The following is a 53,148-nucleotide window of genomic DNA, read 5'->3' as shown; positions in this document are numbered from 1 at the left end:
CTGCATTTGTTGCACAGCTTGTTCCCGTGCATGCTTGGCTTCATAAGCTGCCAATTCTGTGGCTTGGATCGATGTCATCGGAGAGTCCTTTTTCGTTTGCATGCCCACAGTTTTGTGTCAGACACGCAGATGGACAACCGATTTCAAGAGTCCCGACAGATTGGACGGATACCGACTCAACACCGCTTTTTGAGTCTGTTCGTTTTTGGCATTGAGTTGTAGTTGTGTGTTATTTGTTCGGCGCTCAAGGCTTACATGCGCCAAGCAGCACACACAAAAAGTCCATGCGTAAAACGCCCTACAACACGTTTTTCTCTGGGTCCGAATACTCAGAGTGCTGACTCAACCGATCAGCGCTTGTAGGGCTTATTTGACGCCCTGCTCTGCTGGGCACTGAAAGAGTGCGAGATCGCGGCGGAAATCTATGAAAAACATGCTTTTACAAGATTTCGCTGGTTGAGCGTTGAAATCATTGAAGAAAATTTCAGTGAAAAAGTTATCCACAGGAAGTTCATCCTGAGCCAGATCTAGCCTGAAACCCGCCACTTTGGCGGGTCTCCGGTTGTCCAGATAAATATGTGAAAACACAATGCAATTAACGCAAACACATGATTACAGGAGAACTGAAATGGCACAGGCAAAAACACTGACAAAAGACGAACTGGCACGGGTACTGGACTACATAGACACGCGACGCTTTGCGCAACGCAACCGGGCCATGATGTTGCTCACCCGTATCTGTACTGGCAAGCGAACTGAAAATATTCCAGAATTTCATAGCTGATTCCCCATCATTGAACTGTGCTGGTCTGAACTTCAGCATTCGCTGATTCGAACAACTGAACCATGTCCGCATCGGTCAGGCAAATGCGCACGGTTTGCAGAAAAGGTGCCAACTCGTCCGAACGATGGAGCGCCTGACAAATGATTCGGGCAGCCAACATCGGTGGGAACTTAAACATCCCCGTGCCAATGGCAGGCAAGGCTAAGCTTCGGATGTCATTTTCATTGGCCAAGCGGAGCATCGACTCCAACGCCATCTGCATGTATTTCTCGGGCTCATCGTTATTGATGTAGTGCGCTGATCGCACATGGATGATCCAGGGGTTCTTGCGCAAAGTGTCGCGGTCGGTGATCACAGCGGTGGACGTCATGACCGTGCCCTGCCCTGTGCCCACGGCGTTGCCGCCCACATACAAGCCCACACGCAAACCCTTAAAGGCTGGCACAGTGGCCACCAGCTCGGCAAATCGCCGCGCCTGGTCCGAAGCCAAAGCATTCATGGGGTAAATGACCAAGGCCTTGACGCCAGACTCTTTTGCGGCCAAGGCGCGGGCGCAATGGTCCAGCACTGGGTACACAAAACACTCGGTCTTGCCACTGCCCGTGCCCGTGGCCACCAAGGTGCTGCTGGCCATATGCTGAGACGACAAGCGTTGCCAAGCGCCCTCTTGATGAGAGAACCCCGGAAACTGCGTTTCAAAAGTCTTGAAGAACTGCTTGCCCGACGCACCCGGCGTGAACGGCAGGCCCAACTGTAAATACGGACCCTTGAGCCAACCGTTTGGGTCTTTGACAAAGCGGGCCATGATGCCGCTCATGAAGTCGTCAGACGCCTCGAAACCCGTGGTCAAGAATTGCCTTAGGCCTTCCTGAATGTCTTTGGCCAGTAGTGATGGAAGCATTTATTTTTTATCCCTTGAAGCTTTTATTGAGTGCTCTTGAGTCCAAAGTAGAGATTCCTACAAGTGCCAGTCACTTCACTTATCGTTTCTTTTTAGGTTCTTTGACCATTGGCCGACGGAGAAAATTTCCCAACGGTCACCCACGCGCCTGACTGGAATGGTGACCTGTTCGGACCAGTCGGGGTCGTGATAGCTACCTTGCATCAACTTACTCCTATCAACTCCGCAGAGTTATCTTCTCGACTTGGATTGATTCAAGGAGACTCCCAGACTCTGACGGCCTTTTTATGCCGGTGATCAAACTGTCATAGTCATCCTTCGTGAACGCAGGAGCGGCTAGCAAGTTGAGGGCGAGTTTCCGCTTACGGTCCATCAGCATTTGCAGTTGGACATCGAAGCTGAAATCCTCTTCATCTGGCAACACTGCCAATGGGTAATAGATGTGCACGGGCTTCGTCTGTCCAATTCTGTAAACGCGGTCAGAACATTGATCTTCGACGGCTGGATTCCACCAACGCGAGAGGTGAATGACGTGATTGGCCGCAGTCAACGTCAAGCCAACGCCACCCGCTTTAGGAGACAGCAGCATCACATCAAAACCAGCATCTCTTTGAAACGAATCAACCCGAGATTGCCGAGCCTCGGTACTGACCTGTCCATTGATGACCATGGGAGCCTTTGCCAAGCCGTATCGTCTTTGCAATAACAGGGGCAATTGATCTGCTTCTTGCAAATCCAATGACTCCAAGAAGATCAATACCTTTTCACCTGTTGGAGCCACCTTGTCCAAAATGTCCATCATGGCCATGAACCTGGCTGAGTCTTCAACCTTCAGTTCAGAGGCATGAACACCCCCCTCAATCAAGGAAGGGTGTAATGAAACGCGCCGCAAGGCGTGGATCATGCCCAGGGTACCCTCTGGTCCTGACATCTCTTTCATGGCCAATGCTCGCTGGTAAGCATCTGCCTGCCTCGGCGGCATAGGCACTTTGAAAAGATGCTCGTGCTTGGCAGGCAGACCATCCAATTTTTCAGTTTTTAAGCGGCGCAAAAGAAGTTTGGGGCGTGCATCTGTTGAGTCCTCTTCCTGCCAAACCTGCAGGCGCAAACCCTGCACGTCGCCACCCTCGACCTCATAGCGTGCACTGAACTCTCTTAAATCGGCCAGCGCACCTGGCTGGACCGCATCAGCAATGCACCACAGATCAGCCAACCTGTTTTCAACGGGCGTTCCGGTCATCGCGAGCGAAAAATCGGCGTTGAGCCCTTTCACTGCGTGGGTCATGCGGGCTTTGGGTGATTTGATTTTTTGAGCTTCGTCCAACACGACAGCAGCAAAAGACACCGCACCAAAACTGAGTTGATAGTCAGAGACCGCTTCGTAATTGGCAAGCACCACGTCTGCAGAGGCCAGTCTGGCTGTGTCTAACCCAGCGGTGCCGTCTACATGGCGACCGCGCCGCAAGCCCTTGAGGTGATCACCGTACGCGCGAATCAAATTCCCCAAACCGGGTGCAAATAAGTGATCATCAATTTCGGCCTCCCAATTTCGCAACAAGCCAACTGGTGCAATTAGAAGCAGTGGTTTTTTGGGGATGCTTCCCACCTCCATCATTTCACGCAACCACAAGCAAAAAGCCAGGGCTTGGAAAGTCTTGCCAAGACCCATGTCGTCGCAAAGAAGAGCGCCCTTGCTACCCTCCATCCAGTGCTTTTGCAGCCACGACAGACCAAACTCTTGGTGCTTTTTGGGTGATGTTTTTAGACCGTGCGGCAGACCTAATGCCCCTGGACGGCTACCTTGGGATGTTCTGGTGAATGAAGTCTCGTCGAAATTGGTTTCAATGATCAACACGTTTTTAATGGCTGCATCATCAGGTTCGGTTGACCCGGGTGCACGAGGCTCGCGAGTCATGGCCGTATGAAGCTGCTTTAGCGCACTTGCGTTGGCGGCAGTTGCCGGAATCTGTTGCCCGGCAACGGTAACGGTTGGTTGCCCTTGAGCTATTGCCGTCTGAATGTTGGCGATGGCCTGCGACACCGTGGGCTCATCCAGCGGCAATTCAACACCACCAATGCGAATGCCAGCCGATTGAGGACCACCCCAGTTCTGTGGCGAAATTTTGATCCACGGTAAAACAGGCGCTTCCCATTCGCCTACATCGCGCACGCGTTCGGCAAATTTTTCCGTCTCAACGAAAACTGTTGCTTCGGACTCATCCACGCCCATGATTTCGCGAATCACTGCTTCTGGATACATCGCCGCACGTTTGCGTTGCTCTGGTGGCGATTGACGCAACTTCTTAACAGCTGCAAGCGCTTTCTGTAATGGCTCATCCGCCACAACATAAGTGCCCTGACTCAAAGGAAAAGCTGATGCGCCCTCTCTTAGCTGATCCAGGCGCTGCGGAAACAACGCCTCATCAGCCTCTGAAAGTGCCCGAACTTGCTCATGTCCCTCGCCGCCATCCTCTTGTTGATCCGCCAATAAAACTGGATCTAACTGCACATGCCCATGAGCGTCGGTTCGAATACCAAAGGTCAGGGCAGTTGCTGTGATGACACGGAAAGACTTTAAGAAACCATCCGTCAGATGACTGACTGCCGAGTCTCCCAAGGCCTCACGAATCCGAGCCCATAACCTGAACTGATCATCAATCGAAGCTTCCGGGGATTGATTAAAAAGCTCAACCAAGCTCAGCACTTCATAGATAGGTGAATTGACGCGGTATGTTTTATCTTGGTAAGAAAGCCATAACCCTGTGGCAGAAACATCGCGCGCAGTGATAGTTTTACCCGGCTGAAGCCAACGAATGTTGATCTGGGCACCCGGTTTACCCATGGCGCCGGACAGACGTACATCGAAAGCCAGAGGGCAATTAGTTGGCAAACCCAACTGCTCAGCCACTGTGGCTGACCACGCCGCCACAAATGCTGCGGGCACTGTGATGCAATTTTTTTGCCACAACTCGGGGTTTTCAGCAAGGAAATCAGTTAACGCAGCTGCTGCCTGGATTGGCAAACTCTTTACCCAAGCCTCCACGTTGCTGTCCAGATTCCAACTAACACCGTAAGGGGTCAATTCAGGCTTCACACAATCTCCCAATCATTCATCGTTACACCCGTATTGCTGCGGATAAAGTCGCGGGCTTTGCGTTGCCACGTTCCTTTGTCCGAATGGCTGTGAACCAATCCAGGGTTGATATTTGCCCCATCATGGAAATCCATTGATTGCGCTGCTCGCAAATCAGCTCCGTGATAGCTCTTTTCATAAAGCTTTGGGGTATCCAAATAGCCTTCCCGATATGCACGTAAGCTACCGTTGTGGCTCCATTCGGTGAATACCAGGTCGCCAATTTTCAAGAACATGACCGATTGATTGCTGGAAGCTCCTCCCTCGAGATAGCCATAGCCCATACCCTTCTCATCAACCAAAAGTCGTTTCGCTTCCCAAAGTGCATCCTGTCCTAACGCCAACCAGGCTTCGTCAATGCACCCCTTCTCGTAATAGGCCATCCAGAACTTTTGTCTGTGCATCCAGATGTCATCTGCTGTTCGTTGCAGAAGCTTCATGAAGCCACGCAGTGTGTCACCCGTTAGCCAATTCTTGAACGTAGCCATCGCCTGTGGCGATACACCTTGCCACTGATACTGCCTATGCCCTGCAAAACGGGGATCACCGTATACACGAACAAAAAAATCGATCAAAACGCTTTTGATTGAATCCACAGGCTTTTGACGGCCCCAATGCCGTAGCAATGCATCAGCAAATGGCACTCTCATGTCAGTTTTTACGACTGATGCCGATAAGCGCTTATTCCAATCCATCACACGGAAGATTGTTTGAGCTGCGGTGTAAAGTTCACCCGGCAAAGATAGACCTGCCCTGAAAGTTGAGACCCCCAAGCCCGACTCAACAAAACTTGGCCATAGCAATGATTCGGCCATAAGTTCATCAATGGTCTTACCCTGATTAACAAAAAAATGCTTTGCTAACCGCATGGGTACTTCAGAAGGACTGAAGAAGCCGTGCCGACGATGTAGATCCTGCATTTTTTCTGCAAAGAGACCCTGCGATAAACCAATTGCTCTCAGCAATTTATTCGCGAAGTCACGGAATACTGAACTCGTTGGATTGAAGTGCTCGCAATAAGTAAAAAAGAGTGGACTAAGCCATCGTTTCGCTCGCCTGGGGCTGCTCACCAATGCTTCTGGCAAATACACATCCCAATAAAGGCGGGTCAATTCAGAATCGGTATCCTGAATGGATGGCGCATCACCCACCCAATACGCAAAAGGCAACTTGCGAATTTCGCTCTGGCTCAGATCTGAATAGGCATTGGGTCTGGCTCTCGCGTAAACCAAACGAAGCCGCTGACCAATTTCCATCATGGGTGGCGGCGTCTGAACAGCGACCTCATCCATCTGGCGGACAGCATCCTCCAGTTTCGGCATTGAGGTGGGTAGGGGCGTGAACATCAAAATCGCTTATGGTTTTGCGACAAACCGGGAAACACCCTCAATGGGCGTTTCACCACCCGCTGGCCGATAGGTCAGCACGATCCTCAAATCCACTCGACGGTTACGACCATCCGTCGGATCGTTTTTGATCAATGGTCTGTTTTCGGCATACGCACTGTAAGAAAAAATCGGATGGCCTTGATGATTCTTGTAGTCAACCAAGGAAGTGCCTTGAACCAGTGCGTTGTTCACCGAGATGGCTCGATCTAATGAAAGCTTGGTATTGCCACCTTCTCGATTCATGGGCCTGCTGTCGGTGTGGCCTTCAATAAAAATTGTTTCAATTTCATGCCCAAATGGATTGTTTTTGCATTTTTCAGCAACCCGCTTGTTGGCAACAAAGCACTTCAGCACGTCACTCAACTTGGTTGAGGTTTCCCCCAATCTTTGAACAGCAGTTTCTTTTAAAAATGAACTGCCACTGTCAAAAAGCAAATCTTCTGGCAAGGTGATCACGCCACTCGCAGGGTCAATTTTGACTGTGTTGAGTGTGTTTTTTATTTCATTACCAATAGCCAACGTGACAGTTCCTCGAGGGTCGCGGTCACCCTCACGCGCTTCCTGCTCAGCCTTCTTTTGAAGGGCGAGAAATGCAACCATGATGATGAAGACAAACAGCAACCCAATCATCAAGTCAGCAGCAGAGGCCAAGTAACTCTGCTCACCCTCGCCAGATGAGTGTTCATCGTGCCGTAGTGGTCGACTCCACATCATTGGCCTTTCTTGCGCTGCATAACTTCAGACAGCTCTTCGACAGACTCGGTCAACTCACTAACGCCCTTGTCAAAACTACCTACAGCTTTTGCAAATTGGCTGTCCATTTTCCGATGCAACTCTGCGACTTGATCGGTGTAGACCGTCACACCCTCGGTAATGGATGCGACGGTTTTTCCCAAGGTTGCGGCAGTCGATTCCATAGATTGCTTGGTCTGTTGCATGACCCCCAGCGTTTGGTTTGCGGCCTGGTCCAAGACACCCGTTACTCGTTCAACAGCGGCCAACGCCGTTGGCGCTACTTCTCTCACTGCCAGCACCACCGCTCGCTGTTCTTTGGAAAGCTCCTCGACCGTATCGACCACGTTGGCGATTTTTCCACCAACTGACTCCATGGCATGTGACGCTTCGACCAGACCACCCGATACTGAACCCAAACGCTCAACCGTCTCACCTGCTTTTTCCAAAGCATCATTAACAAACAAAGCGCCTCTCTTACCGATATTCGAGGCCTCAAGGACAGTAACCTCTAATTCATTCATTGCTGACTTGATGGCTGTCGCTGCAACATCCATATTGGAAGCGCCCTTTGCGAGATTTTCTGAAATCTCTTGCACTCGGCTTACCAAAAGCGCACTGGCCTCATTGATAGCATTACCTGCATCTTTGCCACCCTGCCCAAGGTTACCGCCAGCGGTTTGTAATTTCTCGGCAAGTTCCTTAAGCGTGAGCTGCAACTGATTCATCTCAGTTTCTGTTGCTTTCTTGAGCATGACCGCAAAATCGTCCAGCATTGTTTTGAGCGCCTCTTGGTTCATAGACCCCAGCTTTTCACTCAGTCCTTCGATAGCGCCCACGAGTTTTGTCGTCATCGCCTCCATTTGTGGAGAAACTGACTTGTTGATCGCAGCTGCTAGCGACACCGCCAAATCAGTCTCAAATCGTTTGAAAGTCCCCGTTTGTTCTCGCGACTCCGTGAGCAACTCCTCTGTCAAGCCCATAACGTCTTCAACATTTGCATGCGACTTACCGGCAAAGATCACCTGTTGTTGCATGATCAATTCACCGCCGTTGGAAGGCACGGCACGACCAAGAGCGTCAAGAAAATAGTCATTGGCTGCCGCCAGTTTGGCCATTTCTTTTTTGGCCAAAAAGGTCCAGACAATAGAACTTAAAAGTCCAGCCAATGATGTCAAAAACTTTGCACCTGCAACCTTGAGCAGTGCCTCAATCGCACTTTGTGTTTGCTTGGCGTCTGCTGCTCCTCCAAGAACTGCTGTCGTTTCGGTGAGCGCAACAGAAAGGAAAAAGAACGTAAACAGCAAGCCAACACCCACCAAAATATTCGGGACTGCATCGGCCAAGCTCAAATTGAAAGATCTCCCCAATAACGCTTGTGCATTCCATACGTCGCGCGGCAAACCAAACATGACATGGACCGTCTTGTCACCAACTGGAACTGCCGTAACACGCCCCTGTGTTTCAAGCCAACTTGCGGCCAAACGTGGGTGCCTCTTGATGCTCTCGACAACCCTTTCATTGCAGCCCTGCCAGCCATCTACATCCTGCCCCACATCAACGGTCAGTTTGTAAAGTCCAGTAGTGGTCTCCCTGACTGCTGACTTGAACCATGACACATAAGCGATCCATGATCCCACCAAGATCAGGACAGCAATTGCCGTGACTTCGGGACTGTTGCTTAGAAAATTGAGGATGAAATCCATAAATAGTTACCTGTCCATTCAATTCTGAATTGTGGGTGCTTTTTCTGACGGTGCACCAGACTCAAAAAACGCCCAAGCCGTCCGGTAGTCTTCTTCGCGGTTGGCGCGGGCGAAGGGGGCGGTGTAGGTGCGGGTGACTTGGCGGGGGCCGCCGGGCAAGGTGTCGTCGGTGACGGTCATGGCGATGGTGGTGCCGTCTTCGACTTTGAACTCGCCGTCTTTGTAGAGGTCTTCCCAGCCGTGGTTGCCGTCTTTGGTTTTGCCGTCGGGTGTGGTGATGCGGGTTTTGGGGGTGGTGCGGCTGCCTTTGCGGGGCAGGCCGACGCCGATCAGGCCTTTGCTGTTGGTGAAGACGATGCGGCCCTTGATGTCGTACCAGGTGTCGCGCTCGTAGCCTTGCATGACCGGGAACTGCACACGGTAGATGAGCTGCAGCTCATCGAGCGTGAGTCCCAGGGCCTGGGCGACCAGCACATCGATTTCGACCAAGGCCATGCGGCGTGCGTAGTCGCTGCGCAGGGCACAGTGACGGGTCCAGTCGCGGGTGAGGTTTTGCCAGAAGTCTTGCTGCAGGCGCGGGTTATCGGGCTGACTCCAGCATTGCTCGGCGAATTCGAGGTCGAAGACTTCTTCCCACAGGGGGGCGTAGTGCCTTGTGAGAGAGAAAAGCGATTGGTAACGAGCGAAGAGCCTGCTGTCTTTTTCGTGAGAATCCGACGGCACTGGCATCTGATCAGCGGTATCTCCTCTGAAATTCGATTTCCCCGTTGACTTCAAAAGGAAATCCAATGGCAAAGAAACCCACCATGCTGACGTCGCAATAAGATGACTGTTCTCTCGAAAAGCTATTGAAAAGGCGCCGTCAATATGCGCTGATTTTGGGGGCATGACTGCGCCGCACAACGTCCTTTCAGAGGACGCCCCCACCATCTTGCGTGAAACGTATCTGTAAAAATCAGTCACAGGTTGCCCCTGCGTCTCACCCTCCGCCCGCCAACTCACCCTAGGCGTGCGGCTCAGGTATTCGATTTTGTCAGCCATGGGTAGGTAGTTGGTGCGGGGCAGGTAGTCGTCAGGCAGCGTTTCGAGATCAATGACGTCGTAGTGCCCGTTGGCGGTACAGATTTTGCGAGGGGTTTTGTTGAAGAGATTGGCTAGAAAAAAGTGTGGGCCTGAGAGCACCCAGTCTTCGGGGGTAACAGCAAAACCCGAGTCGCTGGTGTGGCGACGTGCGATAGTGCCGTCTTTCTGCGCGTAGGCCTCATCAAACATTACTGTTGAGAAGTAGTTCTCACCTAGATCAGCAAGGCGACGCGGGTAAGCGGCGAGTTTCCCAAGGACACTGCTCAACGCCCCTGCGTGCAAAGCCGGCAGTCGGGCGCGGCGGGGTGGCGTACCGGGCTCATCGTAGAGCTGGGCAAAGGTGACCAGCGCGTTCTCGTTCACCTTGACGATGCGGTCGCGGTGGCCTGAGGTGTTCCACTGGCCTTGCTCGTTTTTGTAGCCGCCTACAACGCCTTGGCCTTCGTGCAGGTAACAGGCGTCCACCGTGGCGGGCGCAAAAAGGTTGGCCAGTTGGTCGAATGATGGTTGGTCCTGCGGCGGGCCGTAAATGTTGACGCTGTATTTGGTGAGGTGGTGCACCTCTGCAAACAGTGCCAACTCGTTCACGAACTGGAAATGTCGACGTAGCCGTGAATACAAGGCTTCACGCAAACCGCCACCTTTCGGGTCGTCATATGGCCCTTCGGGGTGCAACAAAGCCGACACACCTTTCGCACTGTTGAGATTCCAAGCTAACGGCATGAAGCATTTGTACAAATTCGTCTGCACACCCTTGAGCAACGGGTAGTTTTGCACCGCGTTCAAAAAGTTCTGCGTGCCTTCGGCTTCCTGCAGCTCTTCGGTCCAGGCTTGTTGCAGGCCTGCAAATTGGTCAAAGGCTTCGGCCCGCAGTTTGGCCAAGTCGCTCGCGCTGATTTTGCGCACGGCAAACACAGGGTTGCGCTCGCCCAGGATGCCAGATTCGTTCCACTCGACCTTGAGCCAAGGCGGGTTTCCCAAGATCAAGTCAAAGCCACCGCGCTGGAGCAACACGTCGGCAAAGCACAGCTCCCAGTGCATGAACTTTCGGTTGGTGGCTACGGCCTCGACCAGGGCGATGCGGGGGAAGTGTTGGCGCAGTTTGCCGATGCGCAGTTGGCCCAGTTTGTCGTGCAAATTGGGCTGGTCGGCGGCTTGGGACAGGGGCAGTTGGGTCTCGAAGCCGTCCAGGCTGCCTTGCACTTCAGGGAAGATGACTTGCGGCGCTTCGGGTTCGGTGGGTATTAAGTCCAGGCCGGGTTGCTGGCCGATGTCGACGATGTTGCCTTCGAGGATTGCGCCCACTTCCAACCACCACTCTTCGCGGCTGGGCAGTTGTTTGGCCCCGGTGATGGGCCAGAACCACAGGGCGCACCAGTAGTCCATGACGAGTTTGAGGCGGCGAAAGGGGGTGGCCAGGTCGCCGTCTTCGTTGAACAGGCCTTGTTTGCGGATGGCTTCTTTTTGGGCACGGGTGATGGTCTCGGCCCGTGCGTCGTTGGGTGTGCCTGGGCTTGTGCCTGGAACGGCGGCTTTGCTAGCGTGAGGCCAGACGGTGAGCTGGTCTTCGGTGCGGGCGCGGTCGCGGGCCAGGGCTTTGGTATGTTCTTTCCACAGCTCTTGCACGCGGGTGCTGAGCTGTTGCAGTCGAGCCAGCTCGTGCGGTTCCAACGGTTTTTTTATCGCATTGCGCCAAGATTTGAGGCTGTCGAACTCTTCTTTATAAAGCGCCTTGGCGGTTTTGTCGGTGTAGTCGGCCATGCCGGGGTCGGGCAGCAAGAAGTGCCAGATTTCGTCCGGCTGGCGGGGCTGCTGGGCGGTGGCACGGCGCGGGGCTTCTTCGTGCCACGGGGGATTGGCTTTTTTGTCCAAGCTGCTGGCTTTGTAGACCTGGTGGCGGGCACCAATGAGGCTGTTCCCGTTGAACAGCTGGTATCCAAACCAAGGCACTCGAGCGGGTTTGGGCTGACCTTGGGCATCGGTTTCGCCATAGATGGCGTTGAGCCAGATGGACACTTCGGCCAACTCCACGGCCACGGGGTTCAAGTCCACGCCGTACACATTGCGGTCGGCCAGGTACATGCGCACCTTTTGCAGCTCTTGCGGGTAGTCGTCGTGGGGGATGCGGGTTTTGAGTTCGGCTTGCTTGCGCTCCAAATACGCTTCGGCCAGTTGGTTGACGCCTTCGTTCAAGAATGCGGCGCTGCCCATGGCGGGCTCGCACACCGTGAGCGTGAGGATGTCGTCGGCGCACTGCACGCGGTCGCTGCCCAGCAGTTCTTTGAGCGCGTATTTGACCAAGCACTGGGTGAGCACTTGGGGGGTGTAGTAACTGGCGCTTTTTTGGCGGTCGCGCCCGGCGAGGCGGTAGACAAAGCTGCCACGCGGGTGTTTGCGCAGTTGGCGGTGACCGGCTTCGTTGACGTCGTAAACCTTTTCGTCGTCGGTGTAGTCGCCCAAGCGGCTGGCGGGCACGAACCAGGCGTTGTCGAGTTTGTCGTCGCCGTTGGTCTCGGCGCTGCGGCCACTGACTGAGCTGTCATTGGGGCTGTCGTCGTCGTTGTCTTCGTCGTCACCTTCACCATCGCCGCCGTCTGTGGTGCTGCCTTTCTTTTTGCCGGGTTTGACTTCGTACAGGTCTTCGGCGGCAAAGAAGCCACGGTAGCTGAGCAGGGCTTCGTACACCGCGCCCAGCTGGTTGATGGACAGCAGCTGGTAGCTGACGCGGCCCCGCTTGCCCCGCCCCCGGCCACGGGTGAGCGACATGAGGCGGATGATGGTTTGCCACACATGGTTGGGGAACTGCACCTTGGCCAGCAGGGGCATGGTGGTTTCGTCAAACAGGCGGCTGTCGAGCGGGGCCAGGGCGAAGGTGTCTTTGGCACCGGCCAAGCTGTGGATGTCTTGCTGGCTAGACAGGCCGCAGCCTTGGGCCACGAGTTTGAACAGGCGGCGCAGAGTTTTGTCGAAGTAAACGCCGTCGTGGGCTGCGGGAGTGTTGAGCTTTTTCAGCTCCAGGTCGCGCAGGCTCTCCAGGCTGTAGCCCTTGAGGTAGACCTCGCTTTTGGATATGGGCACGTAGCCCAACTCGGGTCGCGCCTCGATGTAGAACATGAAGAGCAGGCGGTAGACCATGCGCAGGCATTCGAGGCTGAGGTCGGCGGGGTCGAGCTGGTCTTTGCCGCTGAAGAAGCCTTTTTTGCTATCGCTGGCTTGTTGGCGCAGTTGGTTGGCGGCTTCATTGCCCAGCAGTTCGATGGCTTCGCGCAGGGCGTGCTTGAGGTCTTCGCTCACACCAAAGGCGTGTTTGTGGGCGTTTTCGTCCAGGCTCTCCAGCAAGCTGTTGCCCTGGCCGGGGGCCAAGCTGCTTTGGTGCAGCAAGGCGGCAGCGGCTTGCAGGGTGGCCGGGTCTTTGCGGTCGAGGATTTCGGCCCAGTCAAAACGCAGGGCGCGGTTTTGCGGCCACTTGTAGCGGTCGAGCAGCAGCCATTGGTCCAGGCCCACAAGCAGCACATAACGCGGTGCCAGGTCGGCGCCGAACAGGGCTTCAGAAACGAGGCTGTCCCAGCCCTCGCCCACCAACGGCGCGGGCACATCGGCCCCGGCGTAGTGCAGGCGGGTTAAGGTGTGGTCAAGCAGGTCTTCGCCTTCTTGCCCGGGTTGGTAAGCGGGGGCAATGGCCAGTTGCGGGGGGTGCAGTGCCAGCTGTGCGGCAGTGGTTTGGCTGCTGGCGTCTTTGGCCAGCAGGCTCCACAGGGGTATGGCCTGCCCAGCCACCAGTTCTACCGGGCGCTGGGCGGCATCGTGCTGGATGCTGTAGCCCAGGGCTTGCAACAAGCCGGTTTGCAGCTGGGTGAACAGCGCGAGTTTTTCGGCGTCGTCTTTGGCGCGGGTGATCTGGCCGCGCAGGGCAAACCATTTTTGTGCCCAGGCTTGCAGGCGTTTGTGGGGGGCGCGGTGTTGTTCGTGATCTTGGGCATCGCTGGTGTGGTCGGCCTCTGCGGCTTCCCAAGCGTCGAGCTTGGCTTTGATGTCGCCTTTGAAGACTTCGGCCAGGTAGTGGTGGCTGTAAAACTCGTTTTCGTTGGCAATGCCAGCGAAGGTTTGGACGGCGTCGAGGACGGGCATGTTCAGGCTCCAGCAGTGGGGTTGCACACGGCGGCCAGCACCTGTATCCAGGGCTTGGGCTCAGTCGTCAGGGTGTCTTGCACCCACTGGCGGTAGTCGTCAAACACGCGGCCAATTTGGCGAGTGCGGTTTTCGAGGCGGCTGCGTTTGACGGTTTCGATTTGGTTTTCGAATCGCAGCTCCAGCTGGACGATTTGTTTGTCTTGCAGGAGCTTGAGTTCGGCCAGGGTGGCTTGCAGCCGGGCATCGAGCTGAGCGGCAAATTGCTTTTGCTGCTGCGCCATGAAGGCGAGCATGGTGGCTACGGCACCGGGCAAGGCGGCTTGCATGGGGGAGGCGACAGACTGGTAAGCCGCGCCCTGCCCCCGGTTGGCCAGGCGGTTGGCTTGCAGGCCAGCACGGGTGGCAAAGGTTTCAAATGCTTCGAGCTGGAATGCGCCTTGCTCGCCCACGCGGGTGGCGACTTGCCATTCGACCATGAGGGGCTGGCCTTTGCGGTTGGGCACCAGGCTCATGAGCACAAAGGCTTGTTCACCCGGCTGCAGCTGGGCGCTGAGCAGCAAGGGGGCGCTGTGACGGCCAAACTGACTGAGTACGCGGTCGCCCAGCCATTCCATGATGGGGTGCTGCGCCCACAGGTAATGCAGCTGGGGCCAGGTGTCTTCTTCGGCGCGGGCTTGGCGGGCTTTTTCGATGGCTTCGGCCACGCGGTCGCGGTTGGCGCACAGGGCATACAGGTCGCTGTCGGCCTGGGCCTCGCGGGGCAATTGGCGCAGGCGGTCTTGCAGGTCCAGCGGGGCGGTGATGCTGATGATTTGTTCTTCAGCGGCTTGGGTCCACTGGCACACCGGGGTGGCCTGGTTGATTTGCGTGAGCGCGGTGGTGGCGTAGTGGAAGTCGTTGTCGAACAGCGACAGCGGATTATGGATGTGGTCGAGGCTGGAGGCTGTTTTGGCTGCGCTGGTTGCAGCGCTTGTGCTGGCGTCTGAACTGGTGGCGTCTGCGCCGCCGCCAAACAGGGTGAGCAACCAGTCGCCTTCGTTGTCTTGGGTGTTGCTGGCGGCTTGGTCCAGAGTGGTTTCGACTTGTTCGGGGCTCAGGCCTTCGGCCATGAAACCACCGACTTTTTCGGCTTCTTTTTCGGGGTCGAACACGTTCAGGAAGGCCGAAGGATCGCCCAGGTTTTTGTTGGCCTGATCGTCTTTGTTTTGCAGGATTTCCAGAATACGCAGGTCGCCCTTGATGTGTTCGGTCACGGCTTCGGTGAACAGGTACACGATGTGGGGCTGGTGCTTTTGGCCGTAGCGGTCCACACGGCCGTTGCGCTGCTGGAAGACCATGAGCGACCAAGGCAGGTCGAAGTGAACCAAGCGGTGGCTGAAGTAATGCAGGTTTAGGCCTTCGCTGGCCACGTCGGAACACAGGAGCACGCGGATCGGGTCGTCTTGGCGACCAAAGCGCTCGACCATTTCTTGCTGCTCGGTGTCGGGCATGCCGCCGTGCAGGATATCGAGCTGTTTGTCTTTGAGCTTGAGGTCTTTGGCCAGCTGCTTTTGCAGCCAGTGCAGGGTTTCAATGCGCTCGGAGAACACCACCAGCCGGTCGGCGGGGTCTTGGTTGTTCCAGCCAAAGTCAGCACTTTGCAAGTGGGCCAACAGACGCTGGTATTTGCTGAAGCCTGCTGCGCTGGCGTCTTGGGTGATGGGTTGCAGCGTGGCGATGAAGTCTTGCAGGTGGGCGATTTCGGTGCCCTCTTCTGCAGTCGGGGCCGATTTTTGCTGGAGCAACTGGATTCGCTTGTTGGCCGATTCGAGCGCGGCAGCGGGGCTGGAGAACAAACCTTTTTGCATTGCAACGCGTTGCAGTTGCTGCTGCTTGCCGCCTTTGTGTTGGCCGTTTTGCGTAAAGGGAATAGCCAGTAAGGCACGGTAGGCGGCTTCTTCTTGGGCGCTAGCGGCTTGGCGCAGGCAGGTGGTGACCCGCTCTTGGAAGTCGGACGTGACTTGATCCTTGATGTTGTGCTTGAAACGACGGATGACCAGGCCTTTGTTTTTGAAGTCGTCGGGCGTGTAGTCGTCCGGGTCAGAAATGGCGGTCGGGTCAAGCAGCGACATAAGCGAGGCAAAGCTGCGGGCTGACCCGTCGTGCGGTGTGGCTGACAAGAGGATGAGCGTGTCGGACCGGGTGGCCAGCAGGCGGGCGAGCTTGGCACGTTTGGCCAGGCCCATTTCGCCAGCGCGGGCGGCGACGTTGTGGCATTCGTCGATGACGATCATGTCCCACCAGGCGTTTTCCAAATAGTTACGGTACTCCAGATTGCTTTTGAGCGTGTCGATGGAGATGATGCTGCGATCGAAATGGTTGAAAGGGTTGTGGTTGGCCGGGATGCGGTTGCGAACGCGTGCCAGGCCCATCGAATCAAGCCGGACCAAGGGAATAGAAAAACGGCTCCACCATTCTTTTTGGAACTGGGTGAGCATGGCTTTTTGGGTGACCACCAAAATGCGCTTGCCGCGACCGCGCTGGATCAGTTCGGTGGCCAAGATGCCTGCCTCAAGGGTTTTGCCCAGACCGACCGAGTCGGCAATCAAGATGCGGGCGCGGGGCTGTTGCAGGGCTTGCAAGGCCGGATCGAGCTGGTAAGGCACGACATTCATCACACCCCGATGGCCCAAGTGGATGCGCGTGTCGTTGGGCACGGTACGCCTGCGCTGGCTCTCTAAATAGAGCATGGTGGCGTTGTATTTGGGGCTGTCGTCGGGAACCAGCAGGGTTTGGGACGGGTCGAGGATTTCGATGTCGTCTTCAAGTTCCGTGAGGAACAGCGCCGATTGGCCCCGCACCAGCTCCGAGATGCCGTCGCAAGTGAGCAGCCAACCGCCGTCAGCAGAGGGGTCAACGCGGCGAATCAGCCATTCTTCGTCTCGGATCAAGGCGCGGGCGCCGGGGGCAAGCTGGGTCATTGGTGCTTAAATTTTGTATTGACTGATTTTTGCTTAAAAAGAGGAGGTTATCTGGCTGGGGGCTGGCCTTTTTTGCCACTATCTGGTTTTTGAGCCGTCCATGATCTGTCGACTTAACGCCAATATCCCTTGCGCGAGTAAATCCCCTCCTCCGTTGCCCTTGCATCGTAAAAGTGTCCTGTCGGCTCAAAGCCTAGCCAAGGGCCGGGGTTTAGCACCAGTCTCTCAAAATGGTTGTTGCGCAATGCTGCCTCTGCTTCGGGCAAAGAATCAAAGCTCAATGAATCTACAACAGCACTGCGACCTTTTATTTGTTTCAGCTTGAAACCGTTAGGCCGAAGGGCAGTGCCCAAGTCGTGAAAAAAGTAAACAACCGCCCCTGAAGGGTTTTGGGGCTCAATCAAGGCCCAGTTGTGCGACATCATTCCCAGCACTTTGACCCACCAATCTCTGTTGTTGACCTGAAACAGGGGTGGGTCAAATGAGTCCTCACCCAGAAATTGCGGCACTTCGGTTGGGTGGCGGCGGGCTTGCCATGCCCAAGCGAATTCAATGTCGCCGTCATCCCGGTTGGGCGCGAGGATGAAGGGTTGGTCATCCTGCCGTTCGATCGCCTGCATGATTTGCTCTGCTTGAGCTTCAGCTTCGGCGCTGAAATCGTGGTCCAAAACGGCGGCTGCTGCAGCGAATTGCCCCAGTTCCCGCAGCATTTCGGCCTTGATGAGGATGGCATCATCCTCTTCTGTATCCCACAGCATCAAGAGTGATTGAAGGTTTTGAGCTTCTGCAGCAGAAAGATTTCGGGGTGAGTCCATCCGCTCGTCGTTGACACGGTGCCAGGCATAAAGGCGCAAACGCTCTTCGTTCTCAGCCATTTTGTGGCTCTGGACATATTCCAAACACTGGGTGTTTGATGCCAGTTCGTAGTGGGGGACATCCTTGTATTGTTGAGCCAAGGCTTCTTGAGCCTTTTTACTGGCCACTTCTTCAGGCGTCGGCTCCCCCAGAAAGCCCCAACCTGGAAAGTAGTTCCTGAACTCAATGGCGTGCTTTGCACCCAGCATGCAAAACAGGGCTTGGCAGTGAGGGCAGACGACCAAAGGCGGCGTCTGCGGCAACATGCGGGCCTTCATCTGGCCGTCCGAGCGATATTGCGCGCCAAAGGTGTTACCCGAAGCAAGCGTCCTGCGCGAAAACAAGCCAAAGCACGAACCACAACTGTATAGACGAATTGGGCCTGGGAGCATGGAAAATCCTTTTTTAGCCCCTTATCCTACGAACTCACTGGCTCTTCAAATGAGCTTGTGCCACTGTGCTTGAATACAGTACGCCAAACGAAACCAGACTATCAACCTGCTGAAGTTCTGCGTTTTTCTCGCCTGAAGGCCGACGGCTCCATGGGCGCTGGGTCTTGCCAAAGGCCAGAGCGATTTTCACGGGCCTGTGTTTCAGCGCGGTCGTATAGAACACGCTCTTCGATCGACTGCTCGCTTTGGTAATCTTTGTAATGCCAAGCCATACCGCGCTTGACTTGCTCCAAACAAATGTCGATGTCGCCAAGCATCACCTGCCCCACGGTCCGGCCAAATCGGTCTTTTTTGGACCAATGTACCTGAACTGTTTTTTGTAGACCAACTTCGAAAGCGATTCTTTGGACTTCTGGCCATAGGCCTGGGCCTTTTCTGGCGCGTCAATGCCTTGCAACCTTATTTTGTGTTGCCGCTTGTCACTGTCCAAGACGGTGATGCTGTCACCATCCGACACACCAATTACCAAGCCCTGCAGCACAAAGGTGGCGTTGGCGTTCGTGACCAACAAACCCAGCAAGACCACCACCATTGACAAGAAATTCTTCATACAGGCAGTTTGTCACATGCCTTTGTATTTTTTGCATTTTTAAGTTTTTAGGGCTTGTCTTTTCAGAAGCTCATCGCGTGAGCCTGTGATGTCAGACCATGGTCAAAAAGATACAAATGCTGCGATCAGGATCAAAAGATGAATGTAGATGCAGCATCAGCCAAAACCTAGGCTGCTTACACTGCACCCGTTATTTACGAAATTATCAAATTTAGAGAATTAGATGCCGAGCACATTTTTAGCCATACCTATTGATTTAGTGCGACCGTTGAACGTACGGTCCTCGATGATGAAATTGACCGCTGTGGTGCTGGTATTTCTGGGCTGGAATTTGGCTTGGGCGCAGGCCAACAACGCCGAGACCTTATTCAAACGCATCAGCCCATCAGTGGTGGTGGTCAAAACTGAGGTCAGTGGCAATTCGGGTGTGGTCTCCAGCGCCAGTGGCTTCATTACCCATCGCAAAGACTGGGTGGTCACCAATTACCACGCCGTGACCGACGCTATCTTTGAAGCCAAGGCGCACAACCTGACCGTACACACTTCAGAAAGAGTCAAGCAAACAGCGCGAGTCATAGCGGTGGACGTACTGAATGATTTGGCGATTTTGCATTTGCCATCACCCATCGATGGTCCTTTGTTGGAGCTGCGTGAGGCTTTGCCTGCAAAGGGTGAGAACGGGTTTTCTGTGGGCAAGCCCGGGTCTTTTGAGTACAGCATCGTCAATGGCTCATTCAATGGCATGCACGATGAGCAGTCCTCGCCCCTGATTGTGTTCAGCGGTGCCATCAACAGCGGAATGAGCGGCGGGCCCACCTTGGACGCCCGCGGCCGCGTTGTGGGTGTCAATGTGGCCACCAGCACCCGGCACCAGTTGATTGGCTTGGTCATACCCTCCTCCGCCGTCAGCACTTTGATCAAGCGGACGGCCGAGCAAAGCACCCCAGACAACGCCCAACTGCGGGCTGATATTTCCAAGCAATTGGCATTGTTTGGCCAGCAACAGCTGCAGCGCCTGGACACTGGCTTGAACAATGTGCGCAGGCTGGGGCCCTTCAATGTTCGGGCCGACTTGGCGGATCAGCAAGTCTGCTCGACGGAGATGCAGAACAACACCCAATGGCGCTACAGCGTGGTCAAGCAGACTTGCGAGTCGGCCAGTGGGCTTTACGTGATGGACGAACAGCAGGCTGGCAACATCATTTCTGGCTCGTTTTTGTTGCAAGGGCCGGGCCTGACCGATTTGCAAATGGCCAGTCTGGTGGAGCGCAGGCTTTATGGACTGTCTGGCGTCAGCAAAGCGCCTGTTGACTCAACGCCTTGGCAGTGCTCAGAGCAAAGGGTCAAAGTACCCCACGGCCTGACAGTGCAGCTGCACGCTTGTCGCCGGGCATTGACCAAGTTGCCCAATTTGAACGAGTACCGCTTTAGGTACACGCCCTTGGTCAGGGGACCTAACGCGCTGGTTGTGGCCATGGGACTGGACGGATTTGACGATGCTACGGCCAAAGCTATCCTGAAAAAGTCCATGTCCAGTCTTGCCTTTGATGCCAACTTTGACAAGGCCAAGCCATGAACGTGCGTTCGGTTTCAGTATCCGCTGCCAGCTTGGTGCTTGCGTTCATTGGCATTACCGTTTGGTATTACCAAAACTACACCTTGCAGAACACGGATCCGGCGTTTTTCACCAAAAACTTGACCGATCGTTTTGCCATCATGAGCGCATGGGTTGCGGCTTGGTCATGGATCAGCCACGTTGCAAGTGGCCGCGCCAAGGTCAGCCAACACATCGCTGTGACGGCTGCAGCAGGAATCATCGACTTGTGCTTGCTGATCATTGCCATGCCATGGTTGTTTTTTGCAATGGCTTGGCCTTGGCCACATGAGTTCAATAACATCACACGCGCGGTGCTGATCGTCTTGCTTGGCTTGCTGCAACTGAGAATGGCTTGGGGCTGGTTGAACAACCGCATGGTGTGTCTGTGGGCCATGGCGGGCTGCATAGCACTGGGCTATGTGGGCCTGAACAATTGGGCAGACCAAAACGGTACCGAGGCTTTGAATGAATTGCCCTATCAGGTCAACATCTACCCTGCTTATTGGGTGGCCCCCGCAGAGCCCAACTTGGATCGGGGGTTGGATGAGCTCTGGAAAAAGGCCGGATGGGGCCAAGTCAAATAGCCACCGCTTTTATGAAACAAACCGGCTCAAAGCGGCAAGCAATGTGCTGTGGACTTTTGATTTGAGCGATTGAGGCGCCATCACTTCCACCTCCGGACCAAATCGCATGATGTCGCCAATCAATTCGCGATCGTCCGAATAAGGAATCATCAGAACAAAGCTGCCATCTGCCTCAAAGCTGGACTTTTGATTGGGATGCCAAACCTCTCGCGAGACCCATTGCGACCTTTTGGGAGAAAACTTTAAAGTTGCCCATGTGATGGTTTTGCCAGAAAAAATTCCGTATCCAGCGCCCATGGCGGCATGTAGGCTCTCTTTCGAGACCTTGATTCCGTCATCGTTCAAGGCTTCTAGATTTTCAATGGCGTCGATCGAGAAACTGCGCAAGCCCTCTCGCAGATGGCACCACGAATCCAAATACCAGTTGTCGCGGTAATGAACCAAACGTAAGGGTGAAACCACTCGCTCAACTGTGACGCTGGTGTGCCGATTGCGGTGCAGAATTTTGATGCGCTTACCGATCAAAGTAGCTGCAGCCACGCTTTCAAAAAGCTTAGGGGGCAAAGTGCGCTTTTTGGACTGCAGCAAGAGAATTTTCATGCCAAAACTTTGATTGGCGAAACCCAGCTCTTCTAACAATTGCGCCAAGCGACCCTGAATGGGCTTGAGGGTCGACGCCAAAACGGTGGGCTCGAGCTGAGACAAGAGATGCTCAATGGACACCAGCGCTAACAGCTCATCGTGGGTAAACCATATGCCCGGCAACTCAGCCACTTTTTGAGACGGACTGAGCCTGTAACCGCCGAGAGCTCTGTCGTAAACGATGGGCACGTTCAGCTGGTCGCGAAGTTTGGCAATGTCGCGCTTAAACGTGGCTGGAGAAATTTCCAACTCGCGTTGCAATTCAATGGCAGAAATGGCTGTGCGTCCGCTGAACAAACTCTTGTACCGATACAGCCGTGCAACTTCACTCATGATGCTTGATCTCTTTTTTATGTTGTTTATTTAATTGAGAGGATCATTTCATTCGACAAGCTCATCCTGTAAGCCTGTTGAAGCTGCCTTTTTCAAGTGTTAGCTGTATGTGCGACCAGCGGAAAAAGCTCATGACGTGAGCCAACCACCCCAATTCAATCTTTGCAAGCTCATGCGGTGAGCTTTTGCGGTTGAAGGTCAGTTCAAAGACTGGGTTAATTCACAGCTTGATGGGCTCTTGTGTTGAGCTTGCCAAAGCAAAAAATGATGTGACTTGAGCGCACCCGTACGTTCAAACAATCCATCAAGTTTTTAAAGGCAAGAAAAATGGCTTTACCTCCCCTCCTCGTCCACAAGCACCGCACTCCCCAAGCGTCATCAGAAAGGCGGCTGTCAATTGGCTTGATGACTTTGTTGGCCGTTGCCTTATCGGGTTGTGCTGTTCAATCACCCCCCATTTCAAGCATTGAAGCTCCACAGCCAGTTGCGATGCAAAAAGCTGCACAACAAGCGGTTTTGGCAGCTGCCCCAGCTGTACCGACACTCAAAAGAAAAATTGCCCTTGGCCGCATCAGCAATGAAACGAGCTACGGACAGTCCTTGTTGCGGGACAACAGCGGAGACCCACTGGGTAAGCAGGTCACAGACTTGATGAGCAAAGCTTTGACGTCATCAGGCGGCTATCTTGTATTTGAACGGCCTGACATTGGTCGATTGCAAGCTGAAAGCAGACTGACCGATACACGCTTGAATTTGGTTGGTGTGGACGCTTTGATCATTGGGTCACTGACCGAGTTTGGTCGTAAAACTGTGGGTGCCACGGGCTTTGTGTCTTCAAGCAAGCGACAAGTTGCGTTTGCCAAGATTGACATTCGCGTGGTTGAAGTCAGCACGGGGCATGTCTTTTTTGCCACCTCTGGTGCCGGAGAGGCATCTACCGAAACGGCATCCACCTTTGGGTTTGGCTCACAAGCCAGTTACGACGGCACCCTGAACGACACCGCCATTCGTCAAGCGGTCAGTGAAGCGGTCAATCGCTTGACCGTAGAGATGAGCTCGCGCCCATGGCAGACCAGTATTTTGAAGCTCGATGGCAATCAGCTCTTTTTAGGGGGTGGTCGACTGCAAGGCATCAAACCCGGCATGCAATTCAGTGTCCACACACTGGGCGAGCAAGTTAAATCCGCCCAAACAGGCACGACGGTGACGCTGCCTGGTCGTATGGTGGCCAGCGTTCGAGTGGACAGTTTGTTTGGTGACAACGAGCTCAACGAAGGCTCTGCTGCCACTGTGATTTCGGGTTCATTGGCTGGCTTTCAAACCAATCAACTGACCGTTCGTTTTGATGGAGCCAAGTAATGACAAAAAAACCTGATTTCAAAACTTTCACGGCCAACAGTCTTACCAGGTTGGCCATGACCGCCACGCTTTTGGCGGCCTTACCTGTTTTGGGCATTTATGGGTGCACTCAAATGCCAACGGAAAAGCAAGGTGTATCAGACATCCGCCCACAAATTTCATTCAAAGCAACTGATACACAACAGCATGCGGCTCGGGTGATCGTCGATGGGCTGGACATGGGCTCTTTGGGCTCATATCTGGATGGTATCGCTGCTCTGCGCATTATTTCCGGAACACACCAATTGCGTGTGGTTCTGGGCAGCCAGATTCTTTTGGACGAAAAGTTTTATGCCGGTGACGGCGTCAACCGCACTTTCTTAATTCAATAAGGCCAAAAATGATTTCTCGAATTCTTTGGATACCAACTTTGACAGCCCTTGCGCTTCTGACTGGATGTGCTGCGCCTGGTCTTTACCAATGGGGTGGCTACGACCAATCGCTTTACGCAGGCTACAAAGACGTGACAAAAATGGAAGCGCTTCGGATCAAGCTTGAAGCGCACGTGGGCGAAATGGAAAAGTCAAATGCGAGAGTTGCACCCGGTTTGTATGCCGAATTGGGCACCCTGTATTTGAAAGCTGGCGCAACTCAAAAGGCCATCGACTTCTATACCAAAGAGCGTAACGCGTGGCCTGAAAGCAGAGTCTTGATGACCTCTTTGATTCAAAACCTAGAACGCAGGCAATCTGCAGCAAGCGGGACAAAACAATGAACAGCACAAAGTCTTTCTCAGGCAAATTTCTGTATGTACTTGCCTTGAGTGCGGGCCTGTTGTCACTGACTGGATGTGTGACTCAGCCTACAAAACCTGATCAAAGTGCACTGGTCGCTGCGGCACCAAGATCGATCTTGATCGTACCAACCATCAATCGATCTCTGGACGTGGACGCGCCTAACTATGTCTTGGCGTCTCTCCCCATACCGATTGCTGAACGTGGTTACTATGTCTTTCCAGTCAACACCACCAAATTTGTACTGGAACAGGAAGGTTTTTATGAGGCTGATCGCATACACGAGCAGCCACCGGAGTCATTGGCAAAGCTCTTCGGTACGGATGCGATTCTGTATGTAGCTATCAAACAATGGGATGCAAAGTTCGCGGTGTTCACTACTGTTGTGACCGTTGATTTTGATTACCGTTTGGTCAGCAAAAACGGCGTGGAATTATGGCGTGACAACAAGCGCATGCAATACCAGCCTCAAAACAACAACAACGCCATGTCTCCCATGGCAGCGTTGGTGACTGCTGCGATTAACGCAGCCGTTACCCGTGCTGCCCCCAATTACATGCCCTTGACGCAACAAGCAAATCAAGAGGTGTTTGTCACCGGACCCAACGCTTTGCCCAATGGACCATACCGGGTTGTAGAACCGGGCAAGAGATAAGCAGTCATTTCCGGGTGGATTTGATTTTTTGCTGATTCACAAGTCAAACACCACCACTTCTGCCCTTGCGCCCAAGCGCATCGGCAGCAAGGATGTCCCTGCGCCTCGAGAAACAAACAAAGAGCATCCAGGGACATCGTAAAAACCTGCGACAAAGCGGCCACTGCCCCGGGGCCTGATGGGCGCCCAACCGCCCACAGCAAACTGCCCGCCGTGCGTATGACCCGCAAGGCAAAGGTCAAACCGTTGATTGGCCATGCGTTTGGCAACATCAGCTTTGTCAAAGAATTCCGGTGAATGTTGGACCAACACAGTCAATGCGTCTTTGCTTGGCGCGCGAGTGTCGAGCAACTGCAGATCTGGCTGGCCTGCTGTGTCGTCGTCCAAACCCATGACGACAAGGCTACGGCCACCACGCGAAAAAGTCCACCGCTCGTTGAGCAAAAGCTGGCCACCCGAAGAAGCCAGCATGCTTTGCAAGCCGAGGAAATCCAAGCCGCTCCAGTGCTCCCAATTGCCCGGAACCAACAATACCGGTACAGGCGCGAAGGCCCGCACAAACGATTGCAGCATCGGCAGCGCATCGGCACGGTCAACCGCATCGCCCGACAAGATCACGACATCAGGCGCAAGCGCAAAGAGCTGTTCAGCTAGACCTTGTTCATGGGCACCAAAAGCCTTGAGGTGCAAGTCTGAAATTTGAACCAAGCGGATGGGCTGCAGATCGGCAGAGGCGCGCAGGTCGTGCCGGACAACAACAACTTGCTTTGCCCCCAAAGATGCTGAAACAGCAAAAACAGTAAGTAAGGCTGTGACCAAAACACCAAGCCAAAGAATGCGGGGAATTTTCATGCAGTCATCTTGCCGCAATTTAATTGATGGCCACAAATATAGGCGAATAGATCAGAATCAGTGATGAAACAAATGGATGGATTCATGAAACACGCGATACCCGCTGAGCTTTTGCAGGCCTTCAACGAGACCGAGTACATCGTTCACTACGAACGTCCTTTCACCTTGCACATTGGTCAGCCTTGCCCTGAACTCAAAGCGCTCATGGCCGAGCACAACGCCTTGAGCGCGGTCTTCATCACTGCCTGGAATCCGTTCAGCCAAAACCTGCCAGCCAAAGAAAACATAGCGCGCCAAAACGAGCTCAAAGCCAATCTCAAAAGGCGCGGCCTGATCTGCATTGATGGCATTGGCAAACACCCTAGCAACAACTGGCCAGGTGAGGCCAGCGTATTAGTACTGAACCTGGATCTGGAAGCAGCTAAGTCACTGGCACGGCACTACGAGCAACACGCGTTTGTCTGGGTTGTCAGTAGTGGCTTACCAGCGTTGATAGACCCGCAAAACCACTAAAAATCAGTACCTGGGAAATACACCCTCGCATGCATTCGAAACCAAGCCCTGCCCCTTCCTGACCAACTCACTGACTGTGTGACCCATCTTGATGTGCTTGTCTGTTTGCTCTTTTGGCGTTTCACCAATTTTGGTCATGGCCTTGGGATTTAGTCGCATCTGTTCTCCGATACGCCATAGCTTGGAACTGGGTTCATTTCGCTTGAACGTGTCATGTGCTTCAAGAACGTCCAGGTTCAGCTTGATAGCTTCGGGTGTGATGCGGCTTTTGTATATTGACCAAGACTTGGGTGCCGAAGAAAGCATGCCGCTTTGCCCCTGAAGCAGTCGCATCTGCTCAACCAGAAAACTGACCTCATCACCAACCAGTTCCGCCGGTGTTTCATCATCGGCATCCAAAGTGATACGGCAACTGGATGTTTTTCGCTGTGCTACTACTAAGCGCACTTTGAATGTGGCAATGCTGCACCCAAAGTTTTGGCAACCACGTTCGTGCCACCACTCACGCAATGTCAAATGTTCCAAGCAACCAAAGAGCTTGAAGGTATTGGCTGCACCCTGTGAACCAAAGATCCCAGTTCGGCAGTTCTGAATGTACTGCTTGGACAGCTTCAGACATCGAAACCAGACTTCCAAGTAACCGCCATAAATGAATGGCTCACTCCCAGCGGCGGTCATGCCACCCGAAGCAATCGCCTGCATCAATGGCTTTCCACCATTAGCAGATATCTGAGTTTCCAACTTCATTTTTTCGAACCCCTCGAAAAAAGGAACTGACTCCCTGTCCCAAAACCTAACCTCAGCGTGTCGCACCAATCCTGGTCGACGGAACCCATGGTTATGAAATTTAACAGGAGTTTGAAATGAACTTAGAAAACGCAAACAGCGCCCCTCTCACGGCTAATGGAGTTGCCGTCGGACTCACAGCGCAAGCCTCATCTGTGGATGAATTCTCATTTGGTCTTTTGATGAACCGCGCATTGGGCGGCTCGGACAAGCGTCGACCCAGTGACAAAAGTGCCAACGAAGTACAAGTGGACATGATTTTGGGACAGGCTCAAAACCTGGCCAAAATGAATGACCAGTACGTAGAGACCTACGTAGTGCGAGGCACCAAAGAGCTTTATGCCCTGCTGGGAGCAATCTACAGCTATGCCCTGCAAATCAACGAATCCGTTTTGAAAGATCACATCCTGCAGCGCATGCGCGAACGCCTTGAGAGCGAACACGACGTCAAGACACAAGCCAACACACCTTGGCTCACCACTGTGCTGCGCTTCATCTTGCCCACAGATCGTCAAACGGCCTATACCTACTCAAAGGTTTTGCAGGTGGCACACGACGAGAACTTGGCTGCGCAAGAGCTTCCCAACTACATCAAAGAGCGCGGCGGCATTGCCAAAATCACCGCCACCAAAGAAGACGCGGAAGCAGCCAAGGCCGTGAAAACTCACAAAGAGGCCAAGACACAGATGTTGCGCAAGATCCTGCTGGCAAATGCCAAACAAGCTCAAACGATTGTGCAAGTGGATGACAAATTTGTGTTGAACACAGTTGAAGAGGGAAAGAAGGAAGGCACCTTCGAGTTTGCCGTCTGTGTCAATCCTATAGGTCAAGAGCGACGTGTTGTGCGCTTCATCAAATTGAACGAAGCCATGGAAACACAGATCTTGAACATGGTGGCAGAAGCCAGTGTTTCCGACGATTTGGCGACAACACAAAACAACCTAGATGTCTTGCGCGAAAAACTGGGCATCACATCTGGCTGGGGCATGCAACCTGGTGACAAGGGCTATCAGCCTGCCGGACTGCCTGCCCTCAACTCTGCGGTTCAGCCGGAAGCCATGATCAATGCACCTATGAATTCTTCGATTGCAGGCGTCACGGTCAAGGAAGCGATGTTTTAACTATACGCCAGATCCCCAGACTGGATCGGCTGGGGATCTATCAAAACCAAAAGGAGAACCCAATGAGCGATTTTTTAGGACCCCATGGCAAAGCCACTGTGATCTTGATGCGAGCACACTTTGACTCTGAACTTCCAAAATTGAAGGACTTGAAAAAGCTTCTTCATATTCCAGATGGACGGTATTACAAGAGTGGTGGGCGGAACTATTCATCAACGCATAGGCTCGAAAGGCTGCTAAACGTTTTGAGCGAAATCAGAGGCGAGGAACGTGACTGGCAACGCTACAGCAGTTCCGACTATTTGATAACTGTTGCGCAGGTGCACTCGAACTTATTCATGACTCTAAAGTATTCGGCACAGGTTGTTGACGGCTTCAATCTTACAGATGCATGCATGGACGAGTTAGATCGATTGATGAGCGCATACAGCAGTGTCTGCTCCATGAAAAGCGACGTGGAAAACATGTGGTCGACTTTAGAGAGAAACAAAGAGAGAGCCATCAAGGTTGGAATTTCAGACACCACTATCCTGAATCCAAACATTCCGAATTTGCAAAGTATTTTGCATGGCTATGGTGACGCCGAGTATCTGAAAGCAACCAGTGAACTTAAAGACTGGTATGAAAAGTACCGCTGGAAAGTCGGAGCTCCCAAGTCCACATCTTCATCTGACGAACCTGAAGATGAGACTGAAACTGTGTGATCAACGTCCTGCAAATGGTTGTCAAATTTGCAGGACGATTTTCTAAGCCAATGATCGTCTAAAAGCCACAGATCAACCAGAGCCCTGCCGCGATAGGTTGACTGGTCAGCTGTTCAGAAAACAAACTTTATGAATTCAGCAGAGAAATTGACATGCCACGCGCCATTGAACCTGACTCACACGAACGGCACAGGTCTGTGCCCATCAAGGAAACTATCACACGAATTCCAGGTTACCCACGCAAGCTGGTGATCTTCAAAATTCCAGCGTCCAGCTACTGGTGGGTCAGGTATTACGCCGAGAGCCACATCTTCAAACGCACCACCAAGACCGAAATCAAGCGTGACGCGTTGGAAGCGGCCAAGCGCTTTTACGACGACATAACCATACGCATAAGAGGTGGCAATTTTGAAGGCTTACCGATTGAGGTCAACGCCGCAGAAGTTGTGACTTTCGCCAAGGCCACCAAGATGCTGATGGACAGTGAATTGGCCAAGCTCAATCGCAGCCAGCTTTCCAAGATCAGTTACGACAACATGCAGCTGCGCTACGACAAACACATCCTGCCCTTTTTCGGCCAAACGGATGTGCTCAGCATCAACTACAAGATGCTGGACGAATTTTTGCAGAAGCTCTCCAACCAAGTGCCTAAGCTGAGTGTTTCAACACTGGGTGCCTACATGGGTCTCACGCGCAAAGTTTTGCAGCACGCGGCCAGACACAGCTTTATTCAGCACATTCCCGAATTTCCAAAGGTGGGCATTGAGGACAAGCCGCGAGGCTGGTTCAATGTGGGCGAGTACAAAGAAATTACCAAGGTGGCCAAAAAACTGGCTGGCAAGAAAGTCGAGTGGCGAGCACATTCAGAAGAAACAAAGGGCTCCTACTTTTGCGAGCCTGGTGGCAAGTTGGGACCTGCTGACCGATTGATCAAGCGCATCGAGATGACCAAGGACTTGGCAGACCTGATCGTGTTCATGGTCAACAGCTACATCCGCCCTACTGACATTCGCAACATGCAGCACAAGCATGTGGAGATCATTCGACGGGAATGGACTTACCTCAGGCTCAGCCTGCCACCCAGCAAGGGGCACACTTTTCCCATCACCACCATGCCATGGGCTGTGAAAGTTTATGAACGCATTAGGCGTCGACAGGTGCTTGAGCTGGGCCGTGACATCCACCCCGAGGACTATGTGTTCATGCCCGAAGCGGCATCACGCGACAACGCCATGAAACTGCTGGCAAGGCAGTTTGAAATTGTGCTGGAAGTCACAGGCTTGAAGCTGAGTACTGCTGGCGAAACTCGTACCTTGTACAGCCTTCGCCACAGCAGCATCATGTTCCGATTGATGTTTGGTCGAACAGTGGACACATTGACCCTGGCTCGCAATGCACGGACCAGCCCAGAAATGATTGATCGCTTCTACGCCGCCCCACTGCAGGGTGAGATGAACGTGGGAGAACTGCAAAGCAAGCGGCGTCCACGGCCTTGGGAATAACGGATTAGAGTTGACGACTGCTATGAAACAGTCGCAGTCTTTCGTCGCTGACTGGGGTTCTCAACAATTTTTCGCCCGGTAGTTCTTGTTTCCTTAATTAGTTCATCACAAGTCCACCATCCACGACAAGGTTCTGTCCGGTTACGCCTCGAGCCAAATCACTTAACAAGAAAACGATCGCATCGGCCATCTCCGCTGGCGTGGTGACATGGCCCAGCGGCGTGCTCTGGGCAATCAGGTCAAACACAGCGTCCGGTGTGGCTGCGCTGGCGTCTGTCTTGCGCAGGAGCCCGCCTGAGACCATGTTGACGCGAATACCTTGCGAACCCCATTCTTTGGCCGCTGTGCGGGTAAGCGCTAGCAGCGCTCCTTTAGAGGCTGTGTAGTCGTGGTAAGGAACGACAGGGTTCTGAAACAAGTTGGTACCAACGTTGACTACTGACCCTTTTCCCGCTTTGCACATGCCCTCAAAGCAGGCCTTGAGGGTATTAAGGCTACCACCGACCGTTCCCTCCAGTTGCTTGAGCATCACTGCCCATTCAAAGGCCTCGAGCTTATCGCGGGCATCACCATTGAACTGATAGTCTACGAGCGCGTTATTCACCAGACCCGTGACCGGTCGGCTCGCCCATTCTTGACCTTTTTGGATCATCTGCTGAACGGCAGCCAAGGAACGAACATCGGCTTGTACCGCCAGCGCTCTTGAACCCAATTCTTCAACTAGATCAGACGCCATGTCAGGGCTGTTGAAGTAGTTGACCACCACCCAGGCGCCTTCACGATGAGCGGCACGCGAAACCGCTGCACCTAAACCACGGCTCGCTCCCGACACCAACACCAGTTTATCTTTCAACAGCATTTCAGTTCTCCAAAAGGAAGGTTCAAGGCAGCAAGAAACCTGACCCAACAGAGAGTCAGCTTCCCTACGCTGGCATGATCCAGATCAGGTTCAAAGGGTACGTCTCAGCCCCTTAGGGCGCCCCTAGCTAATGCGCTGCATCAGACAGCACTTGTTGATTGTGGCATAGCTGCCTACCTCAGCAAAGAACTGGACATCGACGGTACTGCCCCTCCATCCAACCCACTGCATTTACAAACCACTTTACGAACCGGCGATGTGCTCCTGGTAGAAGGCAACACTCGGATCAGTGGTGCCATCAAATACCTGACCCAGTCCACCTGGTCTCATGCAGCGCTTTATGTCGGCATGAACTTCGACCCCAGTGCACCCGAAAACCACTGCCTAATTGAAGCAGACACCGTTCATGGCGTTCGCAGCACCGGACTTGAAAAATTTACAAATTTACACACCAGAATCTGCAGGCCTATTGGCCTTAGTGAGCAAGAGTGCGCCTTGGTTGCACGGGCTGCTATTGAAAAAATTGGCCATCAATATGATCTGCGCAATGTCTTTGACCTTGCCAGGTACTTGCTACCGACTCCGCCTGTACCAACACGTTTTAGGCGGCAGTTGTTGTCGCTTGGAAGTGGAGATCCCACTCGGGCGATATGCTCGACGCTTATTGCACAAGCTTTTGAAAGTATTCGCTATCCCGTCATTGCTTTGGACTCAGCGTCATCAAAGACAACAACTGACTCAAAAAGCTACTCGACACAACTATTTCACCCGCAACGATTCAAGCCGAAGCATCATTCGCTGCTAACGCCCAGAGACTTTGATGTGTCGCCCTACTTTGCAATCATCAAGCCTACTGTTGAGTGCGGGTTTGACTTTCGCAACCTCGAGTGGATTGAATGAGGGCTCTGGTGAATTTGGTCATACATTTGACGAGTCTACCAATGGAAAACCCATGTGTGCATTTAAACTAACCTGATAATGAAGTTGCTGCCCACAGATCAGCATCATGGTCAAACACAAAACAAACATAGCTTTTGTTTCAACCACAGTACACAATGAGCCAATGAGCAACTACCAAGAAACCAAAATAGCTGCTGACGGCTTGCATTACAAGATCAAATAAGGTGGTTCGCTCTTCAAAGATTCTTCCAATGGCATGACCATCAGTTGCTACAAGTGCGGGCTGCACAAACCCAGGTCCATAGGCATGTTCCGGATATTGATCAATTAACGCATGTTCATGTGCGGCGAGTGCATGCCGTCCAATTCTGCATAAGGCAGTGCTCCTTTGCAGCTGGCACCCGTGCGGGCATCAAAAAAGCCCTACAGCGCGTTTTTAGTCAGGTTCGCTGGGCTGGGTAGCTGGAGTCATTTCAAAACAAACGTAGCGTTTTTTCAAGCCGAGAACAGCGCCTGCTGCGTCTGCGCAGAGGCAAAAACCAATGCCGCATTGACACCATGTTGGTGTCAATGACAACAGATTGAATTGGGGGTGTTTGACTGTTCCGAAATCTATGAAAAGACATCGAAAAATCTATGAGAAGTAGTAAACCCGGACCATACTACTTTGAACACAAGAAAAAGCACCTAGATTTTCATCTAAGTGCTTGATTTCATTGGGAATTTTTTGGTGGGCGATGCAAGTTTCGAACTTGCGACCCCTGCAGTGTGAATGCAGTGCTCTACCCCTGAGCTAATCGCCCTACGCCGTTTGGCGAAGAACGCGATTATGACATGAAAACAAGCTCCATTTTCTGTCAATCACACGAAAAGTGCAGCCCCAAGAATGGTGTTTATCCATGCAGGTGGCTCATGCCAACTGCATTTGTCGCCACACGGTTTTGCCACCACTTGACTTGTCAAGTTGCTGCAGCACCTCTTCATGCGCAGCCACCTCTTGTGCGTTGGCCGACAACACGGGCAAGACAAACTGACTCAGATCCGTAGCGATCACCACAGTCTTGGAATCGCTTGGCGCATCGCCTGCATCGATCAGCAAGGCCTCTTGGCCCCGCGTCATGTTGATGTAAACATCGGCCAGCAACTCGGCATCGAGCAAAGCGCCGTGCAAGGTGCGACCTGAGTTATCCACTTCAAGGCGGTCGCACAGTGAGTCCAAGCTGTTGCGCTTGCCAGGGAACATCTCCTTGGCCATGGCCAAGGTGTCAATCACACCACTGACATAAGCCTTCAAAGGCTTTTTACCCACACGTTCCAGTTCCTTATTCAGGAAACCCACGTCAAAGGCCGCGTTGTGGATGATCAGTTCCGCATCGGCGATGTAATCGAGGATTTCATCGGTCAGCTGTGCAAACTTGGGTTTGTCGCGCAAAAACTCGTTGCTGATGCCGTGCACCTTGAGCGCGTCTTCATGGCTGTCGCGCTCGGGGTTGAAGTAAAAATGCAGATTGTTGCCGGTGAGTTTGCGGGCGAACAGTTCCACACAACCCAGTTCAATGATGCGGTCGCCGCCTTCGGCCGATAGGCCTGTGGTTTCGGTGTCCAAAACGATTTGGCGCATGGCTTGCAGCTCCAGCTCAGTGCAGTTCTTTGGCGTGGTTGACGGTATAGCGCGGGATCTCGATCACCAAATCGCTTTTGGCCACAAAGGCCTGGCAACTCAGGCGTGAGTTGGGCTCAAGGCCCCAGGCACGGTCGAGCAGGTCTTCCTCGGTTTCTTCCATCTCATTGAGGCTCTTAAAGCCCTCACGTACCACCACATGGCAGGTGGTGCAGGCTGCGCTCATGTCGCAAGCGTGTTCGATGTTGATGTGGTTGTCGAGCAGTGCTTCGCACAAACTGGTGCCTGCAGGCGCAGTAATTTCAGCACCGCTGGGGCAGTACTCTGGGTGGGGCAAGATTTTGATGACGGGCATAGGTGTCTTCCAGATTCGAAGCAGTGTGGGCTTTTACAAGGCCTGGATGTTTTGTCCAGCCAGCGCTTTTTGGATGCTGTGGTTCATGCGTTCAGCGGCAAAGGCCTCGGTACCCTTAGCCAGAGCCTGGGTGCAGTCTTCCAAAGCTTGGGCGTCTTGCTCGGTTTGGATTGCAGCTTGCAGCGTGGCCATCAACGCGTCGATGACGCTGCGCTCATCTGCTTGTAACAGTTGACCATCGGCGGCCAAGGCGCTGCGCGTGGCCAGCAGCATGCGGTCAGCGTCCACGCGCGCCTCGACCAAAGCTCGAGCTTTCATGTCGGCTTGGGCAGTGGTGAAGCTTTCTTGCAGCATGCTGGCAATTTGATCATCGCTCAAACCATACGAGGGCTTGACGTCGATACGGGCCTCGACTCCACTGATTTGTTCTTTGGCACCGACGTTCAACAGGCCATCGGCATCCACAGTGAAGGTCACGCGAATGCGGGCTGCGCCTGCGGCCATAGGCGGGATGCCACGCAGTTCGAATCGGGCCAGACTGCGGCAGTCTTGCACCAGATCGCGCTCACCCTGCACCACATGCAGCGCCAGCGCGGTCTGACCATCTTGGTAGGTGGTGAAATCTTGCGCCATCGCGGTGGGGATGGTCTGGTTGCGCGGGATGATGCGCTCGACCAGGCCACCCATGGTTTCGATGCCCAGCGAGAGCGGGATCACATCGAGCAGCAGCAATTCGCCAGCGGCGTTGTTGCCCGCCAGCTGGTTGGCCTGGATGGCCGCACCCAAGGCCACGACTTCATCGGGGTTGAGGTTGTTGAGGGGAGCTTGGCCAAAAAAGTCGGCCACCGCCTGCTGGATTTGCGGCATGCGGGTAGAGCCACCCACCATGACCACACCTTGCACGTCTTCTTTGGCCAGTTGCGCATCGCGCAGCGCTTTGCGCACAGCCGTGACGCAGCGGGCCGTCAAGGCTTGAGTGGCTTGCTCGAAATCGGTGCGGCTGAGTTGCACCGACAAAGCACCAGTGGACAAAGCCACATTGAGGCTGGTCTTCTCTGAGCTGGTCAAGGCCTCTTTGGCAGCACGGGCAGATGCCTTGAGCAGTGTTTTGTCTTCGGCAGTGACGGCTTGCAAGCCAGGCTGCTGGACCATGGCAAAGTCGGCCAAGGCTTGGTCATAGTCGTCGCCACCCAAGGCCGAGTCACCCCCGGTGGACAACACTTCGAACACGCCTTGCGTCAGGCGCAAGACCGAGATATCAAAGGTGCCACCGCCCAAATCGAACACCGCGTAAACACCTTCGCTCGCGTTGTCTAGGCCATAGGCAATCGCTGCTGCCGTGGGTTCGTTGATCAAACGCAACACGTTCAAGCCCGCCAACTGGGCGGCGTCTTTGGTGGCTTGACGTTGGGCATCGTCAAAGTAGGCAGGCACGGTGATGACAGCACCATACAAGTCGTCGTTGAAGGTGTCTTCGGCACGGTACCGCAAAGTGGCCAAAATCTCGGCACTGACTTCGACAGGTGACTTGGGGCCTTGCACCGTCTGGATGGACAGCATGCCTTGCTCGCTGGTGGAAAACTCATACGGCAGCTTGCTGCGGTCGACGATGTCGTTCAGGCCACGGCCCATGAAGCGTTTGACCGAAGCGATGGTGTTGACCGGGTCGGATGCGGCAGACTGCACTGCTTCAAAACCGATCTGGCGACCCTGCCCGGGCATGAAACGAACCACAGAGGGCAAGATGACACGGCCATCGTCATCGGGCAAACACTCGGCCACGCCGCTGCGCACCGAAGCCACCAGCGAATGCGTGGTGCCCAAATCGATGCCAACGGCAATGCGGCGCTGGTGGGGGTCGGGCGATTGGCCCGGTTCGGAAATCTGCAGTAAGGCCATGATCAATCGGGAAAATTCAGGTCAATCGGTCGAGTTTAGCGTTCACTTCTTGCGTGAAGCGCTCGATGAACATCAACGCCCTCACCTGCCCCACGGCCTGAGCGGGGTCTTTGGCCTCATCCAGTAGATGGGCCAGTTCTTGCTGCACGCGGCGCTGCTCATCGGTTACAAGGTCAGCCAAGGCTTCCAAGCCCTGAGCGCTGTCGGTGTCGTCTAGGCTTTCACGCCACTCCATCTGCTGCATCAAAAAAGAGGCAGGCATGGCGGTGTTGTTTTCTGCTTGCACAGGTGCACCCAGCAACTCGCACAAATAGGCGGCACGTTTGAGCGGGTCTTTCAGGCGCTGATAGGCCTCGTTGATGCGCACCGACCACTGCATGGCCACGCGCTGGGCGGCGGCTCCCTCGGCCGCAAAGCGGTCGGGGTGGGCTTCGCGCTGCAAGGTTTTCCAGCGGGTATCGAGTTGAGCGCGGTCCTGCTCGAACTGGACCGGCACATCAAACAGCTCAAAATCGTTGGCTTGCAGCGAGATCACGCGTAGGAATCCAAATTGGGCTCACACGCGGAAGGATTCACCGCAACCGCAGCGGTCACGCTCGTTGGGGTTGTTGAAGCGAAAGCCCTCATTCAAGCCCTCGCGCACGAAGTCGAGCTCGGTGCCGTCGATATAGGCCAGACTTTTAGGGTCCACCAGCACCTTGACGCCGTGACCTTCAAAGACCACGTCTTCCGGGGCGATCTCGTCCACATACTCCAGCTTGTAAGCCAGGCCAGAGCAGCCTGTGGTCTTGACCCCCAGTCGCACACCGACACCCGAGCCGCGTTTGGCCAAGTAGCGGGTCACATGCCGAGCTGCGGCAGCAGACAGTGAGATGGCCATGTCAGTTCAGGTGTTTCTTTTTGTAGTCGTCCACCGCCGCCTTGATGGCGTCTTCGGCCAAGATAGAGCAGTGAATTTTGACGGGAGGGAGCGCCAGCTCTTCTGCGATCTGGCTGTTCTTCAGGGCCGCGGCTTCGTCCAGCGTCTTGCCCTTGACCCACTCGGTGACGAGTGAGCTGGAAGCGATGGCTGAGCCGCAGCCATAGGTCTTGAAGCGTGCGTCTTCGATCACACCTGTTTCTGGGTTGACCTTGATTTGCAACTTCATCACATCACCGCAAGCGGGGGCGCCGACCATACCGGTGCCCACGCTGTCGTCGCCCTTGTCGAAAGAACCGACGTTGCGGGGGTTTTCGTAGTGGTCAACCACTTTTTCAGAATATGCCATGGTGATTTCTCCGTATTCAGTTCAATGTGCGATGGAAAAAAGTCGAGTCAGTGGGCAGCCCACTGGATGGTGCTCAAATCAATGCCGTCCTTGTGCATTTCCCAAAGGGGGCTCAAGTCGCGCAGCTTGGCCACGTTCTCGCGGATGGTCTTGATCGCGAAGTCAATTTCTTCTTCGGTGGTCCAGCGGCCAATCGTCATGCGCAGGCTGCTGTGGGCCAACTCGTCGCTGCGGCCCAAGGCGCGCAAAACGTAGCTGGGCTCAAGGCTAGCCGACGTGCAAGCCGAACCCGACGACACCGCCAAGCCTTTGATGCCCATGATGAGTGACTCGCCTTCGACGAAATTGAAGCTCATGTTGATGTTTTGTGCCACGCGCTGCGTGGCGTGACCGTTCAAAAACACCTGCTCCATGTCGCTCAAGCCATTCATCAGGCGATCGCGCAAAACACGGGCTTTGGCGTTGTCTTGGGCCATTTCAAGCTTGGCAATGCGGAACGCCTCGCCCATGCCCACGCATTGGTGCGTGGCCAAAGAGCCCGAACGCATACCGCGCTCATGGCCGCCGCCGTGCATCTGCGCTTCAAGGCGAATGCGGGGCTTGCGGCGAACATACAAAGCGCCAATGCCCTTGGGACCATAGGTCTTGTGCGAAGCCAAGCTCATCAAGTCGATCGGCAACTGAGCCAAATCGATATCGACCTTGCCCGTGGATTGCGCTGCATCGACGTGGAACACAATGCCTTTTTCGCGGCACAAATTGCCAATCGCAGTCACATCCTGAATCACGCCAATCTCGTTGTTGACGTGCATCACGCTGACCAAGATGGTGTCGGGACGAATGGCGGCTTTGAGCACATCCATGTTCAGCAAACCGTCCTCTTGCACGTCAAGGTAAGACACCTCAAAGCCCTGACGCTCCAGCTCGCGCATGGAGTCCAGCACTGCCTTGTGCTCTGTTTTGACGGTGATCAGGTGCTTGCCGCGTGACTTGTAGAAATGCGCTGCGCCTTTGAGGGCCAGGTTGTTGGACTCGGTTGCGCCGCTGGTCCAGACGATCTCGCGGGGGTCAGCGCCGATCAGGTCAGCCACTTGCTCGCGGGCTTTTTCAACGGCGGCTTCGGCTTCCCATCCCCAAGCGTGGCTTCGGGATGCGGGGTTACCAAAGTGTTCACGCAACCAAGGCACGATGGCGTCCACCACGCGGGGATCGCAAGGGTTGGTCGCGCTGTAATCCAGATAAATGGGGAAATGCGGTGTGGTCATGGTCTGGTCTTCTTGAGAATCAGGAAATCAGGATTTGGCGAACATATTGCCCAGGTCAAACACCGAGTTGGGCACGTTGACACGAATTGGCTGGCTGATCGGCATGGGGGCAATAGCACGCTTGATGCTGGGCTTGATTTCAACCACCAAGCCTTTGGCCAATTGGTCATCCACCAGCTTTTGCAGGGACACCGAATCCAAAAACTCGACCATTTTGGAGTTGAGGGAGGCCCACAAATCGTGTGTCATGCAGCGGCCATCCCCGCCGTTGCAGTTTTCTTTGCCACCACAGTGGGTGGCATCAATGGGTTCGTCCACTGACAAAATGATGTCCGCTACCGTGATTTCGGTGGATTTACGGCCCAAGGTGTAGCCGCCACCAGGTCCACGGGTGGACTCGACCAAGTTGTGGCGACGCAGCTTGCCAAACAACTGCTCCAAATAGGACAGCGAGATCTGTTGGCGCTGGCTGATGGCGGCCAAAGTCACGGGACCGGCGTCTTGGCGCAAGGCCAAATCGATCATGGCGGTGACGGCAAAACGGCCTTTGGTGGTTAAACGCATGGCAGACTCCTGAAGTGGGTGGGAGCTTGGTCCATCACCCGCTTGAGCGGGATCCCGACTAAACGAGTCAAGTATAAACCAATCCCGATCAAATCACTCGGGTTATAGGGTTATCGAGCCAGCGCCTTGAAAACTCAAGTCAGGCGCGGATCAAAGGCAGGATGTTGTCCCCGCCAGTGGCACCAAAAGCCTGCTCTTTCAAGATGGTCAACTGGTCGCGCACCTGAGCGGCTTTTTCAAACTCCAAATTGCGGGCGTGCTCCATCATTTGCTTTTCCAGCTGTTTGATGGCGCGTGCAATGTCTTTCTCACTCATGTCCTCGACCTTGGCCCGTTGCATCGCGGCTTGCTCCAAGCGTTCAGCTTCTTTGCCCGACTTCTCGCTGTACACGCCGTCGATCAGGTCTTTCACCTTTTTGATGATGCTCTTGGGCGTGATGCCCATCGCCTCGTTGTGGGCCACTTGCTTGGTGCGGCGCCGCTCGGTCTCGCCCATGGCTTTTTTCATGGACTCGGTCATGCGGTCGGCGTACAAAATCGCCCGGCCGTTCAGGTTTCGTGCCGCACGGCCGATGGTCTGAATCAAGCTGCGCTCGGAGCGCAAGAACCCCTCTTTGTCGGCATCCAATATGGCCACCAACGAGACCTCTGGAATGTCCAAACCCTCCCGCAGCAAGTTGATGCCCACCAGCACATCAAACGCCCCAAGGCGCAGGTCACGCAAAATTTCTACCCGTTCAACGGTGTCTACATCGCTGTGCAGGTAGCGCACTTTCACGCCGTTGTCGCTGAGGTAATCGGTCAGCTGCTCGGCCATGCGTTTGGTCAGCGTGGTGATCAGCACGCGCTCTTGCTTGTCCACACGGATGCGGATTTCTTGCAGGACGTCGTCCACTTGGTGGGTGGCGGGCCGCACCTCAACCTGTGGGTCGACCAGCCCGGTGGGGCGCACCACCTGTTCAACCACCTTGCCCGAATGCGTCTTTTCATAGTCGGCAGGAGTCGCTGAAACAAAGATGCACTGGCGCATGCGCTTTTCAAACTCTTCAAATTTGAGCGGCCGGTTGTCCAGCGCACTGGGCAGTCGAAAGCCGTATTCCACCAGCGTGGTCTTGCGGGCCCGGTCGCCGTTGTACATGGCATTGAGCTGACCAATCATCTGGTGGCTCTCGTCCAAAAACATGATGGCGTCGGGCGGCATGTAGTCGGTCAGTGTGCTGGGAGCGTCGCCTGGTGCTGCGCCCGACAAGTGCCGGGTGTAGTTTTCAATGCCTTTGCAGTGGCCCACTTCGGACAGCATTTCTAAATCGAACCGGGTGCGCTGCTCCAGGCGCTGGGCTTCAACCAGCTTGCCCATGCCCACGAGTTCTTTCAGGCGTTGGGCCAGCTCGATCTTGATGGTCTCGACCGCCGCCAGCACTTTGTCACGGGGCGTTACGTAATGGCTGGACGGGTAGACCGTGAAGCGCGGAATCTTCTGCCGGATGCGCCCAGTCAGTGGATCAAACAGCTGCAGGCTGTCGATTTCGTCGTCAAACAACTCAATGCGGATCGCCAGCTCAGAATGCTCGGCCGGGAATACGTCGATGGTGTCACCGCGCACCCGGAACTTGCCCCGGCTAAATTCCATGTCATTGCGCTGGTACTGCATGCGAATGAGCTGCGCGATCACGTCGCGCTGTCCCAACTTATCGCCGGTGCGCAGCGTCATGATCATGCGGTGGTAACTCTCGGGCTCACCAATGCCGTAGATGGCGGAGACCGTGGCCACGATCACGACATCGCGCCGCTCCATGATGCTTTTGGTACACGACAAGCGCATCTGTTCGATGTGCTCGTTGATGGCCGAGTCTTTTTCGATGAACAGGTCACGCTGGGGCACATAGGCCTCGGGCTGGTAATAGTCGTAATAGCTGACGAAGTATTCGACCGCGTTCTTAGGGAAGAATTCGCGGAATTCACTGTACAGCTGCGCAGCCAAGGTTTTATTGGGCGCAAACACAATGGCCGGCCTCCCCATTTGCGCGATCACATTGGCCATGGTGAAGGTCTTGCCCGAGCCGGTCACGCCCAGCAGCGTTTGAAACACCTCACCGTTCTGCACGCCTTCGACCAACTGGGCGATGGCCACAGGCTGATCGCCCGCTGGCGGATAAGGCTGGTAAAGCTCAAAAGGCGAGCCGGGGTAGCTGACAAATTGACCCGCCGCGAAAGGGTCCGCGTCCGGTGTCGCTTCAACGATGGAAATGGGTGACAAGTTGGACATCTTTTCAAATCAACCGCTGACGAAATCAGCTGCAAAGGCCCGTTAAAATCAGGGGAAACCCGAAAGCCTAACCGAGGATCGGGTTTCCTGCCACCCATGAACACAATCCAAGGACTTTCCATGTCTCTGTTTTCCGCCGTCGAAATGGCCCCCCGCGACCCTATTTTGGGTTTGAACGAGCAATTCAACGCCGACACCAACCCCAACAAGGTCAACCTGGGCGTGGGCGTGTACTTCGATGACAACGGTAAATTGCCTCTTTTGCAGTGCGTGCAAGCGGCTGAAACCACCATGATGGCCACACCTTCTGCCCGTGGCTACTTGCCCATCGACGGCATCGTGGCCTATGACAACGCCGTCAAGGCGCTGGTGTTTGGCGCCGACTCTGACGTGGTCAAGTCGGGTCGTGTCTCCACCGTCCAAGCGATTGGCGGCACCGGCGGCCTCAAAATCGGTGCTGACTTCCTCAAAAAAGTCAGCCCCCAAGCCAAAGTGTTGATCTCTGACCCCAGCTGGGAAAACCACCGCGCCATCTTTGTGAACGCCGGTTTTGAAGTCGACACCTATGCTTACTACGACGCAGAAAAGCGCGGCGTGAACTTCGACGGCATGCTGGCCAGCCTGAACGCTGCTGCCCCCGGCACCATCGTCGTTTTGCACGCTTGCTGCCACAACCCCACCGGTTATGACATCACCGACGCTCAGTGGGCGCAAGTCATTGCCGTGGTCAAGGCCAAAGGCCTAACGGCTTTCCTCGACATGGCGTACCAAGGCTTTGGCCACGGCATTGCCGAAGACGGCGCAGTGATCGGGAAGTTTGTGGCCGCTGGTCTGAACATTTTTGTGTCCACCTCTTTCTCGAAGAGCTTCAGCCTGTACGGTGAGCGCGTGGGCGCCCTGTCGGTAGTGGCCAACGACAAAGAAGAGGCCTCTCGGGTTTTGAGTCAGCTCAAAATCGCCATCCGCACCAACTACTCCAACCCACCCATCCACGGTGGCGCAGTGGTGGCTGCAGTCTTGAACAATCCCGAACTGCGTGCTCTGTGGGAAAAAGAGCTGGGCGAGATGCGCGTGCGCATCAAGGCCATGCGCCAAAAGCTGGTGGACAGCCTCAAAGCTGCTGGCGTGCAGCAAGACATGAGTTTCATCACCACCCAGATTGGCATGTTCAGCTACTCGGGTCTGACCAAAGACCAAATGGTGCGTCTGCGCAGTGAGTTTGGCGTCTACGGCACCGACACCGGCCGCATGTGCGTGGCGGCACTCAACAGCAAAAACATCGATTACGTCTGCGCTGCCATCGCCAAAGTCGTCTGAATTGACATCCATCAAGGTTGACATACTGCTTGCCACCGCCCCAGACGGGGCGGTTTCTTTTTGGTCGGTCCGGGATGTGACTGCTGATTAGGGTACGCACTCAAAAAATACCCGGGGGTCTCCTGTACTATTGCTGCAACGCAACATTTTGTTGCAAGGAAACTGAAAAATGCTCTACCAGATCTTCGAAACACAACGCTCGATCATGGAACCTTTTTCCGATCTGGCACAAGCTGCTGCCAAGCTCTACAGCAACCCCTTGAATCCCATGGCGCAAACGCCTCTGGCACAGCGCGTGTCTGCTGGCTACGCCTTGATGCACCGTTTGGGCAAAGACTACGAAAAACCAGAATTCGGCATCAAGACCGTGAAGGTCAACCGGGTCGATGTGGCCATCCACGAGCGCATCGAGATCGACAAGCCTTTTTGCGAATTGCGCCGCTTCAAGCGCTTCTCGGACGACGCGGCCACATTGACTCAACTCAAGTCGCAACCCGTGGTGCTGATCGTGGCGCCCTTGTCGGGCCACTACGCCACCTTGCTGCGCGACACCGTCAAGACCATGCTGCAAGATCACAAGGTCTACATCACCGATTGGAAAAACGCCCGCTTGGTTCCCTTGTCCGAGGGTGAATTCCATTTGGACGACTACATCAACTACGTGCAAGAGTTCATTCGCCACCTGCAAGCCACCTATGGCCATTGCCATGTGGTCAGTGTTTGTCAGCCGACGGTGCCGGTATTGGCCGCCGTGTCCCTGATGTCCAGCCGAGGCGAGAAGACTCCGCTGACCATGACCATGATGGGCGGCCCCATTGATGCGCGCAAGTCGCCCACCTCGGTCAACAACCTGGCCACCAACAAAAGTTTTGAGTGGTTTGAGAACAACGTGATTTACCGCGTGCCGGCGAACTTCCCCGGTGCTGGCCGTCGTGTTTATCCCGGCTTTTTGCAGTACACCGGCTTCGTGGCCATGAACCCCGACCGCCACGCCAACAGCCACTACGACTACTTCAAAGACCTGATCAAAGGTGACGACGCCAGCGCTGAAGCCCACCGCAAGTTCTACGACGAGTACAACGCCGTCCTCGACATGGACGCTGATTACTACCTGGAAACCATCCAGACGGTGTTTCAAGACTTCAAACTGGTCAATGGCACTTGGGATGTCAAGGGCGTTGACGGCAAAGTAGAACGCGTTCGCCCACAAGACATCAAGGGCACTGCGCTGATGACAGTCGAAGGGGAATTGGACGATATCTCTGGCTCAGGCCAAACCCGTGCCGCCCAAGACCTTTGCACGGGTGTACCCGCCAGTGTGCGCAAGCACTTGGAGGTGGAGGGCGCGGGTCACTATGGCATCTTCAGCGGGCGCCGCTGGCGGGACATGGTTTATCCGCAATTGGTCAAGTTCATCTTGAACCATGCGCCCAAAACAGCCAGCAAAACACCTGCACCCGTTAAGCCTAGGGTCGAAGTGAAGATTGCTGCAAAACCGGCAAAAAAGGTTGTCACAAAGGCCGTCACAAAGGCTGCGGCGAAACCCGTGACCAAGCCTGCTGCGAAGGCCGTTGCAAAGGCCGAATCCAAAACGCCAGCTCAAGCCCCGGTCAAAGCAGCCGCCAAAACCAAACCACCGGTCAAAACCGCCTGGGTTCAAACCGCCAAAAAAGCCTGAGGTCCATGCCGTCCTTGATCAGAACAGCGCCTGAGACCCAGGCGCTTTTTCTATTGCTGAACGATGCGCTGCCCCAAACGCAGTGCACACGGTGTGGGTTTCCGGATTGCGCAGCCTATGCCCGCGCCATGGCCGAAGGTCAGGCGGCCATCAACCAATGCCCGCCGGGTGGTCAAGAAGGCATTGAACGTCTGGCCGCACTCACAGGTCAGCCCGTTTTGCCGCTCAACCCCGCGCATGGCACGGAAGGACCACGCAAGGTGGCCCTCATCGACGAGGCCTGGTGCATTGGCTGCACGCTGTGCATCAAGGCATGCCCGACCGATGCGATTTTGGGGGCCAACAAACTGATGCACACGGTGATCGAGCCTTGGTGCACGGGCTGCGAGCTGTGCATACCGGTTTGCCCGGTGGACTGCATTGCACTGGAAAACGTGACGGACACGCGCACAGGCTGGGCAGCATGGTCCAAGCATGAAGCGCAAACGGCCCTCACACGGTATGCGTCACGCCAAGAACGGCTAGCGCGAGATGATGCCGCCCACCAAGCATGGCTGATCACCGAGGCTGAGCACACCATGGCCGACTTGCCCGCCCACACCAAGGGCGCAGACAAGCCTGCCGAAATGGACCGCAAACGCGCCATCATCGAAGCGGCACTGGCCAAAGCAAAAGCCCGTCAGACCGGAGCATGACGGGCTTTTGAAGCAGCTTGTCGGGGCTGAAGCCACCGACCTGCAAATCTCGGTCGATCAGACCTTCAGGTCCGACACCACTCAATGCGAAGCGGCTGCCAAAGCAGCAAATGCCTTCACCACCTCTGGCGGTGCCTGCACCAGCTCGATCAACACACCCTCCCCGCCAATCGGAAATTCATCGCTGGCCTTGGGATGCAAAAACGTGATGTCAAAACCGGCAGCGCCCTTGCGGATGCCGCCGGGCGCAAAGCGCACGCCTTGCGCTGTGAGCCACTCCACCGCGACCGGCAAATCGTCGATCCACAGGCCGATGTGGTTGAGTGGCGTGGTGTGCACGGCGGGCTTTTTATCGGGATCCAACGGCTGCATCAAATCAACTTCAATTTTGAAGGGACCCACACCAATGGCGCAAATGTCTTCGTCCACGTTCTCGCGTTCACTTTTGTAGGTACCCGTGACCTCCAGGCCAAACATGTCAACCCAGAGTTTTTGCAGACGAGACTTGTCGGGCCCGCCGATGGCGATTTGCTGAACGCCCAGCACCTTGAAGGGACGGTTCATTTATTCAAACTCCACAATCATTTGATCCACCGTGAGCGACTCGCCTTTGGTGGCCACCACCTTCTTCACTACGCCATCTGCGGCGGCAAACAAGACGTTTTCCATCTTCATGGCTTCGATCACGGCCACGCGTTCGCCCGCTTGCACCTTTTGACCGGGCGTCACCGACACTTCGACCAGCAAACCGGGCATAGGCGACAGCACAAACTTGCTCAAATCGGGCGGCGCCTTGTAAGGCATGAGCTTGTGCAACTCGGCCATACGAGGCGACATCACCAGCGCTTCAATGCGCGTGCCGTTGTGCTGCACTTGCAAAGCCAGGGGGTTTTTCAAAGTGCCACGCTCGACCTGTGCGATGAACGGCTTGCCATTGCAAGTGCCAACAATGCGAATATCGTTCAGGCGCGAATTGCTGGCAATCGCATAGGTTTTGCCATTCACCGTGATTTGTGCTTCACCGTGCTTGCCTGAAAATTCGGCAACATGCACTGGCACATAGCGGTTGTTGCCCTCTTTGCCCAATTCCACCACGGCATAGTCTTGGCCCACTTGCACGTCGTAGCCCGGCAGTTGACCACTCAAACTCGCTGCACGCTCACGCGACTTGCGGCGCACAAATGCGGCCAATGCCGCCAAAAAGTCGTGGTCGTCGTGTGGCACGTCTTCGGCTCGGAAACCCTGGCTGTACTGCTCGGCGATGAAGCCGGTATTGAAATCACCCGAGACAAAACGAGGGTGCGCCAACAAGGCCGCTTGGAACGGAATGTTTGAGCTGATGCCGCGAATCACAAAACCGTTGAGAGCTTCGCGCATTTTGGCAATCGCCTCATTGCGGTCTTTGCCATGCACGATGAGCTTGGCGATCATCGAGTCGTAAAACATCGGGATCTCGCCGCCGTCTTGCACACCGGTGTCCACGCGCACGCCATACAGGTCTTGCGTGTTGCCCTGGAACATGGTTTGCATTGGCGTCTGGAAACGCACCAAACGGCCCGTGGAGGGCAAGAAATTGCGGAACGGGTCCTCGGCATTGATGCGACATTCGATGGACCAGCCATTGCGCTTCACATCAGCTTGGCCAAAAGCCAGTTTTTCACCTGCAGCGACGCGGATCATCTGCTCCACCAAGTCGAGGCCAGTGATGGCTTCGGTGACAGGGTGCTCCACCTGCAGGCGGGTGTTCATCTCCAAAAAGTAAAAGCTCTGGTCCTTGCCGACCACAAACTCCACTGTGCCAGCCGACTGGTATTTCACCGCCTTGGCCAGTTGCACCGCTTGCTCGCCCATGGCTTTGCGGGTGGCATCAGAAATAAAAGGTGAGGGCGCTTCTTCAATCACTTTTTGGTGGCGGCGCTGGATCGAGCACTCGCGCTCGTTCAGGTACACCACGTTGCCATGGCTGTCGCCCAAAATCTGGATTTCGATGTGGCGAGGTTCTTCAACAAACTTCTCAATGAACACACGGTCATCGCCAAAGCTGTTGCGCGCTTCGTTGCGGCATGAGGTGAAGCCTTCAAAGGCTTCTTTGTCATTGAAGGCCACGCGAAGGCCTTTGCCACCTCCACCCGCTGACGCTTTGATCATCACAGGGTAACCAATGCCTTTGGCGATTTCAACGGCTTTCTCGGCTGTGTCGATCGCATCGTTCACACCGGGAATGCAGTTCACGCCTGCAGCACCCGCGAGTTTTTTGGATTCAATCTTGTCGCCCATGGCGGCAATAGAGAAGTGGCGCGGGCCAATAAAGGCGATGCCCTCTTCTTCGCAACGCTTGGAGAACTCGGCGTTCTCGCTCAAGAAGCCATAGCCGGGGTGAATAGCTTGGGCGCCCTTCGCTTTGGCAGCAGCAATGATTTTGTCGGCCACGAGGTACGACTCGCGGGATGGCGCAGGGCCAATCAACACGGCTTCGTCAGCCAGTTGTACGTGGCGGGCTTCTTTGTCGGCTTCAGAGTAAACTGCCACGGTTTGAATGCCCATCTTGTGGGCGGTGGCAATGACGCGGCAAGCAATTTCACCGCGGTTGGCAATCAGAATTTTGGTAAACATGTTCTTCTTCTCCTTCGGGCTTACAGCGGAATGTTCCCGTGCTTGCGCCAGGGGTTCTCGATTTTTTTGTCTTTCAGCATGACCAGCGAGCGGCAGATGCGCTTGCGGGTTTCGTGCGGCTGAATCACGTCGTCGATGAAACCGCGAGCGCCTGCCACAAAGGGGTTGGCAAAGCGGGCTTTGTATTCGGCCTCTTTGGCGGCCAGCTTTTCGGGGTCACCCTTGTCTTCGCGGAAGATGATCTCCACCGCGCCCTTGGCACCCATGACTGCGATTTCAGCGTTGGGCCAAGCAAAGTTCACGTCGCCGCGCAAGTGCTTGGAGGCCATCACGTCGTAGGCGCCGCCGTAGGCTTTGCGGGTGATGACGGTGATTTTGGGCACAGTGCACTCCGCGTAGGCATAGAGCAACTTCGCACCGTGTTTGATGATGCCGCCGTACTCTTGTGAAGTGCCAGGCATGAAGCCGGGCACATCGACAAAGGTGACCACGGGGATGTTGAACGCGTCGCAAAAACGCACAAATCGTGCAGCCTTGATGGAGCTCTTGATGTCGAGGCAACCCGCCAAAACCAAGGGCTGGTTGGCCACGATCCCCACGGTTTGGCCTTCCATGCGGGCAAAGCCAATCAGGATGTTTTTGGCGTAGTCGGGTTGCAGCTCAAAGAAATCGCCATCGTCCACAGTTTTGACGATGAGTTCCTTCATGTCATAGGCTTTGTTGGGGTTATCTGGCACCAAGGTGTCGAGGCTCATGTCCATGCGACCTGACGGATCACCGCTTTTGCGCACTGGGGCTTTTTCGCGGTTGTTGAGCGGCAGGTAGTTGTAGAGTCGGCGCAGCATCAGCAGCGCTTCCACATCGTTCTCGAAAGCCATGTCGGCCACGCCGCTTTTGGTGGTGTGCGTCAGGGCACCGCCCAATTCTTCGGCCGTCACTTCCTCGTGCGTGACGGTCTTGACCACTTCGGGGCCCGTCACGAACATGTAAGACGTGTCTTTGACCATGAAGATGAAATCGGTGAGCGCGGGCGAATACACCGCACCACCGGCTGATGGGCCCATGATCATGCTGATCTGCGGCACCACGCCGCTGGCCATCACATTGCGCTGGAATACATCGGCATATCCGCCCAATGACGCAACGCCTTCTTGAATACGCGCACCGCCTGAATCGTTCAGGCCAATCACCGGAGCGCCGACCTTCATGGCCTGGTCCATGATCTTGCAAATTTTCTCGGCATGCGTCTCTGACAAAGCGCCGCCGTACACCGTGAAGTCTTGGCTGTACACAAAGACCAAACGGCCATTGATCATGCCGTAGCCAGTGACCACGCCATCGCCCGGGATCTTGTTGTCTTGCATGCCAAAGTCAGTGCAGCGGTGCTCGACAAACATGTCCCACTCTTCAAAGGTGCCCTCGTCCAGCAGCACTTCAATGCGCTCACGCGCGGTGAGTTTGCCTTTGGCGTGCTGCGCGTCGATGCGCTTTTGCCCGCCGCCCAAACGTGCCGCAGCCCGCTTTTTTTCCAGTTGTTCAATGATGTCTTGCATGGTGGCTCTCTCTTTTCTTCAGGAAGATGGCAGATTCAACCCTGCGCTTGGTAGGCGCTGAGCAGTTGACGGGCAGCCGTTGACGCGGCGAGTTGACCCGCTGCGACTTGTTGGCTGAGTTGGGGCAACAGCGTTTGCACACGTGTCTGCGCCCGAAAGTTGTGTTTGAGGCCGGCATCGATGCGCTCCCACATCCATGACAGGGCTTGTTGTTGACGGCGAAGGGCCAAACGTCCGTTCGTCGTTTGCAGGCTCCTGAACTCGCTGACCGAAGCCCAAAAACCATCCACGCCCTGGCCCAGCAAAGCGCTGAGCTGCACCACCTTGGGGTGCCACTGGGTGGTATCGGCGTGCGCATGGCCTGAGCCGCCGTGCATACCGAGAAGCTGCAAGGCGCTGGTGATTTGAAGCTCGGCGCGGGTGGCTGCAATGGCGTCGATGTCGGCCTTGTTGATGACCACCAGATCGGCAATCTCCATCACGCCTTTTTTGATGGCCTGCAAATCATCGCCCGCGTTGGGCAGTTGCATGAGCACAAACATGTCGGTCATGTTGGCCACGGCCGTCTCAGATTGACCCACGCCTACCGTCTCGACGATCACCACGTCGTAGCCAGCGGCTTCGCAGACCAGCATGGACTCGCGGGTTTTTTCGGCCACGCCGCCCAATGTGCCGCTGCTGGGGCTGGGGCGAATGTAAGCACGCTCGTGCACGCTGAGCAACTCCATGCGCGTCTTGTCACCCAGAATCGATCCGCCCGATACGGTGCTGGACGGGTCGACTGCCAACACCGCCACGCGATGGCCATGGCCAATCAGGTACAAGCCCAGCGCCTCAATGAACGTGGACTTGCCCACGCCTGGCACGCCGCTGATGCCGAGGCGGAATGAGTTGCCGGAGTGCGGCAGCATGGCCGTGAGCAACTCGTCGGCCAGCGCACGGTGGTCTGCACGCGTGGATTCGAGCAGCGTGATGGCTTTGGCCATGGCGCGGCGCTGCACAGGCGCATCGCCTTGCAGCAAACCTGCGAGCAACTGATCCGGCGTCACGGCTGAGTCCTGTCTTTGGACATCAAGCCAAAGCCTTCTTGATCTGCTCCAGCACATCCTTGGCGCTGACCGGAATCGGGGTACCGGGGCCATAGATGCCTTTGACGCCCGCTTCATAAAGCATGTCGTAGTCTTGGCGAGGAATCACACCGCCCACGAACACGATGATGTCGTCAGCGCCCTGCTTTTTCAGCTCGGCAATGATGGCGGGCACCAGGGTTTTGTGGCCGGCAGCCAAGGTGCTCACGCCCACAGCGTGCACGTCGTTTTCAATCGCTTGGCGAGCGCACTCTTCAGGGGTCTGGAACAGCGGGCCCATGTCCACGTCGTAGCCCAGGTCGGCAAACGCAGTGGCCACCACTTTGGCGCCACGGTCGTGGCCGTCTTGGCCGAGTTTGGAGATCATCACGCGAGGGCGTCTTCCATGCGCGTCTGCAAAGGCGGCGATGTCGGCTTTGAGCTGGTTCCAGTATTCCATGGTGTCTCCCACGTTCTCACCGTCGTCGTAAGCAGCGGCGTAAACGCCCGTGACCTTTTGCGTGTCAGCGCGGTGGCGGCCAAAGGCTTTTTCCAGCGCGTCGGAAATCTCACCCACCGTGGCGCGCAGACGCACGGCCTGGATGGACAGGTCGAGCAGGTTACCCTGGCCCGATTCTGCGGATGTGCTCAGCGCGTCCAGCGCGGCCTGCACCTTGGCGCTGTCGCGGCTGGCGCGGATCTTGGCCAAGCGTTCGATCTGGCCGTCGCGCACCTTGACATTGTCGATCGACAAGGTCTCGATCGGGTCTTCTTTGGCCAGCTTGTATTTGTTCACGCCCACGATGACGTCTTTGCCAGAGTCGATACGGGCCTGCTTTTCGGCTGCGGCCGCTTCAATTTTGAGCTTGGCCCAGCCGCTGCCCACCGCCTTGGTCATGCCGCCCATGGCCTCGACTTCTTCGATGATGGCCCAGGCCTTGTCGGCCATTTCTTGCGTCAGGCTCTCCATCATGTAGCTGCCAGCCCAGGGGTCGATCACGTTGGTGATGTGAGTTTCTTCTTGGATGATGAGCTGCGTGTTGCGGGCGATGCGCGAGCTGAATTCGGTGGGCAAGGCAATCGCCTCGTCAAACGAATTGGTGTGCAGCGACTGGGTACCGCCAAACACAGCCGCCATGGCCTCGATGGTGGTTCGCACCACGTTGTTGTAGGGGTCTTGCTCTGTCAGCGACCAGCCGGAAGTCTGGCTGTGCGTGCGCAACATCAGGCTCTTGGGGTTCTTGGCGTCAAAGCCCTTCATGATGCGGCACCACAGCAAGCGGGCCGCACGCATCTTGGCGATCTCCAGATAGAAGTTCATGCCCACCGCCCAGAAGAAGGACAGGCGACCGGCGAACTCGTCCACATCCATGCCCTTGGCAATGGCGGTTTTCACATACTCTTTGCCGTCGGCTAGGGTGAACGCCATCTCCAGCGCTTGGTTGGCACCGGCTTCTTGCATGTGGTAACCCGAGATCGAGATGGAGTTGAACTTGGGCATGTTCTTGGCCGTGTACTCGATGATGTCGCCAATGATCTTCATCGACGGCTCAGGCGGGTAGATGTATGTGTTGCGCACCATGAACTCTTTCAGAATGTCGTTCTGAATCGTTCCGGAGAGTTTGTCCTGTGAGACGCCCTGCTCTTCGGCGGCCACCACATAACCGGCCAACACGGGCAGCACAGCACCATTCATGGTCATGGACACGCTGACCTTGTCCAGCGGGATCTGGTCAAACAAAATCTTCATGTCCTCGACCGAGTCAATCGCCACGCCGGCCTTGCCCACATCACCCGTCACACGTGGGTGATCGGAGTCATAGCCGCGGTGCGTGGCCAGGTCAAACGCCACCGACACGCCCTGCCCGCCCGCAGCCAGCGCCTTGCGATAAAACGCATTGGATTCTTCGGCCGTAGAAAAACCGGCGTACTGGCGGATCGTCCACGGGCGCACCGCATACATGGTGGCCTGCGGGCCGCGCAAGAAGGGCTCGAAGCCGGGCAATGTGTTGGCGTAAGGCAGGTTGGCCGTGTCTTCGGCGGTGTAGAGGGGCTTGACGACGATGCCGTCGGGCGTCTTCCAGTTCAGGGCGCTCACATCGCCACCAGGGGCGGATTTGACCGCTGCTTTTTGCCAAGCTTCCAAGTTGGAGGCGTTGAATTCAAAGGATTTAGACGTCATGGCGCTGTGCTTTCGGGTCAAAGATGGCTGTGCCGGATTTTGGCAGCTTGCGGCTGCCTACTGGCTTACAGGTACTGTGATTCATAATTATTGATGCAGAATATTTTAACCGGCTTACAATTCAGCATCTGAAACGCCTGAAATACCGTTCGACCACGCCTAAAGACCAGTTCTCTGATTCACACCCCAAACAGCCATGTCCGCCCTGTCCCTCGCCCCCCGCGCCCTGTACGAAGAAGTTGCCGAACTGTTGCGGCAGCGGATTTTTGCGCGCGAACTGGAGCCTGGCAGCTGGATCGACGAGTTGCGCATCGCAGAAGCCCTTGGCATCAGCCGCACCCCGCTGCGCGAAGCCCTCAAGGTGTTGGCCGCCGAAGGCTTGGTGACCATGAAGGTGCGCCGGGGCGCTTATGTGACCGAAGTCAGTGACAAAGACCTGCGAGATGTTTACCACTTGCTGGCCTTGATGGAATCAGACGCCGCCCGCGTGGTAGCGCAAAACGCCAGCGCCGAGCAGATGGCTCAGATCAGCGCCTTGCACCAAGAGCTGGAAAAAGCCACGCACGACCGAGACCGCTTTTTCGAGATCAACGAAGCCTTCCACATGCTGCTGCTGGAATTGGCCAACAACCGTTGGCGCGACCAGATGGTGGCTGACCTGCGCAAGGTCATGAAGCTCAACCGCCACAGCTCGCTGTTCAAAGAGGGGCGCATTGAGCAGTCCCTGTCAGAGCACCGCGCCATCGTGCAGGCCCTGACCGAACGCCAAGCCGAGCAGGCGGCAGAGCGCATGTCGGCCCACTTCATGAACGGCCTGCAGGCCGCGCAATAAGCGATCAACGTCAAAAGGCTTCAACACGCGGCGTATTTGACAGAAGATCAGCCCGCCTCCCGCATCGCTTTGCCCAAACCTTCCACACCCTTGGCCAGCAGGGTATCGGCGGCGTTCA

General features: G+C 55.1%; 43 protein-coding genes, 1 tRNA gene, 1 pseudogene and 1 riboswitch (1 of these 46 running past the window's edge). Of the genes and pseudogenes, 16 read left to right on the top strand and 29 right to left on the bottom strand.

The genetic code is table 11. The features are described from left to right. Positions 1-628 precede the first annotated feature (628 nt). Entirely contained in the window at positions 629-784 is a 156-nt protein-coding gene (locus tag Q1M54_RS04780; protein WP_300554549.1) for a hypothetical protein, read from the top strand. A gap of 7 nt (positions 785-791) precedes the next feature. Here the strand turns inward: Q1M54_RS04780 and Q1M54_RS04775 are convergent, their stop codons facing one another. From Q1M54_RS04775 to Q1M54_RS04735, 9 genes and pseudogenes are all read right to left on the bottom strand, one after another. Next, positions 792-1,685 (bottom strand): DEAD/DEAH box helicase, encoded by an 894-nt coding sequence (locus Q1M54_RS04775; protein WP_300554546.1) that lies wholly within the window; start codon positions 1,683-1,685, stop codon positions 792-794. A gap of 217 nt (positions 1,686-1,902) precedes the next feature. After that, on the bottom strand, positions 1,903-4,779 hold the full coding sequence (locus tag Q1M54_RS04770) for a DEAD/DEAH box helicase (protein ID WP_300554544.1): 2,877 nt from the start codon (positions 4,777-4,779) through the stop codon (positions 1,903-1,905). Then, entirely contained in the window at positions 4,776-6,164 is a 1,389-nt protein-coding gene (locus Q1M54_RS04765; protein ID WP_300554542.1) for an EH signature domain-containing protein, read from the bottom strand. Before Q1M54_RS04765 ends, Q1M54_RS04770 begins: the two co-directional genes overlap by 4 nt. Before the next feature lie 9 nt (positions 6,165-6,173). After that, complete coding sequence (locus Q1M54_RS04760) at positions 6,174-6,857, bottom strand: OmpA family protein (protein WP_300554539.1); 684 nt, start codon at positions 6,855-6,857, stop codon at positions 6,174-6,176. A gap of 59 nt (positions 6,858-6,916) precedes the next feature. After that, positions 6,917-8,644 (bottom strand): hypothetical protein, encoded by a 1,728-nt coding sequence (locus tag Q1M54_RS04755; RefSeq protein WP_300554536.1) that lies wholly within the window; start codon positions 8,642-8,644, stop codon positions 6,917-6,919. 18 nt (positions 8,645-8,662) lie between these two features. Continuing rightward, the gene (locus Q1M54_RS04750) at positions 8,663-13,855 is read right to left on the bottom strand and encodes a class I SAM-dependent DNA methyltransferase (protein WP_300554534.1); all 5,193 of its coding nucleotides are present in this window, start codon (positions 13,853-13,855) and stop codon (positions 8,663-8,665) included. Positions 13,856-13,857: 2 nt separating this feature from the next. Continuing rightward, complete coding sequence (locus Q1M54_RS04745) at positions 13,858-16,818, bottom strand: DEAD/DEAH box helicase (protein WP_300554531.1); 2,961 nt, start codon at positions 16,816-16,818, stop codon at positions 13,858-13,860. Between the two features lie 113 nt (positions 16,819-16,931). Beyond that, positions 16,932-18,065, bottom strand: a complete 1,134-nt coding sequence (locus Q1M54_RS04740) for a hypothetical protein (protein WP_300554529.1) — start codon at positions 18,063-18,065, stop codon at positions 16,932-16,934. 101 nt (positions 18,066-18,166) lie between these two features. Then, positions 18,167-18,657 (bottom strand): annotated as a pseudogene (locus tag Q1M54_RS04735) (thermonuclease family protein). 307 nt (positions 18,658-18,964) lie between these two features. Here Q1M54_RS04735 and Q1M54_RS04730 point away from each other — a divergent pair. Together Q1M54_RS04730 and Q1M54_RS04725 are read left to right on the top strand one after the other, a co-directional pair. Further along, positions 18,965-20,251 (top strand): serine protease, encoded by a 1,287-nt coding sequence (locus tag Q1M54_RS04730; RefSeq protein ID WP_300554527.1) that lies wholly within the window; start codon positions 18,965-18,967, stop codon positions 20,249-20,251. Next, positions 20,248-20,856 carry a hypothetical protein gene (locus Q1M54_RS04725; protein ID WP_300554525.1) on the top strand — a complete coding sequence of 203 codons (609 nt, stop codon included), beginning with the start codon at positions 20,248-20,250 and terminating at the stop codon, positions 20,854-20,856. Before Q1M54_RS04730 ends, Q1M54_RS04725 begins: the two co-directional genes overlap by 4 nt. 9 nt (positions 20,857-20,865) lie before the next feature. Here Q1M54_RS04725 and Q1M54_RS04720 read toward each other — a convergent pair whose 3' ends face one another. Beyond that, on the bottom strand, positions 20,866-21,831 hold the full coding sequence (locus Q1M54_RS04720; RefSeq protein WP_300554523.1) for a YafY family protein: 966 nt from the start codon (positions 21,829-21,831) through the stop codon (positions 20,866-20,868). A 489-nt stretch (positions 21,832-22,320) separates the two neighbouring features. Between Q1M54_RS04720 and Q1M54_RS04715 the strand changes: the two genes are divergently transcribed. From Q1M54_RS04715 to Q1M54_RS04700, 4 genes are read left to right on the top strand one after another with little or no spacing between them, the layout of a single operon-like run. Beyond that, positions 22,321-23,190 (top strand): CsgG/HfaB family protein, encoded by an 870-nt coding sequence (locus Q1M54_RS04715; RefSeq protein WP_300554521.1) that lies wholly within the window; start codon positions 22,321-22,323, stop codon positions 23,188-23,190. Positions 23,191-23,246: 56 nt separating this feature from the next. Next, positions 23,247-23,561: a hypothetical protein gene (locus Q1M54_RS04710; protein ID WP_300554519.1), complete on the top strand. Its 315-nt coding sequence runs from the start codon at positions 23,247-23,249 to the stop codon at positions 23,559-23,561. 8 nt (positions 23,562-23,569) lie between these two features. After that, complete coding sequence (locus Q1M54_RS04705) at positions 23,570-23,944, top strand: DUF4810 domain-containing protein (RefSeq protein WP_300554518.1); 375 nt, start codon at positions 23,570-23,572, stop codon at positions 23,942-23,944. Next, positions 23,941-24,618 (top strand): GNA1162 family protein, encoded by a 678-nt coding sequence (locus tag Q1M54_RS04700; protein ID WP_300554517.1) that lies wholly within the window; start codon positions 23,941-23,943, stop codon positions 24,616-24,618. The genes Q1M54_RS04705 and Q1M54_RS04700 overlap by 4 nt, the downstream gene beginning before the upstream one ends. A gap of 36 nt (positions 24,619-24,654) precedes the next feature. Here Q1M54_RS04700 and Q1M54_RS04695 read toward each other — a convergent pair whose 3' ends face one another. Further along, positions 24,655-25,470, bottom strand: a complete 816-nt coding sequence (locus tag Q1M54_RS04695; protein ID WP_300554516.1) for a metallophosphoesterase — start codon at positions 25,468-25,470, stop codon at positions 24,655-24,657. Between the two features lie 84 nt (positions 25,471-25,554). Here Q1M54_RS04695 and Q1M54_RS04690 point away from each other — a divergent pair, with 84 nt between their 5' ends. After that, entirely contained in the window at positions 25,555-25,983 is a 429-nt protein-coding gene (locus tag Q1M54_RS04690) for a DUF3293 domain-containing protein (RefSeq protein WP_300554515.1), read from the top strand. A 3-nt stretch (positions 25,984-25,986) separates the two neighbouring features. Here the strand turns inward: Q1M54_RS04690 and Q1M54_RS04685 are convergent, their stop codons facing one another. After that, on the bottom strand, positions 25,987-26,730 hold the full coding sequence (locus Q1M54_RS04685) for a hypothetical protein (RefSeq protein WP_300554513.1): 744 nt from the start codon (positions 26,728-26,730) through the stop codon (positions 25,987-25,989). Positions 26,731-26,951: 221 nt separating this feature from the next. On the opposite strand from Q1M54_RS04685, the gene Q1M54_RS04680 reads away from it, so the two are divergent. From Q1M54_RS04680 to Q1M54_RS04670, 3 genes are all read left to right on the top strand, one after another. Continuing rightward, a complete protein-coding gene (locus Q1M54_RS04680; protein ID WP_300554511.1) occupies positions 26,952-27,890 on the top strand; it encodes a hypothetical protein in 939 nt (312 codons plus the stop codon). A 62-nt stretch (positions 27,891-27,952) separates the two neighbouring features. Continuing rightward, complete coding sequence (locus Q1M54_RS04675; RefSeq protein ID WP_300554509.1) at positions 27,953-28,594, top strand: hypothetical protein; 642 nt, start codon at positions 27,953-27,955, stop codon at positions 28,592-28,594. Between the two features lie 152 nt (positions 28,595-28,746). Further along, complete coding sequence (locus Q1M54_RS04670; protein ID WP_100117556.1) at positions 28,747-30,096, top strand: hypothetical protein; 1,350 nt, start codon at positions 28,747-28,749, stop codon at positions 30,094-30,096. A gap of 97 nt (positions 30,097-30,193) precedes the next feature. Here Q1M54_RS04670 and Q1M54_RS04665 read toward each other — a convergent pair whose 3' ends face one another. Beyond that, entirely contained in the window at positions 30,194-30,955 is a 762-nt protein-coding gene (locus Q1M54_RS04665) for a 3-oxoacyl-ACP reductase (protein ID WP_300554508.1), read from the bottom strand. Between the two features lie 44 nt (positions 30,956-30,999). After that, a riboswitch (TPP riboswitch) is annotated at positions 31,000-31,090 on the bottom strand. Between Q1M54_RS04665 and Q1M54_RS04660 the strand changes: the two genes are divergently transcribed. Continuing rightward, a complete protein-coding gene (locus Q1M54_RS04660) occupies positions 31,091-31,855 on the top strand; it encodes a YiiX/YebB-like N1pC/P60 family cysteine hydrolase (RefSeq protein ID WP_366146249.1) in 765 nt (254 codons plus the stop codon). 728 nt (positions 31,856-32,583) lie between these two features. On the opposite strand, the gene Q1M54_RS04655 is transcribed toward Q1M54_RS04660, so the two are convergent. The 10 genes from Q1M54_RS04655 to uvrB all read right to left on the bottom strand — a co-directional run bounded on the left by Q1M54_RS04655 (position 32,584) and on the right by uvrB (position 41,093). Next, positions 32,584-32,658, bottom strand: a tRNA-Val gene (locus tag Q1M54_RS04655). A gap of 107 nt (positions 32,659-32,765) precedes the next feature. Further along, positions 32,766-33,476: a DNA polymerase III subunit epsilon gene (dnaQ, locus tag Q1M54_RS04650; RefSeq protein ID WP_300554507.1), complete on the bottom strand. Its 711-nt coding sequence runs from the start codon at positions 33,474-33,476 to the stop codon at positions 32,766-32,768. A 16-nt stretch (positions 33,477-33,492) separates the two neighbouring features. Further along, the gene (gene fdx, locus Q1M54_RS04645; protein ID WP_300554490.1) at positions 33,493-33,831 is read right to left on the bottom strand and encodes an ISC system 2Fe-2S type ferredoxin; all 339 of its coding nucleotides are present in this window, start codon (positions 33,829-33,831) and stop codon (positions 33,493-33,495) included. Between the two features lie 33 nt (positions 33,832-33,864). Continuing rightward, positions 33,865-35,730, bottom strand: a complete 1,866-nt coding sequence (hscA, locus tag Q1M54_RS04640) for a Fe-S protein assembly chaperone HscA (RefSeq protein ID WP_300554489.1) — start codon at positions 35,728-35,730, stop codon at positions 33,865-33,867. A gap of 16 nt (positions 35,731-35,746) precedes the next feature. Further along, positions 35,747-36,262 (bottom strand): Fe-S protein assembly co-chaperone HscB, encoded by a 516-nt coding sequence (gene hscB / locus Q1M54_RS04635; protein WP_300554576.1) that lies wholly within the window; start codon positions 36,260-36,262, stop codon positions 35,747-35,749. A gap of 24 nt (positions 36,263-36,286) precedes the next feature. Further along, positions 36,287-36,610 carry an iron-sulfur cluster assembly protein IscA gene (gene iscA / locus Q1M54_RS04630; protein WP_019425275.1) on the bottom strand — a complete coding sequence of 108 codons (324 nt, stop codon included), beginning with the start codon at positions 36,608-36,610 and terminating at the stop codon, positions 36,287-36,289. Position 36,611: 1 nt separating this feature from the next. Beyond that, positions 36,612-36,998, bottom strand: coding sequence for a Fe-S cluster assembly scaffold IscU (gene iscU / locus Q1M54_RS04625; protein WP_019425276.1), 387 nt, complete (start codon positions 36,996-36,998; stop codon positions 36,612-36,614). Between the two features lie 47 nt (positions 36,999-37,045). Beyond that, complete coding sequence (locus Q1M54_RS04620) at positions 37,046-38,263, bottom strand: IscS subfamily cysteine desulfurase (protein WP_300554478.1); 1,218 nt, start codon at positions 38,261-38,263, stop codon at positions 37,046-37,048. Positions 38,264-38,290: 27 nt separating this feature from the next. Further along, entirely contained in the window at positions 38,291-38,827 is a 537-nt protein-coding gene (iscR, locus tag Q1M54_RS04615) for a Fe-S cluster assembly transcriptional regulator IscR (protein ID WP_300554476.1), read from the bottom strand. Positions 38,828-38,966: 139 nt separating this feature from the next. Further along, positions 38,967-41,093: an excinuclease ABC subunit UvrB gene (uvrB, locus tag Q1M54_RS04610; protein ID WP_300554474.1), complete on the bottom strand. Its 2,127-nt coding sequence runs from the start codon at positions 41,091-41,093 to the stop codon at positions 38,967-38,969. Between the two features lie 120 nt (positions 41,094-41,213). Between uvrB and Q1M54_RS04605 the strand changes: the two genes are divergently transcribed. From Q1M54_RS04605 to rsxB, 3 genes are all read left to right on the top strand, one after another. After that, positions 41,214-42,410, top strand: a complete 1,197-nt coding sequence (locus Q1M54_RS04605) for an amino acid aminotransferase (RefSeq protein ID WP_300554472.1) — start codon at positions 41,214-41,216, stop codon at positions 42,408-42,410. 169 nt (positions 42,411-42,579) lie between these two features. After that, a complete protein-coding gene (gene phaZ / locus Q1M54_RS04600; RefSeq protein WP_300554470.1) occupies positions 42,580-44,088 on the top strand; it encodes a polyhydroxyalkanoate depolymerase in 1,509 nt (502 codons plus the stop codon). Positions 44,089-44,093: 5 nt separating this feature from the next. Beyond that, positions 44,094-44,783, top strand: a complete 690-nt coding sequence (gene rsxB, locus Q1M54_RS04595; RefSeq protein ID WP_300554467.1) for an electron transport complex subunit RsxB — start codon at positions 44,094-44,096, stop codon at positions 44,781-44,783. An 81-nt stretch (positions 44,784-44,864) separates the two neighbouring features. Here the strand turns inward: rsxB and Q1M54_RS04590 are convergent, their stop codons facing one another. The 5 genes from Q1M54_RS04590 to scpA are packed head-to-tail and all read right to left on the bottom strand — an operon-like array spanning position 44,865 to position 52,198. Next, positions 44,865-45,347 carry a VOC family protein gene (locus tag Q1M54_RS04590; protein WP_300554465.1) on the bottom strand — a complete coding sequence of 161 codons (483 nt, stop codon included), beginning with the start codon at positions 45,345-45,347 and terminating at the stop codon, positions 44,865-44,867. Continuing rightward, complete coding sequence (locus Q1M54_RS04585; protein ID WP_300554463.1) at positions 45,348-47,396, bottom strand: acetyl/propionyl/methylcrotonyl-CoA carboxylase subunit alpha; 2,049 nt, start codon at positions 47,394-47,396, stop codon at positions 45,348-45,350. 20 nt (positions 47,397-47,416) lie between these two features. Then, positions 47,417-48,949 carry an acyl-CoA carboxylase subunit beta gene (locus Q1M54_RS04580; protein ID WP_300554461.1) on the bottom strand — a complete coding sequence of 511 codons (1,533 nt, stop codon included), beginning with the start codon at positions 48,947-48,949 and terminating at the stop codon, positions 47,417-47,419. Between the two features lie 35 nt (positions 48,950-48,984). Beyond that, positions 48,985-49,998 carry a methylmalonyl Co-A mutase-associated GTPase MeaB gene (gene meaB / locus Q1M54_RS04575; protein ID WP_300554459.1) on the bottom strand — a complete coding sequence of 338 codons (1,014 nt, stop codon included), beginning with the start codon at positions 49,996-49,998 and terminating at the stop codon, positions 48,985-48,987. Between the two features lie 22 nt (positions 49,999-50,020). Beyond that, entirely contained in the window at positions 50,021-52,198 is a 2,178-nt protein-coding gene (scpA, locus tag Q1M54_RS04570; protein WP_300554453.1) for a methylmalonyl-CoA mutase, read from the bottom strand. A gap of 196 nt (positions 52,199-52,394) precedes the next feature. Here scpA and Q1M54_RS04565 point away from each other — a divergent pair, with 196 nt between their 5' ends. Then, positions 52,395-53,030 carry a GntR family transcriptional regulator gene (locus Q1M54_RS04565; protein ID WP_300554452.1) on the top strand — a complete coding sequence of 212 codons (636 nt, stop codon included), beginning with the start codon at positions 52,395-52,397 and terminating at the stop codon, positions 53,028-53,030. Positions 53,031-53,077: 47 nt separating this feature from the next. Here Q1M54_RS04565 and Q1M54_RS04560 read toward each other — a convergent pair whose 3' ends face one another. After that, on the bottom strand, positions 53,078-53,148 hold the final stretch of the coding sequence (locus tag Q1M54_RS04560; RefSeq protein WP_300554451.1) for an FMN-binding negative transcriptional regulator. The gene runs 553 nt beyond the window's last position; the window shows 71 of its 624 coding nt (coding positions 554-624); the start codon falls outside the window, past its right edge; it ends in the stop codon at positions 53,078-53,080.

This window comes from Limnohabitans sp. Rim8 (assembly GCF_943326455.1).
Classification (GTDB): Bacteria; Pseudomonadota; Gammaproteobacteria; order Burkholderiales; family Burkholderiaceae_C; genus Limnohabitans_A.
The sequence above is the reverse complement of the archived record's forward strand: the minus strand, read 5'-3'. Positions and strand labels throughout refer to the sequence as shown.

Excerpts from the sequence above, each read along its gene's own strand:
- Q1M54_RS04590 (WP_300554465.1), bottom strand. The coding sequence starts at position 45,347 with ATGAACCGTCCCTTCAAGGTGCTGGGCGTTCAGCAAATCGCCATCGGC.
- iscA (WP_019425275.1), bottom strand. The coding sequence starts at position 36,610 with ATGGCCATCTCACTGTCTGCTGCCGCAGCTCGGCATGTGACCCGCTAC.
- Q1M54_RS04775 (WP_300554546.1), bottom strand. The coding sequence starts at position 1,685 with ATGCTTCCATCACTACTGGCCAAAGACATTCAGGAAGGCCTAAGGCAA.
- Q1M54_RS04780 (WP_300554549.1), top strand. The coding sequence starts at position 629 with ATGGCACAGGCAAAAACACTGACAAAAGACGAACTGGCACGGGTACTG.
- Q1M54_RS04665 (WP_300554508.1), bottom strand. The coding sequence starts at position 30,955 with ATGCTGTTGAAAGATAAACTGGTGTTGGTGTCGGGAGCGAGCCGTGGT.
- Q1M54_RS04715 (WP_300554521.1), top strand. The coding sequence starts at position 22,321 with ATGCAAAAAGCTGCACAACAAGCGGTTTTGGCAGCTGCCCCAGCTGTA.
- uvrB (WP_300554474.1), bottom strand. The coding sequence starts at position 41,093 with ATGTCCAACTTGTCACCCATTTCCATCGTTGAAGCGACACCGGACGCG.
- Q1M54_RS04750 (WP_300554534.1), bottom strand. The coding sequence starts at position 13,855 with ATGCCCGTCCTCGACGCCGTCCAAACCTTCGCTGGCATTGCCAACGAA.
- Q1M54_RS04580 (WP_300554461.1), bottom strand. The coding sequence starts at position 48,949 with ATGCAAGACATCATTGAACAACTGGAAAAAAAGCGGGCTGCGGCACGT.
- Q1M54_RS04690 (WP_300554515.1), top strand. The coding sequence starts at position 25,555 with ATGAAACACGCGATACCCGCTGAGCTTTTGCAGGCCTTCAACGAGACC.
- Q1M54_RS04620 (WP_300554478.1), bottom strand. The coding sequence starts at position 38,263 with ATGACCACACCGCATTTCCCCATTTATCTGGATTACAGCGCGACCAAC.
- Q1M54_RS04605 (WP_300554472.1), top strand. The coding sequence starts at position 41,214 with ATGTCTCTGTTTTCCGCCGTCGAAATGGCCCCCCGCGACCCTATTTTG.
- Q1M54_RS04670 (WP_100117556.1), top strand. The coding sequence starts at position 28,747 with ATGCCACGCGCCATTGAACCTGACTCACACGAACGGCACAGGTCTGTG.
- Q1M54_RS04720 (WP_300554523.1), bottom strand. The coding sequence starts at position 21,831 with ATGAGTGAAGTTGCACGGCTGTATCGGTACAAGAGTTTGTTCAGCGGA.
- Q1M54_RS04700 (WP_300554517.1), top strand. The coding sequence starts at position 23,941 with ATGAACAGCACAAAGTCTTTCTCAGGCAAATTTCTGTATGTACTTGCC.
- fdx (WP_300554490.1), bottom strand. The coding sequence starts at position 33,831 with ATGCCCGTCATCAAAATCTTGCCCCACCCAGAGTACTGCCCCAGCGGT.
- Q1M54_RS04585 (WP_300554463.1), bottom strand. The coding sequence starts at position 47,396 with ATGTTTACCAAAATTCTGATTGCCAACCGCGGTGAAATTGCTTGCCGC.
- Q1M54_RS04680 (WP_300554511.1), top strand. The coding sequence starts at position 26,952 with ATGAACCGCGCATTGGGCGGCTCGGACAAGCGTCGACCCAGTGACAAA.
- Q1M54_RS04685 (WP_300554513.1), bottom strand. The coding sequence starts at position 26,730 with ATGAAGTTGGAAACTCAGATATCTGCTAATGGTGGAAAGCCATTGATG.
- rsxB (WP_300554467.1), top strand. The coding sequence starts at position 44,094 with ATGCCGTCCTTGATCAGAACAGCGCCTGAGACCCAGGCGCTTTTTCTA.
- Q1M54_RS04765 (WP_300554542.1), bottom strand. The coding sequence starts at position 6,164 with ATGTTCACGCCCCTACCCACCTCAATGCCGAAACTGGAGGATGCTGTC.
- iscR (WP_300554476.1), bottom strand. The coding sequence starts at position 38,827 with ATGCGTTTAACCACCAAAGGCCGTTTTGCCGTCACCGCCATGATCGAT.
- Q1M54_RS04740 (WP_300554529.1), bottom strand. The coding sequence starts at position 18,065 with ATGCTCCCAGGCCCAATTCGTCTATACAGTTGTGGTTCGTGCTTTGGC.
- Q1M54_RS04565 (WP_300554452.1), top strand. The coding sequence starts at position 52,395 with ATGTCCGCCCTGTCCCTCGCCCCCCGCGCCCTGTACGAAGAAGTTGCC.
- Q1M54_RS04755 (WP_300554536.1), bottom strand. The coding sequence starts at position 8,644 with ATGGATTTCATCCTCAATTTTCTAAGCAACAGTCCCGAAGTCACGGCA.
- Q1M54_RS04725 (WP_300554525.1), top strand. The coding sequence starts at position 20,248 with ATGAACGTGCGTTCGGTTTCAGTATCCGCTGCCAGCTTGGTGCTTGCG.
- Q1M54_RS04745 (WP_300554531.1), bottom strand. The coding sequence starts at position 16,818 with ATGACCCAGCTTGCCCCCGGCGCCCGCGCCTTGATCCGAGACGAAGAA.
- dnaQ (WP_300554507.1), bottom strand. The coding sequence starts at position 33,476 with ATGCGCCAAATCGTTTTGGACACCGAAACCACAGGCCTATCGGCCGAA.
- Q1M54_RS04730 (WP_300554527.1), top strand. The coding sequence starts at position 18,965 with ATGAAATTGACCGCTGTGGTGCTGGTATTTCTGGGCTGGAATTTGGCT.
- Q1M54_RS04710 (WP_300554519.1), top strand. The coding sequence starts at position 23,247 with ATGACCGCCACGCTTTTGGCGGCCTTACCTGTTTTGGGCATTTATGGG.
- Q1M54_RS04695 (WP_300554516.1), bottom strand. The coding sequence starts at position 25,470 with ATGAAAATTCCCCGCATTCTTTGGCTTGGTGTTTTGGTCACAGCCTTA.
- scpA (WP_300554453.1), bottom strand. The coding sequence starts at position 52,198 with ATGACGTCTAAATCCTTTGAATTCAACGCCTCCAACTTGGAAGCTTGG.
- iscU (WP_019425276.1), bottom strand. The coding sequence starts at position 36,998 with ATGGCATATTCTGAAAAAGTGGTTGACCACTACGAAAACCCCCGCAAC.
- Q1M54_RS04675 (WP_300554509.1), top strand. The coding sequence starts at position 27,953 with ATGAGCGATTTTTTAGGACCCCATGGCAAAGCCACTGTGATCTTGATG.
- hscA (WP_300554489.1), bottom strand. The coding sequence starts at position 35,730 with ATGGCCTTACTGCAGATTTCCGAACCGGGCCAATCGCCCGACCCCCAC.
- Q1M54_RS04705 (WP_300554518.1), top strand. The coding sequence starts at position 23,570 with ATGATTTCTCGAATTCTTTGGATACCAACTTTGACAGCCCTTGCGCTT.
- phaZ (WP_300554470.1), top strand. The coding sequence starts at position 42,580 with ATGCTCTACCAGATCTTCGAAACACAACGCTCGATCATGGAACCTTTT.